At 41.2% G+C, this 55,325-nt stretch carries 64 protein-coding genes and 1 riboswitch (1 of these 65 running past the window's edge); of the genes, 48 read left to right on the forward strand and 16 right to left on the reverse strand.

Annotated elements, in window-relative coordinates:
• From A6E04_RS20990 to rplQ, 29 genes are all read left to right on the forward strand, one after another.
• A partial coding sequence (locus A6E04_RS20990; RefSeq protein WP_445595388.1) for an EF-Tu C-terminal domain-related protein occupies nucleotides 1-165 on the forward strand: 165 nt, incomplete at its 5' end.
• Nucleotides 166-732: 567 nt separating this feature from the next.
• A complete protein-coding gene (gene rpsJ / locus A6E04_RS17390) occupies nucleotides 733-1,044 on the forward strand; it encodes a 30S ribosomal protein S10 (protein ID WP_005417222.1) in 312 nt (103 codons plus the stop codon).
• 12 nt (nucleotides 1,045-1,056) lie between these two features.
• A complete protein-coding gene (gene rplC / locus A6E04_RS17395) occupies nucleotides 1,057-1,686 on the forward strand; it encodes a 50S ribosomal protein L3 (RefSeq protein WP_012549150.1) in 630 nt (209 codons plus the stop codon).
• Between the two features lie 17 nt (nucleotides 1,687-1,703).
• Nucleotides 1,704-2,306, forward strand: a complete 603-nt coding sequence (gene rplD, locus A6E04_RS17400) for a 50S ribosomal protein L4 (RefSeq protein WP_012549151.1) — start codon at nucleotides 1,704-1,706, stop codon at nucleotides 2,304-2,306.
• Nucleotides 2,303-2,605, forward strand: coding sequence for a 50S ribosomal protein L23 (rplW, locus tag A6E04_RS17405; RefSeq protein ID WP_012549152.1), 303 nt, complete (start codon nucleotides 2,303-2,305; stop codon nucleotides 2,603-2,605). Before rplD ends, rplW begins: the two co-directional genes overlap by 4 nt.
• Nucleotides 2,606-2,620: 15 nt before the next feature.
• Complete coding sequence (gene rplB, locus A6E04_RS17410) at nucleotides 2,621-3,445, forward strand: 50S ribosomal protein L2 (RefSeq protein WP_012549153.1); 825 nt, start codon at nucleotides 2,621-2,623, stop codon at nucleotides 3,443-3,445.
• A 19-nt stretch (nucleotides 3,446-3,464) separates the two neighbouring features.
• The gene (gene rpsS, locus A6E04_RS17415; protein ID WP_012549154.1) at nucleotides 3,465-3,743 is read left to right on the forward strand and encodes a 30S ribosomal protein S19; all 279 of its coding nucleotides are present in this window, start codon (nucleotides 3,465-3,467) and stop codon (nucleotides 3,741-3,743) included.
• Between the two features lie 10 nt (nucleotides 3,744-3,753).
• Nucleotides 3,754-4,086: a 50S ribosomal protein L22 gene (rplV, locus tag A6E04_RS17420; protein WP_012549155.1), complete on the forward strand. Its 333-nt coding sequence runs from the start codon at nucleotides 3,754-3,756 to the stop codon at nucleotides 4,084-4,086.
• A gap of 19 nt (nucleotides 4,087-4,105) precedes the next feature.
• Nucleotides 4,106-4,804 carry a 30S ribosomal protein S3 gene (gene rpsC, locus A6E04_RS17425; protein WP_012549156.1) on the forward strand — a complete coding sequence of 233 codons (699 nt, stop codon included), beginning with the start codon at nucleotides 4,106-4,108 and terminating at the stop codon, nucleotides 4,802-4,804.
• An 11-nt stretch (nucleotides 4,805-4,815) separates the two neighbouring features.
• Nucleotides 4,816-5,226, forward strand: coding sequence for a 50S ribosomal protein L16 (rplP, locus tag A6E04_RS17430; RefSeq protein ID WP_012549157.1), 411 nt, complete (start codon nucleotides 4,816-4,818; stop codon nucleotides 5,224-5,226).
• The gene (gene rpmC / locus A6E04_RS17435; RefSeq protein WP_005417238.1) at nucleotides 5,226-5,417 is read left to right on the forward strand and encodes a 50S ribosomal protein L29; all 192 of its coding nucleotides are present in this window, start codon (nucleotides 5,226-5,228) and stop codon (nucleotides 5,415-5,417) included. Before rplP ends, rpmC begins: the two co-directional genes overlap by 1 nt.
• Nucleotides 5,417-5,671 (forward strand): 30S ribosomal protein S17, encoded by a 255-nt coding sequence (gene rpsQ, locus A6E04_RS17440; protein ID WP_012549158.1) that lies wholly within the window; start codon nucleotides 5,417-5,419, stop codon nucleotides 5,669-5,671. Before rpmC ends, rpsQ begins: the two co-directional genes overlap by 1 nt.
• 162 nt (nucleotides 5,672-5,833) lie before the next feature.
• Complete coding sequence (rplN, locus tag A6E04_RS17445; RefSeq protein WP_012549159.1) at nucleotides 5,834-6,205, forward strand: 50S ribosomal protein L14; 372 nt, start codon at nucleotides 5,834-5,836, stop codon at nucleotides 6,203-6,205.
• Between the two features lie 10 nt (nucleotides 6,206-6,215).
• Nucleotides 6,216-6,533 carry a 50S ribosomal protein L24 gene (gene rplX, locus A6E04_RS17450; RefSeq protein ID WP_012549160.1) on the forward strand — a complete coding sequence of 106 codons (318 nt, stop codon included), beginning with the start codon at nucleotides 6,216-6,218 and terminating at the stop codon, nucleotides 6,531-6,533.
• Nucleotides 6,534-6,560: 27 nt separating this feature from the next.
• Complete coding sequence (gene rplE / locus A6E04_RS17455; protein ID WP_012549161.1) at nucleotides 6,561-7,100, forward strand: 50S ribosomal protein L5; 540 nt, start codon at nucleotides 6,561-6,563, stop codon at nucleotides 7,098-7,100.
• A gap of 17 nt (nucleotides 7,101-7,117) precedes the next feature.
• On the forward strand, nucleotides 7,118-7,423 hold the full coding sequence (gene rpsN / locus A6E04_RS17460; RefSeq protein ID WP_012549162.1) for a 30S ribosomal protein S14: 306 nt from the start codon (nucleotides 7,118-7,120) through the stop codon (nucleotides 7,421-7,423).
• Nucleotides 7,424-7,452: 29 nt separating this feature from the next.
• Complete coding sequence (rpsH, locus tag A6E04_RS17465) at nucleotides 7,453-7,845, forward strand: 30S ribosomal protein S8 (RefSeq protein WP_012549163.1); 393 nt, start codon at nucleotides 7,453-7,455, stop codon at nucleotides 7,843-7,845.
• A gap of 12 nt (nucleotides 7,846-7,857) precedes the next feature.
• Nucleotides 7,858-8,391, forward strand: coding sequence for a 50S ribosomal protein L6 (gene rplF / locus A6E04_RS17470; RefSeq protein ID WP_012549164.1), 534 nt, complete (start codon nucleotides 7,858-7,860; stop codon nucleotides 8,389-8,391).
• 9 nt (nucleotides 8,392-8,400) lie between these two features.
• Nucleotides 8,401-8,754, forward strand: coding sequence for a 50S ribosomal protein L18 (rplR, locus tag A6E04_RS17475; RefSeq protein ID WP_012549165.1), 354 nt, complete (start codon nucleotides 8,401-8,403; stop codon nucleotides 8,752-8,754).
• Between the two features lie 14 nt (nucleotides 8,755-8,768).
• The gene (gene rpsE, locus A6E04_RS17480; RefSeq protein WP_012549166.1) at nucleotides 8,769-9,269 is read left to right on the forward strand and encodes a 30S ribosomal protein S5; all 501 of its coding nucleotides are present in this window, start codon (nucleotides 8,769-8,771) and stop codon (nucleotides 9,267-9,269) included.
• 5 nt (nucleotides 9,270-9,274) lie between these two features.
• Nucleotides 9,275-9,454: a 50S ribosomal protein L30 gene (gene rpmD, locus A6E04_RS17485; protein ID WP_012549167.1), complete on the forward strand. Its 180-nt coding sequence runs from the start codon at nucleotides 9,275-9,277 to the stop codon at nucleotides 9,452-9,454.
• A gap of 6 nt (nucleotides 9,455-9,460) precedes the next feature.
• Nucleotides 9,461-9,895, forward strand: coding sequence for a 50S ribosomal protein L15 (gene rplO / locus A6E04_RS17490; RefSeq protein WP_012549168.1), 435 nt, complete (start codon nucleotides 9,461-9,463; stop codon nucleotides 9,893-9,895).
• 20 nt (nucleotides 9,896-9,915) lie between these two features.
• A complete protein-coding gene (gene secY / locus A6E04_RS17495; RefSeq protein WP_012549169.1) occupies nucleotides 9,916-11,247 on the forward strand; it encodes a preprotein translocase subunit SecY in 1,332 nt (443 codons plus the stop codon).
• A gap of 27 nt (nucleotides 11,248-11,274) precedes the next feature.
• Complete coding sequence (rpmJ, locus tag A6E04_RS20995) at nucleotides 11,275-11,388, forward strand: 50S ribosomal protein L36 (protein WP_044583162.1); 114 nt, start codon at nucleotides 11,275-11,277, stop codon at nucleotides 11,386-11,388.
• A gap of 149 nt (nucleotides 11,389-11,537) precedes the next feature.
• Entirely contained in the window at nucleotides 11,538-11,894 is a 357-nt protein-coding gene (rpsM, locus tag A6E04_RS17500; protein WP_012549170.1) for a 30S ribosomal protein S13, read from the forward strand.
• Nucleotides 11,895-11,915: 21 nt separating this feature from the next.
• Entirely contained in the window at nucleotides 11,916-12,305 is a 390-nt protein-coding gene (gene rpsK / locus A6E04_RS17505) for a 30S ribosomal protein S11 (protein WP_005303517.1), read from the forward strand.
• 31 nt (nucleotides 12,306-12,336) lie between these two features.
• Nucleotides 12,337-12,957, forward strand: coding sequence for a 30S ribosomal protein S4 (rpsD, locus tag A6E04_RS17510; protein ID WP_012549171.1), 621 nt, complete (start codon nucleotides 12,337-12,339; stop codon nucleotides 12,955-12,957).
• A gap of 23 nt (nucleotides 12,958-12,980) precedes the next feature.
• A complete protein-coding gene (locus tag A6E04_RS17515) occupies nucleotides 12,981-13,970 on the forward strand; it encodes a DNA-directed RNA polymerase subunit alpha (protein ID WP_012549172.1) in 990 nt (329 codons plus the stop codon).
• Between the two features lie 36 nt (nucleotides 13,971-14,006).
• Nucleotides 14,007-14,387, forward strand: a complete 381-nt coding sequence (gene rplQ / locus A6E04_RS17520) for a 50S ribosomal protein L17 (protein ID WP_012549173.1) — start codon at nucleotides 14,007-14,009, stop codon at nucleotides 14,385-14,387.
• A gap of 63 nt (nucleotides 14,388-14,450) precedes the next feature.
• On the opposite strand, the gene fbp is transcribed toward rplQ, so the two are convergent.
• The gene (gene fbp / locus A6E04_RS17525) at nucleotides 14,451-15,461 is read right to left on the reverse strand and encodes a class 1 fructose-bisphosphatase (protein WP_012549174.1); all 1,011 of its coding nucleotides are present in this window, start codon (nucleotides 15,459-15,461) and stop codon (nucleotides 14,451-14,453) included.
• Nucleotides 15,462-15,674: 213 nt separating this feature from the next.
• Between fbp and mpl the strand changes: the two genes are divergently transcribed.
• The 7 genes from mpl to A6E04_RS17560 all read left to right on the forward strand — a co-directional run bounded on the left by mpl (nucleotide 15,675) and on the right by A6E04_RS17560 (nucleotide 25,104).
• Complete coding sequence (gene mpl / locus A6E04_RS17530; RefSeq protein WP_012549175.1) at nucleotides 15,675-17,036, forward strand: UDP-N-acetylmuramate:L-alanyl-gamma-D-glutamyl-meso-diaminopimelate ligase; 1,362 nt, start codon at nucleotides 15,675-15,677, stop codon at nucleotides 17,034-17,036.
• A gap of 1 nt (nucleotide 17,037) precedes the next feature.
• Entirely contained in the window at nucleotides 17,038-17,667 is a 630-nt protein-coding gene (locus tag A6E04_RS17535; protein WP_065611977.1) for a flavin prenyltransferase UbiX, read from the forward strand.
• 39 nt (nucleotides 17,668-17,706) lie between these two features.
• Nucleotides 17,707-17,820, forward strand: a riboswitch (TPP riboswitch).
• 51 nt (nucleotides 17,821-17,871) lie between these two features.
• Nucleotides 17,872-18,888 (forward strand): thiamine ABC transporter substrate binding subunit, encoded by a 1,017-nt coding sequence (thiB, locus tag A6E04_RS17540; RefSeq protein ID WP_065611978.1) that lies wholly within the window; start codon nucleotides 17,872-17,874, stop codon nucleotides 18,886-18,888.
• A 62-nt stretch (nucleotides 18,889-18,950) separates the two neighbouring features.
• On the forward strand, nucleotides 18,951-20,561 hold the full coding sequence (thiP, locus tag A6E04_RS17545) for a thiamine/thiamine pyrophosphate ABC transporter permease ThiP (RefSeq protein WP_065611979.1): 1,611 nt from the start codon (nucleotides 18,951-18,953) through the stop codon (nucleotides 20,559-20,561).
• Nucleotides 20,561-21,265 (forward strand): thiamine ABC transporter ATP-binding protein, encoded by a 705-nt coding sequence (gene thiQ / locus A6E04_RS17550; protein ID WP_023604392.1) that lies wholly within the window; start codon nucleotides 20,561-20,563, stop codon nucleotides 21,263-21,265. The genes thiP and thiQ overlap by 1 nt, the downstream gene beginning before the upstream one ends.
• 192 nt (nucleotides 21,266-21,457) lie before the next feature.
• The gene (gene rapA, locus A6E04_RS17555) at nucleotides 21,458-24,367 is read left to right on the forward strand and encodes an RNA polymerase-associated protein RapA (protein ID WP_065611980.1); all 2,910 of its coding nucleotides are present in this window, start codon (nucleotides 21,458-21,460) and stop codon (nucleotides 24,365-24,367) included.
• Nucleotides 24,368-24,369: 2 nt separating this feature from the next.
• The gene (locus A6E04_RS17560; RefSeq protein WP_023604393.1) at nucleotides 24,370-25,104 is read left to right on the forward strand and encodes a pseudouridine synthase; all 735 of its coding nucleotides are present in this window, start codon (nucleotides 24,370-24,372) and stop codon (nucleotides 25,102-25,104) included.
• 60 nt (nucleotides 25,105-25,164) lie between these two features.
• Here the strand turns inward: A6E04_RS17560 and A6E04_RS17565 are convergent, their stop codons facing one another.
• The 4 genes from A6E04_RS17565 to argR form a co-directional block, all read right to left on the reverse strand.
• Complete coding sequence (locus A6E04_RS17565; RefSeq protein WP_012549182.1) at nucleotides 25,165-25,602, reverse strand: universal stress protein; 438 nt, start codon at nucleotides 25,600-25,602, stop codon at nucleotides 25,165-25,167.
• Between the two features lie 55 nt (nucleotides 25,603-25,657).
• A complete protein-coding gene (locus tag A6E04_RS17570; protein ID WP_023604394.1) occupies nucleotides 25,658-28,237 on the reverse strand; it encodes a TRAP transporter permease in 2,580 nt (859 codons plus the stop codon).
• Between the two features lie 233 nt (nucleotides 28,238-28,470).
• Nucleotides 28,471-29,445 (reverse strand): TAXI family TRAP transporter solute-binding subunit, encoded by a 975-nt coding sequence (locus A6E04_RS17575; RefSeq protein ID WP_065611981.1) that lies wholly within the window; start codon nucleotides 29,443-29,445, stop codon nucleotides 28,471-28,473.
• Between the two features lie 341 nt (nucleotides 29,446-29,786).
• Nucleotides 29,787-30,257, reverse strand: a complete 471-nt coding sequence (gene argR, locus A6E04_RS17580) for a transcriptional regulator ArgR (protein ID WP_012549185.1) — start codon at nucleotides 30,255-30,257, stop codon at nucleotides 29,787-29,789.
• A 272-nt stretch (nucleotides 30,258-30,529) separates the two neighbouring features.
• Between argR and mdh the strand changes: the two genes are divergently transcribed.
• On the forward strand, nucleotides 30,530-31,465 hold the full coding sequence (gene mdh, locus A6E04_RS17585) for a malate dehydrogenase (RefSeq protein ID WP_023604395.1): 936 nt from the start codon (nucleotides 30,530-30,532) through the stop codon (nucleotides 31,463-31,465).
• A 92-nt stretch (nucleotides 31,466-31,557) separates the two neighbouring features.
• Here mdh and ispB read toward each other — a convergent pair whose 3' ends face one another.
• Nucleotides 31,558-32,529 carry an octaprenyl diphosphate synthase gene (ispB, locus tag A6E04_RS17590; protein WP_017021529.1) on the reverse strand — a complete coding sequence of 324 codons (972 nt, stop codon included), beginning with the start codon at nucleotides 32,527-32,529 and terminating at the stop codon, nucleotides 31,558-31,560.
• Nucleotides 32,530-32,805: 276 nt separating this feature from the next.
• Here ispB and rplU point away from each other — a divergent pair, with 276 nt between their 5' ends.
• From rplU to folA, 7 genes are all read left to right on the forward strand, one after another.
• On the forward strand, nucleotides 32,806-33,117 hold the full coding sequence (gene rplU / locus A6E04_RS17595) for a 50S ribosomal protein L21 (RefSeq protein ID WP_012549188.1): 312 nt from the start codon (nucleotides 32,806-32,808) through the stop codon (nucleotides 33,115-33,117).
• Nucleotides 33,118-33,134: 17 nt separating this feature from the next.
• Nucleotides 33,135-33,392, forward strand: a complete 258-nt coding sequence (rpmA, locus tag A6E04_RS17600; protein WP_012549189.1) for a 50S ribosomal protein L27 — start codon at nucleotides 33,135-33,137, stop codon at nucleotides 33,390-33,392.
• Between the two features lie 123 nt (nucleotides 33,393-33,515).
• Nucleotides 33,516-33,683: a hypothetical protein gene (locus A6E04_RS21360; protein ID WP_023604396.1), complete on the forward strand. Its 168-nt coding sequence runs from the start codon at nucleotides 33,516-33,518 to the stop codon at nucleotides 33,681-33,683.
• Complete coding sequence (cgtA, locus tag A6E04_RS17605; protein WP_012549190.1) at nucleotides 33,670-34,848, forward strand: Obg family GTPase CgtA; 1,179 nt, start codon at nucleotides 33,670-33,672, stop codon at nucleotides 34,846-34,848. The genes A6E04_RS21360 and cgtA overlap by 14 nt, the downstream gene beginning before the upstream one ends.
• Before the next feature lie 124 nt (nucleotides 34,849-34,972).
• A complete protein-coding gene (locus tag A6E04_RS17610) occupies nucleotides 34,973-35,740 on the forward strand; it encodes a threonine/serine exporter family protein (RefSeq protein ID WP_065611982.1) in 768 nt (255 codons plus the stop codon).
• On the forward strand, nucleotides 35,740-36,231 hold the full coding sequence (locus A6E04_RS17615) for a threonine/serine exporter family protein (RefSeq protein ID WP_065611983.1): 492 nt from the start codon (nucleotides 35,740-35,742) through the stop codon (nucleotides 36,229-36,231). The genes A6E04_RS17610 and A6E04_RS17615 overlap by 1 nt, the downstream gene beginning before the upstream one ends.
• 25 nt (nucleotides 36,232-36,256) lie before the next feature.
• Complete coding sequence (gene folA / locus A6E04_RS17620; protein WP_065611984.1) at nucleotides 36,257-36,736, forward strand: type 3 dihydrofolate reductase; 480 nt, start codon at nucleotides 36,257-36,259, stop codon at nucleotides 36,734-36,736.
• Nucleotides 36,737-36,946: 210 nt separating this feature from the next.
• Here the strand turns inward: folA and A6E04_RS17625 are convergent, their stop codons facing one another.
• The 5 genes from A6E04_RS17625 to lptD form a co-directional block, all read right to left on the reverse strand.
• A complete protein-coding gene (locus tag A6E04_RS17625; RefSeq protein ID WP_065611985.1) occupies nucleotides 36,947-37,768 on the reverse strand; it encodes a symmetrical bis(5'-nucleosyl)-tetraphosphatase in 822 nt (273 codons plus the stop codon).
• 96 nt (nucleotides 37,769-37,864) lie between these two features.
• Nucleotides 37,865-38,698, reverse strand: a complete 834-nt coding sequence (gene rsmA / locus A6E04_RS17630; protein WP_012549195.1) for a 16S rRNA (adenine(1518)-N(6)/adenine(1519)-N(6))-dimethyltransferase RsmA — start codon at nucleotides 38,696-38,698, stop codon at nucleotides 37,865-37,867.
• Nucleotides 38,695-39,684, reverse strand: coding sequence for a 4-hydroxythreonine-4-phosphate dehydrogenase PdxA (gene pdxA, locus A6E04_RS17635; RefSeq protein ID WP_083199086.1), 990 nt, complete (start codon nucleotides 39,682-39,684; stop codon nucleotides 38,695-38,697). Before pdxA ends, rsmA begins: the two co-directional genes overlap by 4 nt.
• The gene (gene surA, locus A6E04_RS17640) at nucleotides 39,677-40,987 is read right to left on the reverse strand and encodes a peptidylprolyl isomerase SurA (RefSeq protein WP_017021523.1); all 1,311 of its coding nucleotides are present in this window, start codon (nucleotides 40,985-40,987) and stop codon (nucleotides 39,677-39,679) included. Before surA ends, pdxA begins: the two co-directional genes overlap by 8 nt.
• 70 nt (nucleotides 40,988-41,057) lie before the next feature.
• On the reverse strand, nucleotides 41,058-43,412 hold the full coding sequence (gene lptD / locus A6E04_RS17645) for an LPS assembly protein LptD (protein WP_017021522.1): 2,355 nt from the start codon (nucleotides 43,410-43,412) through the stop codon (nucleotides 41,058-41,060).
• Nucleotides 43,413-43,618: 206 nt separating this feature from the next.
• Between lptD and djlA the strand changes: the two genes are divergently transcribed.
• The gene (gene djlA, locus A6E04_RS17650) at nucleotides 43,619-44,470 is read left to right on the forward strand and encodes a co-chaperone DjlA (protein ID WP_012549199.1); all 852 of its coding nucleotides are present in this window, start codon (nucleotides 43,619-43,621) and stop codon (nucleotides 44,468-44,470) included.
• 23 nt (nucleotides 44,471-44,493) lie between these two features.
• On the opposite strand, the gene A6E04_RS17655 is transcribed toward djlA, so the two are convergent.
• The 5 genes from A6E04_RS17655 to leuA form a co-directional block, all read right to left on the reverse strand.
• Nucleotides 44,494-45,273 carry a DUF547 domain-containing protein gene (locus tag A6E04_RS17655; protein WP_017021521.1) on the reverse strand — a complete coding sequence of 260 codons (780 nt, stop codon included), beginning with the start codon at nucleotides 45,271-45,273 and terminating at the stop codon, nucleotides 44,494-44,496.
• A gap of 146 nt (nucleotides 45,274-45,419) precedes the next feature.
• On the reverse strand, nucleotides 45,420-46,022 hold the full coding sequence (leuD, locus tag A6E04_RS17660; RefSeq protein WP_017021520.1) for a 3-isopropylmalate dehydratase small subunit: 603 nt from the start codon (nucleotides 46,020-46,022) through the stop codon (nucleotides 45,420-45,422).
• A gap of 11 nt (nucleotides 46,023-46,033) precedes the next feature.
• A complete protein-coding gene (gene leuC, locus A6E04_RS17665; RefSeq protein WP_017021519.1) occupies nucleotides 46,034-47,449 on the reverse strand; it encodes a 3-isopropylmalate dehydratase large subunit in 1,416 nt (471 codons plus the stop codon).
• 15 nt (nucleotides 47,450-47,464) lie between these two features.
• On the reverse strand, nucleotides 47,465-48,556 hold the full coding sequence (gene leuB / locus A6E04_RS17670) for a 3-isopropylmalate dehydrogenase (protein ID WP_017021518.1): 1,092 nt from the start codon (nucleotides 48,554-48,556) through the stop codon (nucleotides 47,465-47,467).
• Nucleotides 48,557-48,633: 77 nt separating this feature from the next.
• On the reverse strand, nucleotides 48,634-50,181 hold the full coding sequence (gene leuA, locus A6E04_RS17675) for a 2-isopropylmalate synthase (RefSeq protein ID WP_017021517.1): 1,548 nt from the start codon (nucleotides 50,179-50,181) through the stop codon (nucleotides 48,634-48,636).
• Between the two features lie 480 nt (nucleotides 50,182-50,661).
• Between leuA and A6E04_RS17680 the strand changes: the two genes are divergently transcribed.
• The 3 genes in view from A6E04_RS17680 to A6E04_RS17690 are tightly spaced (each overlapping or abutting the next) and all read left to right on the forward strand, a layout consistent with a single transcriptional unit that may run on beyond the window.
• Complete coding sequence (locus A6E04_RS17680; protein WP_017021516.1) at nucleotides 50,662-51,297, forward strand: TetR/AcrR family transcriptional regulator; 636 nt, start codon at nucleotides 50,662-50,664, stop codon at nucleotides 51,295-51,297.
• Complete coding sequence (locus A6E04_RS17685; RefSeq protein WP_065611987.1) at nucleotides 51,297-52,616, forward strand: efflux RND transporter periplasmic adaptor subunit; 1,320 nt, start codon at nucleotides 51,297-51,299, stop codon at nucleotides 52,614-52,616. The genes A6E04_RS17680 and A6E04_RS17685 overlap by 1 nt, the downstream gene beginning before the upstream one ends.
• Nucleotides 52,613-55,325, forward strand: the 5' portion of a protein-coding gene (locus tag A6E04_RS17690) for an efflux RND transporter permease subunit (RefSeq protein ID WP_065611988.1). The gene runs 392 nt beyond the window's last position; only the first 2,713 of its 3,105 coding nucleotides appear in the window; the start codon lies at nucleotides 52,613-52,615; its stop codon lies beyond the right edge, outside the window. Before A6E04_RS17685 ends, A6E04_RS17690 begins: the two co-directional genes overlap by 4 nt.

A 55,325-nucleotide genomic window follows, 5' to 3' on the forward strand; every position in this document is an offset into this window, starting at 1 on the left:
GATATCACACTTCCTGAAGGTGTTGAAATGGTAATGCCTGGTGATAACGTTCAAATGACGGTTGAGCTAATTGCTCCAATCGCAATGGACGAAGGTCTACGCTTCGCAATCCGTGAAGGTGGCCGTACAGTTGGTGCTGGTGTTGTTGCTAAAATCTTCGCTTAATAGCTAAAGATTTTGCGATAATCGCATAACTAAAAAAGGGAAGCTTAGGCTTCCCTTTTTGTTGTTTGGCGTATAGAGAATAGGGAGGTTACTTAGAGAGTTAAAATTTGAAGGTCAATAAAAAGCAATCCCCGGGTTTCTTTATTAACGTGTTATGTTGAAATAACAAAATCAGTTCAAACTGAATACATCTCCAATTCTCTTCTTATTTACTCTCTTTTAAAAATGTTTCGTTTAATTTTCAAACAACACTTGCATCTAAAAGTGTGATCTGTATAATGCATCGCACTGGCTTAAGTCAGTTGTGAACCAATGAGCAGCGAGGAAAGTTCTAATTACTTACAATGTAAGATTAGAACTTAGAATGAATACTCAGCTTATGTTCGCGGTTAATATTATTAGAGCTTACCTTGATGAGTAATCATTGAATTAATCTCTAATATAAGTTAACTGACAATGTGTCCTAATTTTGGACCTATGGTTTCACATAAATCAATCGGCATTCTCTCGTTTATTCGAGATTGAGTGGCGATATTGTTTGTGTATTTATTATTGGAGCTCTGTCTCATGCAGAACCAACGTATTCGTATCCGCCTAAAGGCTTTTGATTACAAACTAATCGATCAGTCTACAGCGGAGATCGTTGAAACAGCTAAGCGCACTGGCGCTCAGGTTCGTGGTCCTATTCCACTACCTACTCGTAAAGAGCGTTTTACTGTTCTTACTTCTCCTCACGTTAACAAAGACGCACGTGACCAGTACGAAATTCGTACTCACAAGCGTTTAATCGACATTGTTGAGCCAACAGATAAAACTGTTGACGCACTAATGCGTTTAGACCTTGCTGCTGGCGTTGATGTTCAAATTAGCCTAGGTTAAGGGGAGATTATTATGATTGGTCTAGTCGGTCGTAAAGTGGGCATGACCCGCATCTTTACCGAAGAAGGCGTTTCTATCCCAGTAACTGTTGTTGAAGTTGAAGTTAACCGTGTTTCTCAAGTGAAAACTGTAGAAACTGATGGCTACAACGCAATTCAAGTTACTTGTGGTTCTAAGAAAGCTAACCGCGTATCTAAGCCTGAAGCTGGTCACTTTGCGAAAGCAGGTGTTGAAGCAGGTCGCGGTCTTTGGGAATTCCGTTTAGAAAACGGTGAAGAATTCACAGTTGGCGCTGAGCTAAGTGTTGAAATCTTTAACGAAATCAAAAAAGTAGACGTTACTGGTACATCTAAAGGTAAGGGCTTCCAAGGTGCAATTAAGCGTTGGAACTTCGCTACTCAAGATATGACTCACGGTAACTCTTTGTCTCATCGTGCTCCGGGTTCAATTGGCCAATGTCAAACTCCAGGTCGCGTATTTAAAGGCAAAAAAATGGCGGGTCACATGGGTGCTGAGCGTTGTACTACTCAAAACTTAGAGATCGTACGTGTTGACGCTGAGCGCAATCTGCTTCTTATTAAAGGTGCAGTACCAGGCTCAACAGGTGGCAACGTGATCGTTAAACCAGCTGTTAAAGCATAACGTCTTAGGAGTATGTAATGGAACTAATGGTTAAAGGTGCTGCGGCACTAACTGTTTCCGAAACTACTTTCGGACGTGAGTTTAACGAGGCTCTTGTACACCAAGTAGTTGTTGCGTATGCAGCAGGTGCTCGTCAAGGTACTCGCGCTCAAAAAACACGTTCTGAAGTATCTGGCGGTGGCGCTAAGCCATGGCGTCAAAAAGGTACAGGCCGAGCTCGTGCGGGTACTATTCGTAGCCCAATCTGGCGTTCAGGTGGTGTTACTTTCGCTGCGAAACCACAAGATCACAGCTTGAAAGTAAACAAAAAAATGTACCGTGGTGCTCTTAAAAGCATTCTTTCTGAGTTAGTTCGTCAAGATCGTTTGATCGTTGTTGAAGACTTCTCAATTGAAGCACCAAAAACTAAAGAGCTAGTTGCTAAGCTTAAAGAACTTGAGCTTAACGATGTTCTTATCGTAACTGGCGAAGTAGACGAGAATCTATTCTTAGCTGCTCGTAACCTATATAAAGTTGACGCACGTGACGTTGCTGGTATTGATCCAGTAAGTCTTGTTGCATTCAACAAGGTTCTAATGACTGCTGCTGCAGTTAAGCAAGTTGAGGAGATGCTGGCATGATCAGTGAAGAGCGTCTACTAAAAGTTCTACGTGGCCCACATATCTCTGAAAAAGCAACGATGACTGCTGAAGGCAATAACACTATTGTTTTCAAAGTAGTAATCAATGCAACAAAAAAAGAGATTAAAGCAGCAGTAGAAAAGTTGTTTGAAGTTGAAGTTAAGTCTGTAAATACCCTTATCACTAAGGGCAAGACCAAACGTCAAGGTGCACGCCAAGGCCGTCGTTCAGACGTGAAAAAAGCGTACGTAATCTTGAAAGAAGGTCAAGACCTAGACTTCGTTGGCGGCGCGGAATAACAGGAGTAGTTAAAAATGGCTATTGTTAAATGTAAGCCGACTTCCCCTGGTCGTCGTCACGTTGTAAAAATCGTTAACGCTGACCTACATAAGGGTAAGCCATACGCACCTCTTTTAGAGAAAAACTCTAAATCTGGTGGTCGTAACAATAACGGTCGTATTACAGTACGTCACGTTGGTGGTGGTCATAAGCAACACTACCGTCTAATTGACTTTAAACGTACTAAAGATGGCATTCCAGCTATCGTTGAACGTTTAGAATACGATCCAAACCGTAGTGCAAATATTGCACTAGTTCTGTTCGCAGACGGTGAGCGTCGTTACATTATCGCACCAAAAGGTCTTAAAGCCGGCGATACAGTACAATCAGGTGTTGATGCGCCAATCAAAGCAGGTAACTGCTTACCATTGCGCAACATCCCAGTAGGTTCTACTGTTCACTGTGTTGAATTAAAACCTGGTAAGGGCGCGCAAGTTGCACGTTCTGCTGGTGCATACGCACAAATCATCGCTCGTGATGGCGCTTACGTGACATTACGTCTACGTTCTGGTGAGATGCGTAAAGTTCTTTCTGAAGGTCGTGCGACTATCGGTGAAGTTGGTAATTCTGAACACATGCTACGTGAGCTAGGCAAAGCCGGTGCTACACGCTGGCGCGGTGTTCGTCCAACTGTACGTGGTGTTGCAATGAACCCAGTGGATCACCCACACGGTGGTGGTGAAGGTCGTACATCAGGCGGTCGTCACCCAGTATCACCTTGGGGTATGCCTACTAAGGGCTTCAAGACTCGTAAGAATAAATCTACTGACAAGTACATTGTACGTCGTCGTAACAAATAATCTATAAAGAGGAATCGCCATGCCACGTTCTCTCAAGAAAGGTCCTTTCATTGACCTACACTTGCTGAAGAAGGTAGAGAAAGCGGTGGAAAGCGGAGACAAAAAGCCTATTAAGACTTGGTCCCGTCGTTCAATGATCATCCCAACTATGATCAATTTGACCATCGCTGTCCATAATGGTCGCCAGCATGTACCAGTTTTCGTTACAGAAGACATGATTGGTCACAAGCTGGGCGAATTTGCACCTACTCGTACTTATCGCGGCCACGCTGCAGATAAGAAAGCTAAAAAGCGTTAGGAGGTAGAATATGGAAGCTATTGCTAAACATCGTTTTGCCAGCATTTCTCCACAAAAGGCTCGCTTAGTTGCGGACCAAATTCGTGGGAAATCAGTAGACCAGGCTCTTGAAATTCTTACTTTCAGCAACAAAAAAGCTGCAGTAATTATTAAAAAAGTTGTTGAGTCTGCTATCGCAAACGCTGAACACAACGAAGGTGCAGATATCGACGATCTAAATGTCGCTAAAATCTTCGTAGACGAAGGCCCAATCATGAAGCGTATTATGCCTCGTGCTAAAGGTCGTGCAGATCGCATCTTGAAGCGTTCAAGCCACATCACTATCGTTGTAGCTGATCGTTAAAGACTAGGAGATTAAGCAAATGGGTCAAAAAGTACATCCTAATGGTATTCGTCTTGGCATCGTTAAGCCTTGGAATGCTACATGGTTTGCTAGTAGCCAAGAGTTCGCTGACAACCTAGACGGCGACTTCAAGGTACGTCAGTATCTTACTAAAGAACTGAAAAAAGCATCTCTATCTCGCATCGTTATCGAGCGTCCTGCGAAGAGCATCCGTGTGACTATTCACACTGCTCGTCCAGGCGTAGTAATCGGTAAGAAAGGCGAAGACGTAGAAAAACTACGCGCAGGCGTAGCTAAAATCGCAGGTGTTCCAGCGCAAATCAACATTGCAGAAGTTCGCAAGCCTGAGCTAGATGCTCACCTTGTAGCTGATAGCATTGCTTCTCAACTAGAACGTCGTGTTATGTTCCGTCGCGCTATGAAGCGTGCGGTACAAAATGCAATGCGTCTAGGCGCTCAAGGCATCAAAGTACAAGTAGGCGGCCGTTTAGGCGGTGCTGAAATCGCACGTTCTGAGTGGTATCGTGAAGGTCGTGTACCTCTACATACTCTACGTGCTGACATTGATTACGCAACTGCTTCAGCTCATACGCAATATGGTGTGATTGGCGTTAAAGTTTGGATCTTCAAAGGTGAAGTTCTAGGCGGTATGCCAGCTGCTAATGCAGTAGAGCCTAAGGCTGACAAGCCTAAGAAGCAGCGTAGAAGCCGTAAGTAAGGAGCTGACTGATGCTACAACCAAAACGTACTAAGTTCCGTAAGGTTATGACTGGTCGTAACCGTGGTCTTGCTAAAGGCACTGAAGTAAGCTTCGGCGAATTCGGTCTTAAAGCTGTAGGCCGTGGTCGTCTAACTGCACGTCAGATCGAAGCGGCACGTCGTGCTATGACACGTCATGTTAAACGTCAAGGCCAAATCTGGATCCGTGTGTTCCCAGACAAACCTATCACAGAAAAACCGCTTGAAGTTCGTCAGGGTAAGGGTAAAGGTAACGTTGAGTACTGGGTAGCCCAAATCCAACCTGGAAAGGTAATGTACGAAATGAACGGCGTACCTGAAGAGTTGGCACGTGAAGCGTTCCGCCTAGCGGCACGTAAACTGCCTATCAAAACTACTTTTGTAACTAAGCAGGTGATGTGATGAAAGCACAAGATCTACGCGAGAAAAACGTTGAAGAGCTAAATGAAGAGCTTTTGAATTTGCTACGTGAACAGTTTAACTTGCGTATGCAAGCTGCGACTGGTCAACTACAGCAGACTCATACTCTAAAAGCTGTACGTCGTGATATCGCACGTGTTAAAACTTTACTGAATGAGAAGGCTGGCGCATAATGAGCGAGAAAATTCGTACTATGCAAGGTCGTGTAATTAGCGACAAAATGGACAAGTCTATTGTTGTTGCTATTGAGCGCATGGTGAAACACCCGATCTACGGTAAATACATCAAGCGCACGACTAAGCTTCACGCACATGATGAAAACAACGAATGTGGCCAAGGCGACTTAGTTGTAATTCGTGAATGTCGTCCTCTTTCTAAGACTAAGTCTTGGACATTGGTAAACATTGTAGAAAAAGCAAAAGCTTAATTTGTTGATTCTATAGCGACTTTAAGCGGCTCTGAATTTTTTTAGAGCCGTTTATTTTTTGACTACCTTTATAAAAAAAATGGTGATATAATCCCCATCTCTTTTAAAGAGGCAGCCCGACCCGTGATGGGTCTAGTTTAAATATTTAGCGGAGCACTAACAATGATCCAAATGCAAAGTACACTTGACGCTGCAGATAACTCTGGTGCGCGCAAGGTAATGTGTATTAAGGTTCTGGGTGGCTCTCACCGCCGTTATGCACATATCGGAGACGTCATTAAAGTTACTGTTAAGGAAGCAATTCCTCGCGGTAAAGTTAAAAAAGGTGATGTTCTGAAGGCGGTAGTAGTGCGCACTCGTAAAGGCGTTCGTCGCCCAGACGGTTCTATCATTCGCTTCGACCGTAATGCTTGCGTATTGTTGAATGACACTACTGAGCAACCAGTCGGTACACGTATCTTTGGTCCAGTGACTCGTGAACTTCGTAATGCGAAATTCATGAAAATCGTTTCACTAGCACCCGAAGTTCTGTAAGGAGCGAAAAATGGCAGCTAAAATCCGTCGTAATGACGAAGTAATCGTTCTTGTCGGTAAAGATAAAGGCAAGAAAGGTAAAGTAACTAAGGTTCTTGAAACTGGTAAAGTTATTGTTGAAGGTATCAACCTTGTTAAAAAGCACCAAAAGCCTGTACCGGCTCTTGGTCAGCAAGGTGGTATTGTTGAGAAAGAAGCAGCAATTGATGCTTCAAATATCGCAATCTTCAACGATGCAACTGGTAAAGCGGACCGTATCGGTTTCCGTTTTGAAGAAGGCAAAAAAGTGCGTTTCTTCAAATCTAACGGTGAAACCATTTCTAACTAATAGATAGAAGCAATTTGGAGTTCTACTATGGCGAAACTGCATGATTACTACAAGTCGTCTGTAGTCGCTGAGCTTACCAAAGAGTTCAGCTACTCAAGCGTCATGCAAGTCCCTAGGGTTGAAAAAATCACCCTAAATATGGGTGTTGGTGAAGCAATCAATGATAAAAAGCTTCTAGAAAACGCTGCTGCCGATATGGCAATTATCTCTGGCCAAAAGCCATTGATTACTAAAGCACGTAAATCTGTTGCTGGTTTTAAAATCCGTGAAGGCTACCCAATCGGTTGTAAAGTAACCCTGCGTGGCGAACGTATGTGGGAGTTTTTAGAGCGTTTAGTTTCTATTGCACTTCCTCGAGTACGTGATTTCCGTGGAGTTAGCGCTAAGTCTTTTGACGGACGTGGTAACTACAGCATGGGCGTTCGCGAGCAAATCATCTTCCCTGAGATCGACTATGATAAAGTTGATCGTGTACGCGGTCTTGATATTACTATCACGACGTCTGCGAATACAGATGCGGAAGGCCGAGCTCTGCTGGCTGCCTTTAACTTCCCATTCCGTAAGTAAGGTGAAGGGTTACTGTTATGGCTAAACAATCTATGAAAGCACGTGAAGCTAAACGTGCAAAACTTGTAACTAAGTTCGCTGAAAAGCGCGCTGCGTTAAAAGTTCTAATTAGCGATGTAAATGCTTCTGAAGAAGATCGTTGGAATGCAGTTCTTAAACTGCAATCACTACCACGTGATTCAAGTGCATCTCGTCAACGCAATCGTTGTAACCAAACTGGTCGTCCACATGGTTATTTACGTAAGTTCGGTTTAAGCCGTATTAAGGTTCGTGAAGCTTGCATGAAAGGCGAGATTCCGGGTCTTCGTAAGGCTAGCTGGTAGTTGCCACTTAATCATTTGGAGTACATCATATGAGCATGCAAGATCCGATTTCGGATATGCTGACCCGCGTTCGCAACGGTCAATCAGCAAATAAAGTTGCTGTTAAAATGCCTTCTTCAAAGCTTAAAGTTGCAATTGCTGCACTACTTAAAGCTGAAGGCTACATCGCTGATTTCGCTGTTGAAGGCGACATCAAACCTGAGCTAGAAATCACTTTAAAGTATTTCCAAGCTAAACAAGTTATCGAGCAAATCCAACGAGTTTCTCGTCCAGGTCTTCGTGTATACAAGAAGAACGACGCGTTACCATCTGTTATGGGTGGTCTTGGTATTGCTGTTATTTCTACATCAAAAGGCCTTATGTCTGACCGCGCTGCGCGTAAAGCTGGTCTTGGTGGCGAAATTATCTGCTACGTAGCTTAATAGGAGTAGGATATGTCTCGTGTTGCTAAAGCACCTGTGGTTCTTCCTGCTGGCGTAGAAGTTAAACTGAACGGCCAGGAAATCACTATCAAAGGTGGTAAAGGTGAACTAACTCGCGTACTTAATAACGCTGTAGTTGTTTCACAAGAAGATAACTCTATTGTATTTGGTCCACGCGAAGGCGTTGCCAATGCTTGGGCACAAGCTGGTACAGCTCGTGCACTAGTAAACAATATGGTTGTTGGTGTTAATGAAGGCTTTACTAAGAAGCTAACTCTTAAAGGTGTAGGTTACCGTGCTACCATGAAAGGTAACGCAGTAGGCCTTACTCTTGGCTTCTCACATCCTGTTGAGCATGCTCTTCCGGAAGGTATTAAAGCTGAATGTCCAACTCAAACTGAGATCATTATTACTGGTTGCGATAAGCAAGTAGTAGGTCAAGTTGCTGCGGATATTCGTTCATACCGTAAACCTGAGCCTTATAAAGGCAAAGGTGTTCGTTACGCCGATGAAATCGTGCGTACTAAAGAAGCTAAGAAGAAGTAGGGTATCACTATGGATAAGAAAGCATCTCGCATCCGTCGTGCTACACGTGCACGTCGTAAGATCGCTGAACTGTGTGCAACTCGCCTTGTAGTGCATCGTACTCCGCGTCATACGTATGCTCAGGTAATCGCACCAAACGGCTCAGAGGTTATCGCTGCCGCTTCTACTGTAGAAAAGGCAATCCGTGAGCAAGTTGGAAATACTAGTAACAAAGCAGCTGCTGTAGCAATTGGTAAATTAATTGCTGAGCGCGCTATCGAAAAAGGCATTACTAATGTTGCTTTCGATCGTTCTGGTTTCCAATACCACGGCCGAGTAGCGGCGCTAGCAGATTCTGCTCGCGAAGCTGGTCTGAAATTCTAAGGTAGGGTTGGAAGATGGCTAAAGAACAACAACAAGCTACAGATTTGAATGAAAAGCTAATTGCTGTTAACCGTGTTTCTAAAACGGTTAAAGGCGGTCGAATCTTTAGTTTTACTGCACTAACAGTTGTTGGTGACGGTAATGGTCGCATTGGTTTCGGTTACGGCAAAGCCCGTGAAGTACCAGCTGCGATTCAAAAATCAATGGAAAAAGCACGTCGTAACATGTTTACGATCGCTCTTAACGAAGGTACTCTTCACCACGCTGTTAAAGGTCGCCACACTGGTTCTAAAGTGTACATGCAACCAGCTTCAGAAGGTACTGGTATCATCGCTGGCGGTGCTATGCGTGCAGTACTAGAAGTTGTGGGTGTCCGCAACGTACTAGCTAAAGCTTACGGCTCTACTAACCCAATTAACGTTGTTCGTGCAACGATTCTTGGTCTAACTAGTGTTAAGTCACCTGAGATGGTAGCTGCTAAGCGTGGTCTAACTGTTGAAGCTATTTCGGAGTAAGAACCATGTCTAAAACTATCAAAGTAACTCAGACTAAAAGCTCTATCGGTCGCCTACCTAAGCACGTTTTGTGTCTTAAAGGTCTAGGCCTTCGTCGCATCAACCACACTGTGGAACTTGAAGATACTGCTTGCGTACGCGGCATGATCAACAAAGTTCACTACATGGTTAAGATTGAGGAGTAATCAGTAATGCGTTTGAATACTCTATCACCGGCTGCTGGATCAAACCCTTCTAAGAAGCGTGTTGGTCGTGGTATCGGTTCGGGCCTAGGTAAAACTGGTGGCCGTGGTCATAAAGGCCAAAAATCACGTTCTGGCGGTAAAGTTCGCGTTGGTTTTGAAGGCGGTCAAATGCCTCTGAAACAACGTTTACCTAAATTTGGCTTTACTTCACGTAAGAGCCTAGTGACTGCAGAGGTTCGTTTAAGCGAACTTGCTAAAGTTGAAGGTAACGTTATCGATCTAAACAGCCTTAAAGCTGCTAACGTAATCACTAAGAACATTGTGTTCGCGAAAGTTGTACTTTCTGGTGAAATCGCTACTGCTGTAACTGTTAAAGGTCTACGCGTAACGAAAGGCGCTAAAGCTGCGATTGAAGCTGCAGGCGGTAAGATCGAGGAATAATCCTCGAAGGATGAGGTACAATGGCAAAGAAACCAGGAAAAGAAGTAAATAGTGCTCAGAGCGGCTTAGCTGAACTGAAATCGCGTCTCTTATTTGTGATAGGTGCGCTTTTAGTGTTCCGTGCGGGCTCATTTGTGCCAATTCCTGGGATTGACGCTGCTGTCCTTGCTGATCTTTTCGAACAGCAGCAGGGTACCATCATTGAAATGTTTAACATGTTCTCTGGTGGTGCACTGTCGCGTGCCTCAATTCTTGCTCTAGGTATTATGCCGTATATTTCGGCATCTATCGTTGTACAACTGTTAACAGTTGTACATCCTCCTCTAGCAGAATTGAAAAAAGAAGGTGAGTCTGGTCGTCGTAAGATTAATCAGTACACACGTTATGGCACCTTGGTTCTGGCGACATTCCAAGCAATTGGGATTTCAACCGGATTACCAAGCATGATTCCAGGGTTAGTTTCTAACCCTGACATGATGTTCTATCTAACAGCGACAGTAAGTTTAATTACCGGTACCATGTTTTTAATGTGGTTAGGTGAACAAATTACTGAGCGTGGCATCGGTAACGGTATATCTTTGATTATTTTCACAGGTATCGTTGCAGGTTTACCACCAGCTATTGGTGAAACGATCCAGCAGGCGCGTCAAGGTGAACTGCACGTGCTTCTTCTATTACTAATTGCAGTGTTATCGTTTGCAGTTATCTACTTTGTAGTGTTCATGGAGCGTGGTCAACGTCGTATCGTCGTTAACTATGCAAAACGTCAGCAAGGCCGTAAGGTATTTGCAGCTCAAAGTACTCACTTGCCACTTAAAATTAATATGGCTGGTGTGATTCCTGCAATATTTGCATCTAGTATTATACTATTCCCTGGGACATTGGCTCAGTGGTTTGGTGGTAATGGCGAAGGAACATTCGGTTGGTTAACTGATGTTTCCATGGCGTTAAGCCCTGGTCAGCCATTATATGTAATGCTTTATGCAGCAGCAATTATCTTCTTCTGTTTCTTCTATACCGCGTTGGTTTTTAACCCGCGTGAAACAGCTGATAACTTGAAGAAGTCTGGTGCATTCGTACCCGGAATCCGCCCAGGTGAACAGACAACGAAATACATAGATAAAGTGATGACACGGTTAACCCTAGCGGGCGCAATGTATATTACCTTCATCTGTCTGATCCCTGAGTTTATGATGATTGCATGGAACGTACGCTTCTATTTTGGCGGTACTTCACTACTAATCGTAGTTGTAGTTATTATGGACTTTATGGCACAAGTTCAGACTCATCTGATGTCTCAGCAGTATGAGTCCGTTTTGAAGAAAGCTAATCTGAAAGGCTATGGCCGTTAATTTCAGATCCATTTACGGAGTTTAGCAATGAAAGTTCGTGCTTCCGTTAAGAAAATCTGCCGCAACTGTAAAGTTATTAAGCGCAACGGTGTTGTGCGTATAATTTGTGTTGAACCAAAGCATAAACAACGCCAAGGTTAATTAGCAGAAATTTTTACTTGATATATTAAGCTAGGCCGAGTATATTTCTCGGCCTACCTTTTGTGTGCAAAAGAAGTAGTTATAGTCGCAACGTATCCTCATCGGGCTTTGTTGCGACTCTTCTTAAGAAAAAGTACTAGGAGTGAATAGTGGCCCGTATAGCAGGCATTAACATTCCTGATCATAAACACGCTGTAATTGCACTTACTGCAATCTACGGCATCGGTAAGACCCGCTCGCAAGCTATTTTAGCTGCAGTTGGTATTGCTGAAGATGTTAAGATCAGTGAACTGAATGATGAGCAGATTGATATTCTGCGTGATGGTGTTGCCAAATACACTGTAGAAGGCGACTTACGTCGTGAAGTATCGATGAACATCAAGCGTCTTATGGACCTTGGCTGTTATCGTGGTCTTCGTCACCGTCGCAGTCTACCGTTGCGTGGACAGCGTACTAAAACCAACGCACGTACCCGTAAAGGTCCGCGCAAGCCGATCAAAAAATAATCGGATAAGGTAGAGAGTACAATGGCAAAACAACCAACTCGCGCTCGTAAGCGCGTTCGTAAGCAAGTAGCGGATGGCGTAGCGCATATCCATGCTTCTTTCAATAATACAATCGTAACCATTACTGACCGTCAAGGTAATGCACTAGCTTGGGCTACTGCAGGTGGTTCTGGTTTCCGTGGTTCTCGTAAATCTACTCCGTTTGCTGCACAAGTTGCTGCTGAACGTTGTGGTGAAATGGCCAAAGAATATGGCGTTAAGAACCTTGAAGTTATGGTTAAGGGCCCTGGTCCTGGTCGTGAGTCAACTATCCGTGCGTTAAACGCTGCTGGATACCGCATCACAAATATTGTTGATGCTACTCCGATCCCTCATAACGGTTGTCGTCCACCTAAGAAACGTCGCGTTTAAGTTTCGTTTCTAGGAATATTGGAGAAAGAACATGGCAAGATATTTGGGTCCTAAGCTGAAGCTTAGCCGTCGCGAAGGCACTGATTTATTCCTTAAATCAGGCGTACGTGCGATCGATACCAAGTGTAAGATCGATAACGCTCCAGGTGTACACGGCGCTCGTCGCGGTCGTCTATCTGAGTATGGCGTTCAGCTTCGTGAGAAGCAAAAAGTTCGTCGTATGTATGGCGTACTAGAAAAACAATTCCGTAACTACTACAAAGATGCTGCTCGTATTAAAGGCAACACAGGTGAAAACCTACTTCAACTTCTTGAAGGTCGTCTAGATAACGTAGTTTACCGTATGGGTTTTGGTTCTACACGTGCTGAATCTCGTCAACTAGTTAGTCATAAGTCTATTCTAGTTAATGGTAAAGTAGTTAACGTTCCTTCTTTCAAAGTTTCGGCTAACGATGTTGTTTCAATTCGTGAAAAAGCTAAACTGCAATCACGTATTAAAGCTGCTCTAGAAGTTGCTGAACAACGCGAAAAGCCAACTTGGATTGAAGTAGATGCTGGCAAAATGGAAGGTACGTTTAAGCGTCTTCCTGAACGTTCTGATTTGTCTGCCGACATCAACGAACACTTGATCGTCGAGCTTTACTCTAAGTAAAGTTTAAATAAAGAGAGGACACAATGCAGGGTTCTGTAACAGAATTTCTAAAGCCGCGTCTAGTTGACATTGAACAAGTTAGCCTGACTCACGCAAAAGTAACTCTTGAGCCATTAGAGCGTGGTTTCGGCCATACTCTAGGTAACGCTCTACGTCGTATTTTACTATCTTCAATGCCGGGTTGTGCCGTAACTGAAGTAGAAATCGAAGGCGTATTACATGAGTACAGCACCAAAGAAGGTGTTCAGGAAGATATCCTTGAAATCCTTCTAAACCTTAAAGGCCTGGCCGTTAAGGTTGAGGGTAAAGATGAAGTTATCATTACTCTTAACAAGTCTGGTGCAGGCCCTGTTGTTGCAGGTGACATCACCCATGATGGTGATGTTGAGATTGCGAACCCAGAGCATGTAATCTGCCACTTAACTGATGACAATGCTGAAATCAGCATGAGAATCAAGGTAGAGCGTGGTCGCGGCTATGTACCGTCAACAGCTCGTATCCATACTGAAGAAGATGAGCGTCCAATCGGTCGTTTGCTTGTCGATGCAACTTATAGCCCAGTAGATAAAATATCTTATGCGGTTGAAGCGGCACGTGTAGAGCAACGTACTGACTTAGACAAACTCGTTATCGATATGGAAACGAATGGTACGCTTGATCCTGAGGAAGCTATCCGTCGTGCAGCTACAATTTTAGCTGAACAATTGGATGCATTTGTAGATCTTCGTGATGTACGAGTTCCTGAAGAAAAAGAAGAAAAGCCAGAGTTCGATCCGATCCTACTGCGTCCTGTAGACGATCTTGAACTAACGGTTCGCTCTGCTAACTGTTTGAAAGCAGAAGCGATTCACTACATTGGTGATCTGGTGCAGCGCACTGAGGTTGAGTTACTTAAAACTCCAAACCTTGGTAAGAAATCTTTAACTGAAATTAAAGATGTTCTAGCTTCACGTGGTCTTTCTTTAGGCATGCGCCTAGAGAACTGGCCACCAGCGTCTATCGCTGAAGATTAATCAGTTCACTAATTATCTAGTTAGAAGGATTAGGTCATGCGCCATCGTAAGAGTGGTCGTCAACTCAACCGCAACAGCAGCCACCGTAAAGCTATGTTTAGCAATATGGCTTGCTCTTTGGTTCGTCACGAGATTATCAAGACGACTGTACCAAAAGCAAAAGAGCTTCGCCGTGTAGTTGAGCCTTTGATTACATTAGCTAAGACAGACAGTGTTGCTAACCGTCGTCTAGCATTTGCTCGCACTCGTGATAACGAAGTTGTAGCAAAACTATTTACCGAGTTAGGTCCACGCTTTGCACAACGTGCTGGTGGTTATACTCGTATTCTGAAGTGCGGTTTCCGTACAGGTGATAAAGCTCCAATGGCATACATTGAGCTTGTAGATCGCCCAGAAGTAGAAGCTGCAGCTGAGTAATTAGTAAGTAGTTTCAATAAAAAACCGAGTCTTAGGACTCGGTTTTTTTGTATCTAAATATTGTTAATCTTGCCATTCATCAAGAAAATTTTGTACTTTATCGACCATATTGATTGAACCAACAAAGAAAGGTACACGTTGATGTAATTCGGTCGGAGTAATATCTAAGATCCGCTCTTCTCCACTTGTCGCTTTTCCTCCCGCCTCTTCAATTAACATTGCCATTGGATTACATTCATAAAGTAATCTTAATTTTCCATTTGGGTAAGCTTGAGTACTTGGGTACAGATAAATCCCTCCCTTTAATAGATTACGATGGAAATCAGCAACGAGAGACCCGATATAACGTGATGTATATGGGCGATTTTCCGCAGGTTTTATTTCTTGGCAATATTTTAAATATTGCTTCACTCCTTCAGGGAAACGTATGTAATTCCCTTCATTAATGGAGTATATATTACCATCTTGTGGGATTTTCATGTCTTCATGAGATAAACAGAAGACACCAAGAGATGGATCGTAAGTAAAGCCGTGAACGCCGTTCCCTGTGGTATAAACCAGCATGGTAGAAGAACCATAAATAATATAACCAGCAGCAACTTGTTTATTTCCTGGCTGTAGAAAATCTTCTTCGGTTGCCGGTGAGCCAATTGGTGAAATACGACGATAAATGGAGAAAATAGTACCGACAGAAACATTAACATCGATATTTGAAGAACCATCCAATGGATCCATTAACACGACATACTTTGCGTTTTTATTCAGTTCCTTATTAAACGCAACTGCTTCATCTTCCTCTTCACTTGCGACGCCACACACTTGGTCTCGATTCTCTAATGCGGCTTTAAATTTATCATTGGCGTAGATATCTAATTTTTGTTGTTGTTCACCTTGAATATTTTCATCACCAGAAGCCCCTGTAATATCAACCAGCCCTGCTTTATTTATTTCTCGGTTTACTATTTTTGCTGCCAATTTAATGGAACCGATTAATGATGACAACTCTCCACTTGCATGAGGGAAATCGTGCTGTTTAGCGACGATAAACTCACCTAAAGTTCTTATTTCTGACATGGGTTATTCCTTTTATTCTCATGTTATTAGATATCAACGGTGGATGGGGTCAGTTACAATTTATAATCCAATATAAAACGAGTGCAATTTATCTTTATAATGGTTGTGTTACTGTTTACTGTAATTCATTCTATAGCACAGAACTTTTTAAGAGTATTGAAGTAACTCGATAACGGGATTACTCACTTAATTTAATATAAGACGGTTTTTATTATGCATATTCATATCCTTGGCATCTGTGGCACCTTCATGGGAGGAGCCGCAACTTTAGCTCGTCAACTTGGACATAAGGTTACAGGTAGTGATGCGAACGTTTATCCTCCAATGAGTACGTTATTAGAATCTCAAGGTATTGAGATCATTGAAGGCTTTGATCCTAGTCAGTTAGATCCTGCGCCAGACCTTGTTGTCATTGGGAATGCGATGAGTCGTGGTAACCCATGTGTGGAGTATGTTTTAGATAAAAATTTAAAATACACTTCAGGACCTCAATGGTTGCAAGAGTTCCTATTACAAGATCGCTGGGTACTGGCTGTTGCAGGAACTCATGGTAAGACGACGACATCAAGCATGCTAGCCTGGGTCTTAGAAGAGTGTGGATATAAACCTGGTTTTCTCGTCGGTGGTGTACTTGGTAACTTTGGGGAATCGGCACGATTAGGTGAAAGCATGTTTTTTGTGGTTGAAGCCGATGAATATGACAGTGCTTTTTTTGACAAGCGTTCTAAGTTTGTTCATTACCGTCCACGAACGTTAGTATTAAATAATCTGGAATTTGATCATGCTGATATTTTTGATGATCTTGCTGCAATTCAACGTCAGTTCCATCATCTTATAAGAACGGTGCCTAGTAGTGGTCGTATTTTTGCCCCTAAACAAGATAAACCCTTAGCTGAAGTACTAGAGCAAGGATGTTGGAGTGAGATTGAATTTACGGGTGAAGAAGGAGAATGGAAAGCGAGTAAACTTAAGAAAGACGGCAGCCAATTTGACGTTTATTTCAATGATGAAAATGTTGGGCAGGTAAACTGGAATTTAGTCGGTGATCATAATGTAAGTAATGCTCTTATGGTCGTAGCTTCGGCTCGCCATGTAGGCGTTACCCCAGATTTAGCTTGTGAAGCATTGGGCTCCTTTATCAATACTAAGCGTCGATTAGAGTTTAAAGGTGAGGTTAATGGGGTCACGGTATATGACGATTTTGCTCATCACCCTACTGCAATTGATCTAACGTTAAGCGGTTTACGTAATAAAGTGGGTGATAATAAAATTATCGCAGTATTAGAACCTCGCTCTAGTACGATGAAACTAGGGGTTCATAAAGACACCTTAGCCGGTTCGCTTCATGCCGCAGATTCGGTGTATCTTTTCCAACCTGATAATATTTCTTGGTCCGTTGATGATGTCGCTAAACAATGTGTTCAACCCGCCTATACTCATCATGAGATTAACGCTTTTGTTGATATGATTGTGGCTGAAGCAAAAGAAGGTGATCAAATTCTAGTCATGAGTAATGGCGGCTTTGAAGGCATTCACGGTAAATTACTATCAGCATTAGAGCAAAAGGCTATTTAGGATGTATAAAAAACAGAAAACAATCACCTTAGCAATGACTGGTGCCTCTGGTGCCCCTTATGGATTACGTCTATTGGAGTGTTTGTTGGCTGCTGATTATCAAGTTTATTTTCTTATCTCATCTGCAGCAAGAGTTGTGATGGCAACCGAGCATAATTTAAAATTGCCAAGTGGTCCTGATGCAATGAAAGCGGTCTTAGTTGAACACTTAGGTTGTGATGCCGATAAGTTAATTGTGTGCGGTAAAGAAGATTGGTTTTCTCCAGTGGCTTCTGGGTCGGCAGCACCAAAACAAATGGTGGTATGCCCATGCTCTGCAGGGAGCGTTGCTTCTATTGCTCATGGTATTTCAGATAATTTGATTGAACGGGCTGCTGATGTGGTATTAAAAGAGCGCGGTCAGTTAATTATGGTGGTTAGAGAAACGCCATTTTCTACATTGCATTTAGAAAACATGTTGAAGCTATCTCAAATGGGGACAACGATAATGCCTGCTGCACCTGGATTTTATCATCAACCAAAATCGATTGAAGATTTAATCGATTTTATGGTCGCTCGTATATTGGATCACCTAGGTGTAGAACAAGGACTTGTTCCTCGATGGGGTTATGATCAGCGTCAGAAGAGTTAATAAACCTCTGGCTCATTAATGCATTCACACATACAATATGGCCTCTCATCGGGGAGCGACTAGCTGAGATTAGTAAACATTGGATAATGCTTACTTAAACCCGTACTACCTGAATCAGATAATGCTGACGTAGGGATTGAGATGACATTCTCATCGAGTATATCAACTTAACCCTGTGTCGCTCAAAAGGACAAAGAGCGCATAATGAAAACACGTTATATATCCCCTCTACTTAAAACACTACCTATCGCTTTAGCTGTTAGTTCTCTCTCTTCTTTTTCTGCTTCTGCTTCTGAAACGCTAACAGTCTATACTTATGATTCTTTTGCTGCTGATTGGGGCCCTGGTCCAACAATTAAAGCGGCTTTTGAAAAACAGTGTGGCTGCAATCTTGATCTTGTCGCTTTGGATGATGGCGTTTCTATTTTGAATCGTCTTCGTTTAGAAGGCAGTAATTCAAAAGCGGACATTGTTTTAGGGCTCGATAATAATTTAATGGCAGAGGCGAAAGTAACGGGTTTACTGGCTGAACATAATGTAAATACGGACTCAGTGACAATACCTAATGGTTGGAATGATAAGACCTTTGTTCCTTATGATTATGGTTATTTTGCTTTCGTATATAACAAAGAAAAAGTAAAGAACCCACCTAAGAGTCTAAAAGAATTAGTAGAACAACGAGATGATTTAACCGTTATTTATCAAGATCCAAGAACCTCTACACCGGGCCAAGGTTTATTGTTATGGATGAAATCGGTGTATGGAGATGATGTTGCTCAAGCATGGAAACAACTTGCAAAGAAAACCGTCACCGTCACGAAAGGCTGGTCAGAAGCTTACAGTATGTTTTTAGAGGGTGAATCTGATCTTGTTTTGTCTTATACGACGTCTCCAGCATACCATTCACTTGCTGAAAAAGACGATCGATTTGCAGCGGCTAATTTTTCAGAAGGTCATTACATGCAAGTGGAAGTGGCGGCGAAAGTAAAAAATACGCAACATAATGCGTTAGCTGATGAGTTCTTAGCTTTTATTCTTAGTAAGGAATTTCAATCAGCGATGCCAACGGGAAATTGGATGTATCCAGTGACTAATATTACGTTACCTAAAGGGTTTGAAGACCTTAAGGTTCCGACTAAAGCGTTGTCATTTAGTTCTGCGGAGATTGCGAAGCAAAGAAAGTTGTGGATTCGCGAATGGCAACACGCATTAATCTTTTAATCGATGCACTGAAAAGAGACGTATAATACGTACGTTTCTTTTTGGGACAGATAGATAACATCATGAAAACGAATCCCTTAAATTCTATTCCCTATATCGGCTATATGATCGCTACTGTGATTGTTATTTTTGTTGGCGGAGCTATTGGTGCATTATTAATCGCGTCACCCAGTATCAATGTCAGTTTAATTTGGTCCGATCCTTATTATATTCATATAACCAAATTTAGTTTTTATCAAGCAACCCTGTCTACGTTGTTTAGTGTGGTACTTGCGGTTCCGACAGCATATGCACTATCTCGTCGCTCTTTTTTAGGACGCGGTCTGTTATTAAAGTTGTGTGCGACGACCTTGGTTTTACCTGTGTTAGTAGGGGTTTTTGGTTTACTTGCTATTTATGGAAACAGCGGTCTCTTAGCTAAGGTGTTTGCATTTTTTGGTGGTAAATTGCCGTTTTCTATTTATGGATTAAATGGCATTTTACTCGCGCATGTGTTCTTTAATTATCCTTTTGCAACTCGTTTGTTTTTACAATCATTAGACAGTATACCGATGGAGCAACATCAGCTTTCTGCTCATCTAGGATTGACTGGATGGAATAAATTTAACGTTGTTGCATGGCCAAGAGTAAAACAACAATTTCCGCATGTTGCAGGCTTGGTGTTCATGCTTTGCTTTACCAGTTTTGCAACCGTAATGGCATTAGGTGGAGGACCAAAATCAACCACGATTGAACTTGCTATTTACCAAGCCATTAAATTTGATTTTGATTTACAGGCCGGCGCTATTTTAGCGTTATGGCAAATGTTGTTATGCGCAGGATTATCGCTGTGTATTCAACGGTTTTCTACGTCGATTGCCGTTGACAGTGCAACGCTAGGTAAGCCCATTATCTATCAAGACTCAAAGAGACAAAAGTTGTGGGATAAAGGGTGGATTATATTACTTACTCTGTTTATTTTACCTCCATTACTCATGGTTGTTATTAGTGGGATAAATTCTGAAGTTATTACGGTGATGACCTCTAGTGCTTTTTGGTCAGCATTCGCTAATTCATTCATTGTTGCTTTCTGTGCGGCGCTATTAGCGATGGTTTTTGGGGTTTTATTGCTTCATACCACCCGAGCGTTAAGGCTTAATCATCAGCGTTTTTTGGCGGATAAATTAGATTTAATTGGTACTATGATTTTAGTTACCCCAGGATTGGTTATTAGCACGGGGTTGTTTTTGTTGCTTAAAAACATCACTGATGTATTTAGTATGGCTATTTGGATCGTCATTTTAGTCAATGCACTTATGGCGCTTCCATACGTCATAAAGACGCTTGCTCAACCTTTATTGCATATGGCACAGCAATATCAGTTATTGTGTGCGAGTTTAGGACTTAATGGTTTTACTCGTTTTCGCTTAATTGAGTGGAGAGGGTTAAGAAAACCGATGGCTCATGCCTTTGCCATTGCTTTTATTTTATCAATGGGTGATTTAAGTGCGATAGCGCTTTTTGGTAGTCAGGATTTTAGGACATTGCCGCTATATTTATTTCAATTATTAGGCAGTTATCAAATGGAAGCGGCTGCGGTGGTTTCACTTTGTTTACTCTTATTAAGTGTGGGTGTGTTTAGTACGGTTGAATGGCTTTTTTCATCAAAGAATCTACAAAGAGAGAATGTGTAATGCTGACTTTTTCTAATGTAAAATATCGCTATCATTCTGAGATTTTTGAGTTTGATATGTCAGTTAAACAAGGTGAAGTCGTTGCTATTCTTGGGCCTAGTGGTGCAGGGAAAAGTACACTGCTTAGCTTATTGGCTGGGTTCATTAATCCAGAATTGGGTGATATTGCCATTAACGGCCATTCTGTTCTTTCCCTTGCGCCTCATCAGCGCCCTTTGTCTATGTTATTTCAAGAGCATAATTTGTTTGCGCATTTATCGATAGCGGACAATATTGGATTGGGAATTAAAGCGAATCTTCGTCTCAATGATGAAGAAAAAGAACGCGTTATTTATGCGGCTCAACAGGTTGGTGTTGACGAACTATTACTGCGTTTACCTGAGCAACTTTCTGGAGGCCAAAAGCAGCGTGTCGCGTTAGCTCGTTGTTTGGTCCATAACAAACCTGTGTTGTTATTAGATGAGCCGTTTTCGGCACTTGATCCTATGTTACGAGAAGAGATGATCGTATTAATCAGAACCTTGATTAAAACTCAACAGCTTACGGTATTAATGGTTACTCATAGCTTACAAGATGCGAAGGAATTAGCGTCAGGTTATGCCTTTGTTTGTCATCATAAAATACTCAGTTATGGCAAAATGTCAGAGATAATGACACAAGATACTCCCCCTGAATTAACCCGATATTTACAAGCGGTTAAGTAAACTTTTTCGACTCAAGTTTAGTATAATCAACTACACTCACTTTTATGATAAATAGGCGTGACCTAAGTGCTGTCATACAGTAACATTAGCGCCCTTTTGAACCTCGCCATTTACGGTTGTCTATTCTCGGTTCATCATGAAATTCTCACTCTATATAAAATAAATTAATTAATTTTGAGGTGCGTTACCACTATGTCATTTGCTTTGGGCCAACGTTGGATTAGTGATACAGAAAGTGATTTGGGTTTAGGAACAGTGGTTGCTGTTGACGATAGAACCGTCTCTGTCCTTTTTGCCGCATCAGAAGAAAATCGTTTATACGCAAAACATGATGCACCTATTACTCGAGTGACGTTCAATAAGGGCGATACAATTGAAAGTCACGAAGGTTGGTCACTTGAAGTCGAAGATGTTATTGAAGACGGTGGACTATTAACGTACATCGGAACTCGTACAGATACGGATGAAGTGAACGTTGTTCTTCGTGAAACGTTATTAAGTCATCAGATCCGTTTTAATAAACCTCAAGATAAGTTATTTGCAGGCCAAATTGATCGTATGGATCGTTTTGCATTGCGTTTTCGTGCACTTCAAAACCAGTATGAGCAACATAAAAACCCAATGCGTGGTTTATGTGGTATGCGTGCAGGTTTGATCCCACATCAGTTATTCATTGCTCATGAAGTAGGGCGTCGTTATGCCCCTCGTGTTTTATTGGCTGATGAAGTCGGTTTAGGTAAAACGATTGAAGCGGGTATGATTATTCATCAGCAAGTGCTTTCTGGTCGTGCTGAGCGTGTATTGATCGTTGTTCCTGAAACACTACAACATCAATGGCTTGTTGAAATGATGCGTCGTTTTAATCTTCATTTTTCTATTTTTGATGAAGAGCGTTGTATTGAGTCGTATGCGGATTCTGAAAATCCATTCGATACCGCGCAATTAGTGTTGTGTTCATTGGATTTTATTCGCAGAAGTAAGCGTCGTTTTGAGCAAGTGGTTGAAGCCGATTGGGATCTTCTTGTTGTTGATGAAGCGCATCACCTTGAATGGAACCAAACAAAACCAAGCCGTGAATATCAAGTTATTGAAGCGATTGCAGAAGAAACGGCGGGTGTTTTGCTGCTAACGGCAACACCTGAACAATTAGGTCACGAAAGTCACTTTGCTCGTCTGCGTCTATTAGATCCAGATCGTTTCTATGATTACGATGCGTTTGTTGAAGAAGAGCGCCAATATCAGCCAGTTGCTGATGCGGTTACCGCGTTGATGAGTGGCGATAAATTATCAAACGACGCGAAGAATCGTATTGCTGAATTGCTTTCAGAGCAAGACGTGGAGCCATTGTTTAGAATTATTGAATCTGATGGTTCTAAAGAACAGCAAAGCCAAATACGTCAAGAATTAGTCGATAACTTAATGGACCGTCATGGTACTGGTCGTGTGCTATTCCGTAATACACGTGCGGCAATTAAAGGGTTCCCACAACGTAATCTCAATTTAATGCCAATGGCGTTACCACCACAATACGCAACCTCTATGCGTGTAGCGACAATGATGGGTGGTCGCATGAGTAATGAAGCTCGTGCAATGAAAATGTTGTATCCAGAAGAGATCTTCCAAGAATTTGAAGGCGATAGTGCAACGTGGTGGCAGTTTGATCCTCGCGTTAACTGGTTGCTTGAATTACTGAAAGAAAACCGTAACGAGAAAGTATTAATCATCGCTTCTCGAGCTTCAACGGCGTTGCAACTAGAGCAAGCGTTACGTGAACGTGAGGGTATTCGTGGTACTGTTTTCCATGAAGGGATGTCGATTATTGAGCGAGATAAAGCCGCGGCTTACTTTGCACAAGAAGAAGGTGGCGCTCAGGTTCTTATCTGTTCTGAAATCGGTTCAGAAGGACGTAACTTCCAGTTTGCTAATCAATTAGTGATGTTTGATTTACCTTTCAATCCTGACTTACTTGAGCAACGTATTGGTCGTTTGGATCGTATTGGTCAAAAGCGTGATATTGATATTCATGTTCCTTATTTGCAAGGTACATCTCAAGAATTATTAGCGCGTTGGTTTGACGAAGGGTTGAATGCTTTTGGTGAAACGTGCCCAACAGGTCGCGCTGTGTATGAAAAATTCTCTGATACGATCATTGCGATTTTGGCTACGGGTAAATCAGATGGATTAGAGCCACTGATCGAAGAATCCGCGGCACTAAACAAAGAATTAAAAGCGCAGTTAGAGCAAGGTCGAGATCGTTTGTTAGAAGTGCATTCAAACGGTGGCAATAAAGCGAAAGAACTTGCAGAGAAAATTGCTGCGACAGACGGTGACATACATTTGGTTAATTTTGCTTTGAACCTGTTCGATACGATTGGTTTGAATCAAGACGACAAAGGTGAAAACGCCATTGTTGTTACGCCAGCTGAAAATATGTTGGTATCAAGTTACCCCGGTCTTCCTTATGAAGGCTGTACGATTACGTTTGATCGTAAAACGGCTCTTTCTCGTGAAGACATGAACTTGATCAGCTGGGAACACCCAATGATCCAAGGGGGTATTGATTTAGTTCTGACTGAAGGCGTAGGTGCAACTGCAGTGTCTTTATTGAAAAATAAAGCCTTACCAGCGGGTACTCTATTGCTTGAATTGATTTATGTGGTAGATGCACAAGCGCCTAAGAAAAGTGGCATAGGACGATTCTTACCGAAGACGCCTATTCGTTTGATGATGGACAGTAAAGGTAATGATCTTTCTGCTCAAGTTGAATTTGAAAGCTTCAACCGTCAGCTAAGTCCTGTTAATCGTCATATGGCGAGTAAATTAGTGAATTCAGTGCAAAAAGAAATTCATGCATTGATTGATACGGCAGAAGTTAGTATTGAAGACCGAATTGAAGCCGTTCGTGTTGATGCGAATGCTGAGATGAAAACGGCGTTAAATGCGGAATTAGATCGTTTACAAGCATTAAAGGCCGTAAATCCAAACATACGAGATGAAGAGTTAACTCAGATCGAAACTCAAATGAGTGAACTTTCTGCGTATATTGGAAAAGCACAGGTACAGCTTGATTCATTGCGTTTGATTGTTGTGAGCCATAACTAATCATGGCAATGCTTGAGTATAATCCACCAATGGAACCGCTTGATATTGTCTATCAAGATGAAGCGATTCTTGCGGTGAATAAACCGGCGGGGTTACTGTCTAACCCTGGCCGAGCACCGGAGCACTATGACAGTGTTTGGTCGCGTGTTGTTGCTGAGTTTCCTGATGCTCAACTTGTACATCGTTTGGATATGTCGACATCGGGGTTAATGATATTTGCGCTTTATAAAGAAGCAGAAAGACACATTAAAAAGCAGTTTCAATATCGGTTAACTCATAAAGTGTATTATGCACGGGTATGGGGGAATGTTGAGAAGGTTGAAGGGCAGATTGATTTACCCTTGATTTGTGATTGGCCAAATCGACCACGACAGAAAGTCTGCTATGAACACGGAAAATCGTCACAAACGGGTTATGAAGTGATTCAAGTTGAAGAGAAAACGACATTGGTTCGTTTACTTCCTATTACAGGACGCTCTCATCAACTACGAGTGCATATGATGGAAGAAGGGCATGAGATTGTTGGCGATGAGTTTTACGCGTCTAAAGAGGCTCTAGCGTTCTCAGACCGATTACAATTACACTCTGCCGAACTGAGTTTTTATCATCCAGAGACCGATAAATTCATCAGTTTATTTGCTCCTTGTGAGTTTTATCCAGAAGCAAAAGCCGGTGTTCTAGATGCCATGGATATTGCTCCAGTAAGACCGGATTACAAAACACTGCCTAAGCAATAGTTGAATTTAAAAATAAAAAAAGGAGCCGAAAGGCTCCTTTTTTGTATCAAATAGGGGAGATTAACCTTGAGGTTTGACAACCATCACGTTAATTGGTGAGTTTTCGACAACTTTACTCGCCACAGAACCCAGCATAACTTTATCAATTTTAGATCGTTTATGGCTTGGCATCACAATCAAATCGGCACCTAAACGTTCAGCATAATCTAAAATAGTGACATAAGGTTTCCCTTCGGCAACATGCACTCTGTATACCACATCATCATCCACAAATTTAGCCGCAAATTCATTTAACTGTTTTGATACATCTTCTTTCATTTGTTTCGCTGCACCTTTAGGAAAATAGGTCGATACCATCGACATATGGATCCCCGGTAATACGTTAAGCAAATGTAATTCAGCATTAGAGTGTTTTGCGTGCCAAACTGCCATTTCAACCGCTTTATCAGCAAAGCCTTTATCGTTTAAATCTACTGGAACCAAAATTTGTTTATACATAATTTTTATTACCTAATTAGGGGAGTTATTCTCCCCTTAGATTCCATTCATTAATTTATGCGGCCAAGTTTTCCTTTTTCGCTCGGCGACGCTGATTAAAGCCCAGTGCAAACAGTAGAAGAAGAGTTGGAATAAATACCCATTCTTTTAGTGGACGCTCTGCATCAAGAACCACATTCGTTATTTCCCAATCAAAATCTATTCCTGAAGCTTCCGCTGGACTGCCGAATTCGACCATGTCGACGATCATTTTATTATCGACTTTAGACAGCATTAGCCCCATAGAGCTTACGCGTTCTTCACCAGTTACCGCTCGATCGTCAAAAGGTAAACGTACCGTTTTACTTACGATATTACCTTCTAGATTTTCTCCAGAGACTTCTAAGGTGAGTGATTGTCCCACATTTAACTCTTCTGCAAGTTGAGCGATCTCAATACCTTGGTAATAATCTTTGGCTGGATAGATTTGATCCCACCAAAAACCAGGACGAAATAGTGAGAAAGTGATGAGTAATAGTAAAACAACTTCCCACCATTTTGTTTTCGTAAACCACCAACCTTGTGTCGCAGCGGAAAAAGTTAACATTGCGATGATGGAGGAAATAATGGTTAATGCTAAATGCCACCAAGAATCAATGCCCATTAATAGTAATTGGGTATTAAAGACAAACATGAAAGGCAATATAGCGGTACGAATATCGTAAGTGAACCCTTGGATACCAGTACGGATTGGATCCGATTTTGCTATGGCAGCAGCGGCAAAAGCGGCGAGACCCACGGGGGGCGTGTCATCGGCTAAAATACCAAAATAGAACACAAATAAATGCACTGCTATTAATGGAATAATTAATCCGTGAGCGGCTCCTAGCGTTACGATAACGGGAGCCATTAAGGTTGATACGACAATGTAGTTTGCTGTCGTTGGTAGCCCCATGCCTAAAATTAAGCTGATTACCGCGGTAAATAACAACATAAGAATAATGCTGCCACCCGAGATAAATTCAACAAAATCCGTCATAACAAGACCAATGCCCGTTAAGGTAACCACACCAACGACAATACCTGCCGCCGCCGTTGCAACGCCAATACCAATCATGTTTCTGGCACCAGACACTAAGCTTTCGAGCAGATCATCAACCCCTTGTTTTATTTGATTAACAAGTGTGCCTTCTTTAGTAAAGAAACCAATTAATGGGCGTTGAGTCAGGAGAATGAATATCATAAACACGGATGCCCAGAAAGCAGACAAACCCGGCGAGAAGCGTTCAACCGTTAAACACCAAACGAGAACGACAATCGGTAATAAGAAATGAAGACCGGACTTGATGGTTGGTCCTGGATCGGGTACTTCAGTTAGTTCTTCGTCAATCGCCATCATCGCATGTTCTTGGTATTTAGCAGAGATGCTAGTTAATCCGACATAAGAAAGTAGCAGTGCAACGGTAACAATAGGGGTTGCGGCGTCACCAAAGACATCTTTAGTCCAACCGATACCATAATAAACAGCAGCACTAAGCACACAAAGGCCAAGAATCGTACCAGTAAAGGATAATAGGCTATGAACTAAGGTTGGTGTATGGCGGCGAGGTAAGCCTTTCATACCTGCTTTACAGGCTTCAAGATGAACAATATAAAGAAGAGCAATATAAGAAATTAAAGCAGGCAATAAAGCGGCTTTAATAACCTCAACATAAGAAATACCAACATATTCAACCATTAAAAAGGCGGCTGCACCCATGATTGGTGGCGTTAACTGCCCATTGGTAGAGGCGGCAACTTCGACGGCACCGGCTTTTTCACCAGAGAAACCGACTCGTTTCATTAATGGAATGGTAAAAGTACCTGTTGTTACGACGTTTGCAATCGATGAGCCAGAAACAAGGCCTGATAAACCTGAAGCCACAACGGCCGCTTTTGCTGGGCCTCCTTTCATATGACCTAACAGAGAAAAGGCAACTTTAATGAAGTAAGCACCCGCTCCGGCTTTTTCTAGCATGGCACCAAAGAGTACAAATAAAAAAACAAAAGAGGTTGAGACACCTAAGGCAACACCAAAGACTCCCTCAGTGGTTAGCCATAAATGTGACATGGCTTTATTTAAACTGGCTCCCTTATGCGCGATAACATCAGGCATGTGTGGGCCAGCAAAAGTGTAAAGCAAGAAGACGGCAGCCACGACCATTAATGGAGGGCCTAAAGCGCGTCGAGTTGCTTCTAATAATAAGACCATACCCACGACTGAGGCGATGATATCTGGTGTTGTTGGTGCCCCTGAACGTTCTGCGAGCTGAGTATAAAAAATATAGATATAAGCGGCAGAAAAACTACCAGCAAAAGCAAGTATCCAATCGATAACGGGAATACGATCTCTTGGTGAGTTTTTAAGTGCAGGGTAAGCAGTAAAAGCTAAAAAGATGGCGAAGGCTAAATGCACCGATCGAGCTTCAGTATCATTCAGTATGCCGAAATTGAAAATAAACGGTAAAGGGGAGGCATACCAAAGTTGGAATAAAGACCAACATAGTGGAACAAACCATAAAATTCGGCCAGATAATCCTTCAGGTGAACGAGCACCAGTATCTGATTGGGCCACCATTTCTTGCACATCTTGTGACGTATTAGACGACTGCGTCATGTACTTTTCCTTAGTGATGGTCGAAGCTAACACTTAATCATTAAGTATTAGATTGTTGAATATAAGCCAATGTATAGGCTAAAAAGAGATGATCTTCAAATCCGTTTTATTATTGATTATTGTCCGTTATGTAAAAAGATCAGATGGTGTTGCGAAGAATCAAAGAGACTATTTAGCCTCTTTGATTTAGACAACCCAGTTTTTTAATTAACGTTGAGTTGTATAGAAGGGAACTATTTTAGTAGACCAACTTCTTTGTAATATTTCACCGCACCAGGATGCAATGGAATAGAAATCCCCGCTTTAACCATGTCTTCTTTTTTCAGCGTAGCAAACGCAGGGTGAAGACGCTTGAAGGTATTAAAGTTTTCAAATACAGCTTTTGCAACACTGTAAGCGACTTCATCTGATACGTCTGATGTCGTAACCATCGTAGCTGCAACACCAAAGCTATTTACATCGCCTTCTGTTCCGCGGTACATGCCAGCAGGAACGGTTGTGTAAGCGTAATAAGGGTTATCTGCAACAATCTTATCGATCTTAGGACCAGTAGCAGGAACTAATTTAGCATCACACGATGTTGTTGCTTCTTTGATTGAGCCATTTGGATGACCAACCATGTAGATGAAGGCATCAATTTTATTATCACAAAGTGCTTGTGAACGCTCAGATCCTTTTAGTTCCGATGCAAGTTTAAAGCTGTCGTTTGTCCAGCCCATTGCATCCATCACAACACCCATTGTTGCACGGTCACCAGAGCCTGGATTACCAATGTTAACGCGTTTTCCTGCTAAATCAGAAACGTCGTTGATACCTGAATCAGAACGAGCAATGATGTTAAAAGGTTCTGTATGAAGAGAGAACATTGCACGTAGTTTCTTGTAAGGACCTTGAGTTTCAAATTTACTTGTGCCGTTATAGCCATGGTATTGCCAATCTGATTGCACGATACCAAAATCAAGTTCACCAGAACGGATAGTATTTACGTTATAAATTGAACCACCAGTGGACTCAACAGAACAACGAACATTATGCTCTTTACGATCTTTATTCACTAACTTACAAATAGCACCACCCGTTGGGTAGTAAACACCGGTGACAGAACCAGTACCAATTGTAATAAATTCTTGAGCGCTTGCGGTTCCCATGCCAGCACCAAGCATTGCTGCTGCAACTGCACTTACTTTAATTAAGTTTTTCAATGCCATGTTATTCCCTTCCTTATTATGTTGCTTCTTTACTGTTCATCGTTCTTAATATTAGATCGTAGAAAGTAAGACGCATTATTTATTCACTTCATATTCAAAGTGTTTTAAATTTCCTGTTACAGAAATGGCGTACGAATGATACCAAACTAATGCGAGTATTTTAAAACTGTGTTAATTAAAAACTATCAAAAGTGTGAAATAAACAACTATTGATAGCTTTGACAGTTTATATTGCGTATTTATTTAACAATCTAATGACTAGATTTAAGGGGGAGTGAAGAAAAAGAGGAGAGCTAAAGATCACGTTTATAAATTAAAGGTGATCTTTTGTGAGGGTTTATTTAGATGCTGTATTCAAAAAGGTCACAGACTGAATCAAATAACGTTTTAATTTCGATGTTACGCGTAGGAGTGATAAAAATAGTATCATCACCAGCAACTACGCCTAAAATACCTTCGGCTTTTCCTAGGGAATCTAATAAACGAGCAATTAATTGAGCAGCACCTGGGCCGGTATGGATAACCACTAATGCACTGTTGTAATCAACGTCCATAACCAGTTCACGTAGAGAACTAGAAACCGTTGGAACGCCTAACTCTATTGGTAGGCAGTAGACCATTTCCATTTTTGCATTACGTGTGCGTACGGCCCCGAACTTAGTGAGCATTCGAGATACTTTTGATTGATTGATATTGTCAAAACCTGATATACGAAGGGCATCGACAATTTCACCTTGGGAACCAAATCGCTCTGCTTTTAGAATCGATTTAAATTCTTTAACTAGTCGTTCTTGTTTTTCATTATTTCGCATGCTGTTTTGATTCTTTTTGCAATAATTCTTACTATTCTCGCATAAATATTTAACTATCGGCAAATCAAAACGTCGTTTTTGTGAATAATTACCGATGTTATATTTATATAATAGATAGAGAATTTGTAGCACGGATCGTATGTCATTGCGTAAGGTCGCAAAGCGAAGCGAATAGCATTGAATTTCATTTGAGCTTGCTATAACGTCACTTTTAGTTTGAAAATAAATTAATAATAAAAAAATATACCTCTACTACCTCAAGGAGAACGAACATGAAAGTTGCTGTTATTGGCGCCGCTGGAGGCATCGGACAAGCATTAGCATTACTTCTTAAGAATCGATTACCAGCCGGCTCGGATCTTGCTCTTTATGATATTGCACCAGTAACCCCTGGGGTTGCTGCGGATCTTAGTCATATCCCAACACCAGTTTCAATTAAAGGGTATTGCGGAGAAGATCCAACACCAGCACTTGAAGGCGCTGATGTTGTTTTAATTTCTGCTGGTGTTGCTCGTAAGCCAGGAATGGATCGTTCAGATCTTTTCAATATTAATGCGGGTATTGTTAAGTCATTGGCTGAAAAAATTGCAGTGACTTGTCCAAAGGCATGCATTGGTATTATTACTAACCCTGTTAATACAACCGTGGCAATTGCTGCTGAAGTATTAAAAAAAGCAGGGGTATACGATAAAAATAAATTGTTTGGCGTAACCACACTGGATGTGATCCGTTCAGAGACGTTTGTCGCTGAGTTAAAAGGTAAAAATCCAGGAGAGATCCGTGTTCCTGTTATTGGTGGGCATTCTGGTGTTACGATTCTTCCTCTGCTTTCACAAGTTGAGGGTGTTGAGTTCACCGCTGAAGAAGTGGCAGCATTAACACCGCGCATTCAAAATGCAGGAACGGAAGTTGTGGAAGCTAAAGCCGGTGGCGGTTCTGCGACACTTTCAATGGGCCAAGCGGCATGTCGCTTTGGTTTATCACTAGTAAAAGCGCTTAGTGGTGAGAAAGGGGTTGTAGAATGTGCGTATGTTGAAGGCAATGGTGAACACGCTCGTTTCTTCGCGCAACCAATTCTTCTTGGTAAAAATGGTGTTGAAGAGATTCAACACTATGGCGAATTAAGTACTTTTGAACAAGATGCACTAGATAGCATGCTAGATACGTTAAAAGCGGATATTAAAATTGGCGAAGAATTTATTAAGTAAATTCTTAATGCATACGTAGATATCTTTAAATAGAAAAGGGCTGATACTTATTAAAAGTATCAGCCCTTTTATTTTATCTTGATATAAAAGCCTTATTTGCTGCGTTTAACAGCAAGATGAGCAAGTGCTTTTAATGCTTCTTTGTATTCAGATTCTGGAATAATAGAAAGTTCAGCGATTGCTTTGTCCGCTTCTTCATCTGCTTTTTGTTTTGTATATTCTAGTGAACCCACTTCTTTCATACAGGCTAAAATAGGATCGAGTTTATCCAGTCCATTACCTTGCTCTATAGCATGACGGATCATTGCTGCTTGCTCAGCGTTACCGTTGTTCATGGCATGTAATAAAGGAAGTGTTGGTTTGCCTTCTGCGAGATCATCGCCAACGTTTTTACCCATGTCTTCGCCGTCAGAGGTGTAATCCATGACATCATCGATAAGTTGAAAAGCGGTACCAAGATATTTACCGTAATTCTGTAAAGCCGTTTCTATTTCTGGTGATGCATTATTTAGGATCGCGCCGATCTGCGTCGCTGCTTCAAATAAACGTGCAGTCTTAGAATAGATCACTTGCATGTAGCTTTCTTCAGTTGTATTAGGATCATTGCAGTTCATTAATTGAAGCACTTCACCTTCTGCGATCACATTGACGGATTCACTCATTAAGCTAAGGATCTTTATTGATCCTAAGCTCGTCATCATTTGGAATGAACGAGTGTAGATAAAGTCACCAACAAGTACACTAGCGGCATTACCAAATTCAGCATTCGCAGTGGCTTTACCACGACGCATATCTGATTCATCAACAACATCATCATGAAGTAATGTTGCCGTATGAATAAATTCAATAAAGGCGGCTGCCATTGTGTGGTCTTTACCTTCGTATCCAAGTGCTTTTGCAGATAAAATGGCAAGAACTGGGCGCAGACGTTTACCGCCTCCACTTACAATGTAAAAACCAAGTTGGTTGATAAGCGCAACATCAGAATTTAGTTGTGCCAAGATGGTTTCATTTACGATTGCCATGTCATCAGCCGTGAGGGCTTGGATAGCTTTAAAATCCATTATTATTCCAGCAAGGTTAGGGCCTAAGTCAGGCTTAAATGTAATAAGTGATTAAACAAATAATACACTAAAGTAGGGTAGGCAATACAGTCGAAAATTACCTCCTTATTGCTTATTGAGTATGTCGGCGATCTTTTCATCATTTTTCTTCATTTTTGGGTTGTCAGATTGAAATCATTCGCGTAGAATCCGGACCCTATTGATGACAAGTTTAACGCACACCTAAATTGTTGAGTAAACAAAATATATGGTAGTGCGAAAGTAGCGGAGTAAAATATGTACGCTGTTTTCCAATCTGGTGGTAAACAACACCGTGTAAGTGAAGGTCAAACTCTTCGCTTGGAAAAATTAGACGTTGAGACTGGCGCAACAGTTGATTTCGACAACGTTCTTATGATTGCTAACGGTGAAGAAATCACTGTTGGTGCACCTCTAGTAGCTGGCGGTAAAGTAACTGCGGAAGTAGTTCAGCACGGTCGTGGCGATAAAGTTAAAATCGTTAAGTTCCGTCGTCGTAAGCATTCTCGTAAGCAACAGGGCCATCGTCAATGGTTCACTGAAGTCAGAATCACTGGCATCAGCGCTTAATTTAAGGAGAATAAAAAATGGCACATAAAAAAGCTGGCGGTTCTACTCGTAACGGCCGCGATTCAGAAAGTAAACGTCTTGGTGTTAAGCGTTTCGGTGGCGAATCTGTTCTTGCAGGTAACATCATCGTTCGTCAACGTGGTACTAAATTCCACGCTGGTACTAACGTAGGCATCGGTAAAGACCATACTCTTTTCGCTCTATCTGAAGGTAAAGTGAAGTTTGAAGTTAAAGGTCCTAAAAACCGTAAATTCGTTTCTATCGACGCTGAATAATCGTTTTTAAAAACTAATTTTAAAAGCCCTGCCACCTGGCGGGGCTTTTTATTTATGGATAGTCACCAGTTAACTATTTTGTCGTTTATACTTCTTTTAGGTTGGTATAACTAATGAGTTTAAATGCTAGAATACTTACCTAGTGACTATATTGATATATTACGTAACGTAAAGATCATTGACGATCCACTCTCACCATATCATTTTGGTCTACAGTTAATAAGCCAACCGTACCCAATAATGACAAGAGTATTTACGCTACAGCTCGGAGAAGAAAATGAAATTCGTTGATGAAGCGACAATTAAAGTAGATGCAGGCGACGGCGGTAACGGTACTGTTAGTTTTTGGCGTGAAAAATTCGTAGCTAAAGGCGGCCCTGATGGCGGCGATGGCGGCGATGGTGGTGATGTTTACCTAGAAGCTGATGAAAACCTAAATACCCTAATCGATTACCGTTTTAACCGTTTCTATGATGCTGAGCGTGGTAAAAATGGTGGTGGTACGAATAGTACTGGCCGACGTGGTGAAGATATTACATTGAAAGTACCTGTTGGTACGCGAGCTATCGATATTGATACTGGCGAGAAAGTTGCAGAGCTAATGGCTCACGGTATGAAGATCATGGTAGCTAAAGGCGGCTGGCATGGTTTAGGTAATACTCGTTTTAAATCATCAGTTAACCGTGCTCCTCGTCAAAAGACAATGGGAACAAAGGGTGAAGTTCGTGAACTTCGTCTAGAGCTTCTTCTTCTTGCTGATGTTGGTATGCTTGGCTTGCCAAATGCGGGTAAATCAACGTTTATTCGTGCAGTATCTGCAGCAAAACCAAAAGTAGCTGATTATCCGTTTACGACGCTTATCCCTAGTTTAGGTGTAGTACGTGCTCGTGGTAATAAGAGTTTTGTTATTGCTGATATTCCTGGTCTGATTGAAGGTGCTGCTGAAGGTGCCGGTCTTGGTGTTCGTTTCTTGAAGCACCTTGAGCGTTGTCGTGTATTGCTTCACGTGATCGATATTCTTCCTATTGATGGCAGTGATCCTGTTCAAAATGCCCTAACGATCATTGATGAGTTAGAGCGATACAGTGAGAAAGTAGCTGGAAAACCTCGTTGGTTATTGTTTAACAAAACGGATCTCTTACTTGAAGCTGAAGCCGATGAGAAGATCGCAGAGATCCTTGAAGCATTAGCTTGGGAAGGCGCTCACTTCAAAATTGCTGCGGTAAGCCGTACAGGTACTCAAGAAGTGTGTAATGAACTTTCTGACTTTATGGATACGTTACCTAAAGAAATCATGACAGATGAAGAAAAAGCGGCGCTTAAAGTCGACTTCATGTGGGATGATTATCATAAAGACGCAATGTCTGGTAAAAACGTGGTTACTGAAGACGGTGACGACGATGATGATTGGGATGACGAAGAAGATGATGGTCACGTTATCTATGCCCGTGATTAAGTCTTAATCAAGACAATTATTATAAAAAACCGCACTTGTTGCGGTTTTTTTTATTTAAGTCATTAAAAGTAAGAAGAGAAAAGATTAGAATCATTTTATATTAAGTTATTTATTGCGAATTCAAATGGAAGAACAGCAAAGGGAAATATCACGTTTAGTGGCTAAGGCAGGACAAATGTTACTTCAGCATGGCGCTGAAAGCAGCTTAGTTTCAGATGTGAGCCGACGGTTAGGGATTGCAGTTGGGGCTGATGAGGTTGAAATATCATTATCAGCCAGTTCGTTGGTAATAACGACAGTAATAAATGAACATTGCGTGACGACGGCGAGAAGAGCGCCTGATCGCGGTATTAATATGAGAGCAATAACGGAAATACAACGGATATGCATTATGTCCGAAAAAGGGTTATTAGATCGTCATGAAGCGACTCATAAGTTAAATAATATTAGTCCTGAACGTTACAATCGTTGGTTAGTTGTCGTTATGATTGGATTGTCTTGCGCGAGCTTTAGTCGCTTAGCTGGTGGAGATTGGCCTGTTTTTATGATGACATTTTTGGCCTCTTCTTTGGGCATGATTGTTCGTCAAGAAATCGGACACCGACATTTCAATCCTTTACTTAACTTTGGTATTACAGCCTTTGTTACTACGCTTATTTCTTCTCAAGCGGTTATTTATCATATAGGTAATACGCCTTTTCTTGCCATGGCATCCTCTGTTTTGATGCTCGTTCCTGGTTTTCCATTGATCAACGCGGTTGCTGATATGGTGAAAGGTTACGTTAATATGGGTATTGCACGTTGGACATTTGCGACTTTACTTACTTTGGCGACCAGTATTGGCATTGTAGGTGCAATGAATTTAGTCGGCGTGTGGGGGTGGATTGACTAATGGATAATATAACTATGCAGTCTATTTTTGAATTATTCCTCGCCTTATTGAATGACATGTTTTTTGCAATGATCCCCGCGATCGGTTTTGCTTTAGTTTTTAATGTGCCAGTGAAAGCATTAAAATATTGTGCGATTGGTGGTGCCATTGGGCATGGAACTCGATTTTTATTAATGCATTATGGCGCACCATTAGAGTGGGCTACATTATGTGCAGCAACAGTGGTGGGTATGATTGGTGTTCATTGGTCACATCGTTTTTTAGCTCACCCTAAAGTTTTTACTGTCGCGGCATTAATTCCAATGATCCCCGGTGTTTTTGCTTTTAAGGCGATGATTGCGGTTGTTGAGATAAATCACTTAGGATACTCTCCTGAATTGTGGGCTCTGATGATCGATAATTTAATTAAAACCTTATTTACGATTGCAGCACTAGCGATTGGGTTAGCGATGCCTGGTTTGCTTTTTTATCGAAGAAAATCAATCGTATAAATAAAATTAATGAGAAGGAAATTCAGTGAAAGTTAGTATGATTGCGGCAATGGCGAAGAATCGAATTATTGGTATTGATAATACAATGCCATGGCATTTACCCGCTGATTTTATGTGGTTTAAAAAATCGACAATGGGGAAGCCAATCGTAATGGGGCGTAAAACTTATGAATCCATTGGTCGTCCATTACCGGGTCGTTTAAATATCGTATTAAGTCGTGATGAGAATTTAAATATTGAGGGGGTAACTTGTGTTACTTCAATCAATGATGCGAAAACGGCAGCAGGCGATATTGAAGAACTAATGATCATTGGTGGTGGCTCTATCTATAAAGCGTGTTTACCTGATGCTGATACTCTTTATCTTACCTTTATTGATGCTGATATTGATGGAGATACTCAATTCCCTGATTGGGGAGAGGGGTGGAACCAGACGCATTCTGAGATGTATTTGAAAGATGAAAAGAATCAGTACGATATGGAATTTGTGGTGTTAGAAAGGTAAGAGTAGGACGAACTTCGTTCTAAAGGGCGCTTCGCTTAAGGAGGCTGCGCCCTGAGGAATAAAAGCAAAGAGAAAAGCAGGTTTCAGGAGCTCTCGCTTTTGAGCTTCTTACCCCTCAAACAACTTGTTGCGTCTTATAGCGAAGCGCTCTCAAGGCGAAGCCGTCTATCTTTTGCTTTTATAGTCTCTAGTTAGCGAAGCGTATAGTTTCTAGCTTATCGCCTTTTGTGTGAAATATTGTCCATCATCGACTCGATACATCGTCATATATTCCCCCCAGACACAGCCTGTATCTAATGCTATTACGCCATTGTTTTCATAACCCATCAATGCAGCCCAATGACCAAAAATCACAGTGTGAGAAAGAGGGCGTCGAGAGTTAAGATCAAACCACGGAATTAGTTTTTCTTTATCGTCTGAAGATAATTCTTGTGGTGGCTGTTTGCATTCCATATCTAGACGTCCGTCTGGGTAACAGAAACGCATACGTGTAAACGCGTTAATTATGTAACGATAACGGTTTATACCAGTAAGATCGCTTTGCCATAAATCAGGTTGATTCTCATACATGTTTTCTAATAACCATACCCATTTGTCAGAAACTAAAACAGATTCAATTTCACGAGCGCATTCAGTGGCAGTTTCTATATTCCACTGCGGAGAGATCCCAGCATGAGTCATGACAATATTATGCTGAGCGTGAGTCGCTAATAATGGTTGATGGCGTAGCCAAGTAAGTAATTCTTCACTATCAGGCGCGGTAAAAATAGGGGCCGTTTTATCTTTTTCTTTTATGCGTGAAATACCTTGAGATACCGCGAGCAGATGAAGATCATGATTGCCAAGAATGGTCACGGCGGATTTATCTAATGATTTTACAAAGCGAAGAGTTTCTAAAGATTTTGGTCCACGAGCAACAAGATCTCCAGTTAACCAAAGTTGATCTTTTTCTTTATCAAAGCTGACCTGATCGAGTAACAACAATAGTTCGTCTAGACAGCCTTGAATATCGCCAACAAAATAGGTCGCCATGAATATTTCCTTTCATCAATATGGGAGTAGATAGAAAAAAGGTGACAATGAAGTCACCTTTTATTTTACTGTGTTCGTTAATGATGAACCACTAAGTTAAGCCGATTCTGTTGATTCAGCTTGGTAGTTGTCATTCAACCAGTTTGCCATGATAACAAACTGCTCTAACGTTAAGTTTTCAGGACGATGGGAAGGATTAACACCTAATGCTTCCAATTGTTCTTTTGTTAATAGTGCTTTGAAACAGTTTCGTACTGTTTTGCGGCGTTGGTTGAAGCCTTCACGACATACGCGGTCAAGCCATTTTAAGTTCTTCGCTGGGAACGGAAGTACCTCATAAGGCACTAGACGAACGACGGCAGAATCAACCTTCGGTGGCGGAACAAATGCTGTTGGTGGCACTTCAAGTACAGGCATTACCTTACAGTAATACTGAGCCATTACTGTTAGGCGGCCATAAGCTTTAGTCCCTGGACCTGCCGCTAGGCGGTTAACCACTTCTTTTTGTAGCATAAAGTGCATATCTTGTATGTCTTTATGAAATTCAAAAAGGTGGAACATTAATGGTGTAGAGATGTTATATGGCAAGTTACCAAAAATACGTAATTTATTGCCTTCTTGAATAAGCTGCGTGAAGTCGAAGCGCATTGCATCGCCTTCATAAATGGTTAATTTACTGCCCAATTCAGGGTGAGTACGTAAACGAGCGGCTAAATCACGGTCAAGTTCGATAACAGTAAATTTGTCTATTTCACGGCCAACAGGCTCAGTGATTGCCCCAAGACCTGGACCAATTTCTACAAGGTTTTGACCTGGCAGAGGGTTGATTGCAGATACGATTCCATCGATTACGTAAGGGTCGTTTAAGAAGTTTTGACCAAAGCGTTTCTTCGCTTTATGGCCTAAATGGACATCATTTCTTGTACTCATTTATTTTCTACCAGTTCAATTGCATGGGTAAGTGCGGTAATAAAGCTTCCTGCATCTGCTTTTCCAGTACCCGCTAATTCCAATGCAGTACCGTGGTCTACGGAAGTTCGGATAAAAGGCAAACCTAATGTAATGTTCACCGACTTTCCAAATCCTTTAAATTTTAACACAGGAAGCCCTTGATCGTGATACATCGCGAGCACGGCATCAGCTTCTTGTAAGTATTTATCTTGAAATAACGTGTCAGCGGGCAAAGGACCAATAAGGTTCATGCTTTCTTTTTCACGTAAATCATTTAGTGCGGGTGTAATGATATCAATTTCTTCACGACCAAGACAGCCATCTTCACCTGCATGTGGGTTTAAACCACAGACAAAAATAGCTGGATTAGTGATGCCAAACTTAGTGATTAAATCTTGATGTAAGATTCGAATAACTTGTTTTAATCGGTCATCAGTAATTGCTTTAGCGACATAAGCCAAAGGTATGTGAGTAGTTACTAACGCAACACGAAGTCCTTCTGTTGCTAGCATCATTACAACTTGTTGTGTATTCGATAATTCGGCAAAGAACTCGGTATGACCACTAAAAGCAACACCTGCACGATTAATTACCCCTTTGTGTACTGGGCCGGTAACTACGGCATCAAACTCACCATCCATATTACCTTGAGCGGCGCGCGTTAGGGTTTCTAATACATAGTGACCATTCGCTTCGTTTAACTCGCCAGCAATAACATCTGTGCCTAATTCAATGTTATCTACAATTAATGTCCCAGCACGATGAGATTTTACGGGTGTATTTACATCGTAGTTTTCAATATTAATTGATAACTTTAATTGTTTTGCTCTTTGTTCTAATGCCGTTCGATTACCACAGATAACCAATTGATGAGGCCAATCTTGTTGAGCAATAGAAAGAACAAGATCAGGGCCGATGCCCGCGGGTTCTCCCGGTGTGATTGCTATGCGTTTTATATTATTCATTTTCATCACTGTCATCATTATCTTGCAGGATTTCGACATAAGCACTCGCTCTGATTTCTTGTAACCAAGCGCCTGACTCTTCGTTAAACTTGCGATTCATTAGAATTCGATAAGCTTTGTTTTTCATCGCAGCATCAGTTCTATCAACTTGGCGACGCTCTAATACTTCAGCAATATGCCAACCATGAACTGTTTTAAATGGCTTACTTATTTGACCAACAGGTAGAGTTTCAACTTGATGTTTAAATTCTGGAACATATAGGTCTGGAGTCTGGAAACCTAATTCCCCATTTGCGGCTGCTGAACCTGGATCTTGGCTATAACGTTGAGCCATCGCGGCAAATGTTTCTTTTCCTGATGCTATATCTGAAGTGATTTGGTTCAATAGTCGCTCTGCACCTTCATCACTCATTATAACCGATGTTTTAACTAAGATATGACGAGCGTTTACTTCAGTAACAGCAACGGTCTCTAGGCCTTTTACATCGTCAATCTTTATAATATGAAAACCAACACCAGAGCGGAATGGGCCAATGATGCTGCTTTTTCCTTGACCTGTAATTTGATCAGCAAAAATCGTTGGCATTTCTTCTTTTCTCATCCAACCCCAATCACCGCCTTGCAGTGCTTTTGGTCCTTTTGAATAGGTGTACGCCATTGTTGCAAAATCAGCGCCTTGTTTTAAGCGTTCAGTCAGTTCTTGAGCTTGTTTTTCTAGAGCTTCTTTTTCTGCTTGAGTGGCACCATCAGTACGCAATTGAATATGGCTGATTTTGTATTGGACTGTCGCTTGAGTTTCTTCCGAAAGTAACAGAGCAAGGCTTTCTACTTCTTGAGGTAGAATATTAATACGACGACGAACTTGTGCATTACGAGCTTCACTTGCTGCAATTTCTTTACGAATTTGTTCGCGGAAGTCGGCATAAGCGAGGCCTTGAGAGGCCGCTTTTTGTTGTAACTGCGCCAAGGTCATTTTGTTGTCTTTTGCTATATTGTTTAATGCTTCTTCTAAACGAGTATCGTCAATACGAATACCCATTTTTTCCGCTTGTTGACTTTGAATGGTATCAAGAATCAATTTTTCTAATACTTGTTCACGCAGCACGCTTTCTTCAGGTAACGGTTGTCCTTTTTCTTGAGCATTGATTTTTACTGTTTTTAATGAAGTTTCAATATCACTTTGTAATACAACGCCTTCATCTACAATGGCAATAACGCGGTCAAGCTCTACGGGAGCGGCATGTACATTTATTGTCAGTATTAGTAATAAACTGCTAATAAATGGAATTTTCCAGTTTTTCATAGTGTCATCCAAGAGTGTATAGAGAGTTAACGATAGCGATATCCGTTAGCGTTAACTCGTGTCCCTATAATTAATTATTTAAATAGAATGGGCGACCATAGCCTAACGCATTGGTTGCTGTGCCTGATGTAATACCCGTATTGGTGCCTAAACCTCGAATCGCAATAGAAAGCATTAAGTTACTTTCATATTCTGGTTCATAACTACCAATAGAACCGGAGGTTTCTGGTGCAATTAACTGATCACTATAAGTTAAACCAAATGACCAACAGTCACTTAGGTAAGTTGCACCGACGAGAGCTTCAAGCATGTAGTCTTCTTTTGTATCATGAAAATATTGTGCTTGGAGCTGCCAGCTATTACTGATGTTGTACTGCGTTAAGAACCCTGCTTGGTAAATGCCATGTTGAGTTATTTTATCTAGGTCATCTTGAAAGTTTACGTTACTTTCGATGTAGTTTTTACTTACATAACGATAGTTAAGCTGAACATAACCATTGCTGTGTCGGTATTCTATGGTGCTGTTTGCAACCTGTAGCTCGTCCACATTAGAGTCGTATTGAATACCACCATGGTAGAAAAGATAATCATCGTAGTTGAAATCACTTTCTATCGCCCATGCCGATGAATTTTTATCATCGCCTTCATTTGAAGTGCCAGATCCATTCATGTATAGGATTTGACCAAATGAGATGTTCATTCGCTCTTTGTAAGCATCATCATAAAAACGAGACGTTGCCCCAATACTGAATTGATTTGCTGCCGCAATATAATCAACACCACTGTATTGGCGATCTCTAAATAAACCATAGTAATCTAACTGAAGTTTACTACTGTCGTAACCACCTTCACCGGTACCACCATAAATATCACTTTGATCGACTTCTGGTACATATAAATACTGTATTTTCGGTTCTAATGTTTGTAAGTATTCACCTAAGAATTTATGCGTGCTGTCTAAATAGATAGCACCATTGATACGGACTTCTGGAATAGTTCGGTCAGTTTCTGCCGCTAAATCAGATAGTGACGGATCTTTTGTTGCGTCAAATTCTTGGGTGTAATAAGTATAAAGTAAGCTCGTTTCAGGTGTTAATGACCACCAAGTCCCACTTAATGGTAAGCTTAATTTAGGTTCCATGTGAACACGAGTGGCTGACGGCTTTGTTGGATCATCAGTCTCAAATTTACTTATATGGCTATTTAAATTGAAATCGAATTCATTATAAAACTGAGGTGCGTAATAGTTAAATTCCATTTGCGGCATCAAGCGGTATGGATAACTATTGTCGACAAGGACTTGGAAATCACGAACACGCATCGTTAAATCCCAATCTTGAGTTCGGTAAGAGACCTCACCAGATTGCTGCAATTGACCTTCGTCACGCGTACCAATGCTAGAGTTTAAATCTTGGAAATAAGTAATATCACTGACTTGTGAGTATTCAACTTCAAATTTCCAGTTTTGTTTATAAATGCCTGAGTGATTCCAGCTTGCTCCCCAACGAGCGCCTTTTTCTTTGTATTTCGCATCATCGCCGAGGTATTCTGCATCGATTTCGCCAGAACCAAAATCGGTTAAATAACGGAAATTCCCTTCTAATTGGGTACCACGTTTTTCCATGTAATTAATGGTGGTTGTTGCATCGTAGTTTGGGGCAATATTCCAATAGATTGGAACGGATAATTCAAATCCATTTTTACTGTCTAAACCTGCACTTGGAATTAACACCCCTGTTTTACGGGTATCACCGACGGGCACGGTTATATATGGAAGATATAAAATAGGCACATCAAGAATTTCAAAGCGAGCATTGTAGAATGTTGCCCATTCATCAGATTGATCTAATTCGATATCACTGGCTTTAAAGCGCCAACTTTTATCACCGGCAGGACAGGTAGTAAATGAGGCATCTTCTAATTGATAAATAGCTTGCCCTGTTTTTAATACACGGCTAGCAGTACCACGAATAGGCTGACAAGACATTTTATATGATGTATTGATCATCGTGGTGTCTTCGGTGTTTAAATCCGTTGTGACTTTATCTGACTTTGATCTCATGTCCATGCTTGAGTAATCAACATTACCTTCGGCTATGGCGATGTTTTCTTGTTGGTGCAATGTAATATTGTCCGCTTTTATTTCTTGGCGTCCTTTTATGACATGCACATTACCTTTATAGGTGGCTTTTGAGTTATTATGAGCTTCAACACTGTCTGCTTGAATTAATACAGGCTGTTGATCTTCTTCCTCTTTTGACATCTTTACAGGGACTTGACAAGAATTCACTGCATCAGTTTTCAAAGGGAAAATAATATTGTTTTCTGGAGGTATGGATTGGCCTGCATCATCAGCAATGGCAGGGGATCCATAAAGAAGGCATCCAGTAAATGAAGCAAGTAAGCTGCGAGAGGTAAAAGACATCGAGTTAGACGTTCCTGTTTGTTATATTAATCCGCTGATATACTCAAAGATACTAGATAGAGATAATCCTTTATAATAAAGCAAAAGCTATGCCCAAACCACCTTAAGATGTCGATATCATCTATTATAGGTTGTAAAGTAAGCGGTTGCATTTGCTCATTGTGTGACAGAGTAAAAATAGAATAATTCATTAATTGGAATATAAAATGCAAATATTTGGCAAAATATTAGGTGGTTTTTTTGGATTCTTATTTGGCGGCTTCTTTGGTGCTGCTTTAGGGGTGTTCATTGGCCATCAATTTGATAAAGCAAAACGAATGGCAAACAGTGGTTTTACATTCCAAACGGGTGGAGCATCACAAACAGAGAAACAAGCAGAGTTTTTTCATGCTGCTTTTGCTGTTATGGGGCACGTTGCTAAAGCAAAAGGGCAAGTAACAGCACAAGAAATCCAGCTCGCTTCTATGATGATGGAGCGTATGAACTTAAGTACTGCTCAAAAGAAAGAAGCACAAGAAGCGTTCATTGAAGGCAAAGAAAACAATTTTCCATTAAGAGAAACATTACAAAAAATCCGTTCTATTACGGGTGGTCGTTATGATTTATTGCAGTTCTTTTTGGAATTACAAATTGCATCGGCTCTTGCGGATGGCGATATTCATCCGAGTGAAAGAGATATTTTACACATTGTTGCAGAAGAGCTTGGTTTCAGTGCCGCGCAACTTGAAAAACGTTTAAAAATGCAAGAGGCCGCTTTTCGTTTTCAACAAGGCGGTGGTTTTTCTGGTCAGCAGAGTGGGTCACATCAAAGCAATGGGCAGTGGCAAAAAGCAAGTTCTGCGAATCAGTTGAAGGACGCTTATAATTTATTAGGGGTTAGTGAAGATGCTGATGCTAAAGCGATTAAACGTGCGCATCGTAAATTAATGAATGAACATCACCCAGATAAGTTAGTGGCTAAAGGTTTACCACCTGAAATGATGAACATGGCAAAAGAAAAAGCACAAGAAATCCAAGGTGCCTACGATTTAATTAAGAAAGCAAAAGGGATTAAATAACCCCTTTCTTTTAATTTACACTATTATTGTTTATTAAGCTTCCAATCGTAGTCATAACTGATATCGCCTTTGAATGGTTCTAATTCTGGGCGATATTTTTTTAAGTGTTTAAATAGTTCTGCTTGGGTTCCAAAATCGACACTAAACCAGTCATAAATAGAAGAGAGCTGCACTTTTCCTGTCCCAATATAAAGACCTTTTTTACTGTTAATAAATTCGGTTGCGGCTTTATCCAATAAACGATCACGGTTTCTAGAGGTAAAGGCTTTTTGTTGTAAATTAGGGCAGCCAAAGCTGGCGCAATTTACGGCGTAGTGAGTTCTAGGATCATTCCAAATAGGACGAAGAATTCGATGCTCAATGTCGTTTAAGGTTAGGGTTTTACCTGCAACGGTAACCACGTTTTCATCCCAAGGACCAAAGCTAAATAATCCTCCGAGTTTAGTTATTGACTTAATTGGGTAGTTATCCAAAATAATTTTTACGGTGATGGCGTTATACAGATTCACCCAATACGCATATTGTTCTGCTTTTTTATATTCTCTTGGATCAATACGGCGCATTTGACGTAAATAACTGTTTAGTGTTCGTTCATCGGCGTCGGTTACATTGGCGTAATCAAAAAGTGTGTACTCCCCTTCAGCCACGACGTATTTGTCGAGTGTTTGTTGCCAGTATTGGTGTGAAATTGTCGTTGGGTTGTTTTCGTTACTAATATTCCAATAGTCCCACAACTCAGATTTTGGTGCGGCAAAAGAATGGAACGAGAAAAGCAAAAGTAATGAGGAAATAAGGATTTTCATAAAAAGGTACCTGACTTTTGTTTTAGGTGTGTGTTTATTATAGATGACTCTATTTTATAGACAAAAAAGAGGTTGATACGTTCATATCAACCTCTCATCATTTCCTGAATCCTGAATCCTGAATCCTGAATCCTGAATCCTGAATCCTATTTCAAAAAGCTCGGGATCTTAGCTTCGAATTCTGAAATTTTATCAGCATGTTGCAGTGTCAAACCGATATTATCTAACCCATTTAACAGGCAGTGGCGACGGAACTCATCAATCTCAAAAGAATACTGCTTACCGTTAGCGCTTACTAACATGGCTTCCAAATCAACTGCAATTTCAGCGCCTTCATTTGCTTCAACGAATTGGAATATTTCATCCACTTCAATATCAGTCAAACGCACAGGGATCATTTGGTTATTGATAGAGTTGCCATAGAAAATATCAGCAAAGCTTGGTGCAATCATGACTTGGATTCCGTAATCCGCCAAAGCCCACGGTGCGTGTTCACGCGATGAGCCACAACCAAAGTTTTCACGGGCAAGTAGAATACTTGCGCCTTGATAACGAGGGGCATTCATTACAAATTCTGGGTTTGGTTGCTGACCTGCATCATCAAGAAAGCGCCAGTCATGGAATAAGTGCTTACCAAAACCCGTGCGATTTACTTTTTGTAAAAACTGTTTTGGAATGATGGCATCGGTATCAATGTTTGCCGTATCTAAAGGAACGACTAGACCTGTATGTTGTTTAAAACCTGACATAGTAAATTCCTTTATGCTGTTTCTGTGATGGTACGAATATCAACAAAATGACCCGCAATCGCGGCTGCCGCTGCCATGGCAGGGCTTACTAGGTGAGTTCGTCCATCACGGCCTTGGCGACCTTCAAAGTTACGGTTTGATGTTGATGCACAACGCTCTTGTGGACCTAAACGGTCATTGTTCATTGCAAGACACATAGAGCAACCCGGTAAACGCCACTCAAAACCCGCTTCTTTAAAGATGATGTCTAATCCTTCTTTTTCCGCTTGTGCTTTTACTTGCTCAGAACCTGGAACAATCAAGGCTTGAACATGAGCGGCGACTTTGTTGCCTTTAGCAACAGCAGCTGCAGCGCGGATATCTTCAATACGAGAGTTGGTACAAGAGCCGACAAACACTTTGTCTACGTTGTAATCTGTTAATGATTTACCGGCTTCAAGACCCATATAAGCCAAGGCTTTTTCTGCGGATACTTTTTCTACCGGGTCAGAAAAACTCTCTGGTGCAGGAATGGGTTGATCAATGGCAATAACTTGGCCAGGGTTTGTTCCCCACGTCACTTGTGGTTTAATTTCAGAGGCATCAAGGCTAACAACTGCATCAAACTTTGCATCATCATCCGTTTTTAGTGACGACCAATATTCGATAGCTGCCGTCAAATCTTCACCTTGAGGTGAGAATTTACGACCAGTAATGTAGTCAAACGTGGTGGCATCTGGTGCGATTAGGCCGGCTTTGGCACCTAGCTCTATCGCCATATTACATACCGTCATGCGACCTTCCATCGTCAGATCTGTAATTGCCTCACCACAGAATTCAACCACATAACCAGTACCGCCAGCTGCGGTTGTTTTACCAATGATCGCTAGAACGATGTCTTTTGCGGTAATGCCTTCTGTGACTTTTCCTTTGACTTCGATCTTCATCGTTTTTGCACGAGCTTGCTTTAGCGTTTGTGTCGCTAATACGTGTTCAACTTCAGAGGTACCAATACCAAATGCAAGAGAACCAAATGCGCCGTGCGTTGCTGTGTGTGAATCTCCACACACAATCGTCATACCTGGAAGTGTAATACCTAGCTCTGGTCCCATTACGTGCACAATACCTTGGTATTTATGGTTTAGATCGTAAAGGGTTACGCCAAATTCTTCACAGTTTTTAGACAGTGTTTCCATTTGGATTCGAGCCATTTCACCAGAGGCATTAATGTCTTTGGTTTGTGTTGATACGTTATGATCCATCGTCGCGAAAGTTTTACCGACTTGGCGAACTTTACGACCTTTTTCACGCAGACCATCAAATGCTTGTGGTGAGGTCACTTCATGAACTAAATGGCGGTCGATATATAAAATTGGGGTTTCACCTTTTGCTGCAACTGCAACATGGGCATCATAAACTTTTTCGTATAATGTTTTTGCGTTAGACATTGCTTCTTCCTTGAATTACGAATTCAAAATATATTCAGCGATTTTATCGCCCATTGCTGAGGTCGTTAATGCGGGTTTATCTCCGGCAAGATCGGCCGTTAGTTCACCTGCTGATAGCGCTTTAGATACGGCAGCTTCAATACTTTGAGCTGCTTCTTCTTCACCAAGGCTATAGCGCAACATCAATGCCGCCGATAAAATTTGAGCGACTGGATTTGCAATGTTTTTGCCTGCGATATCTGGTGCTGAACCACCTGCTGGCTCATACAAACCAAAGTTATCTTTATTTAGGCTTGCTGAAGGAAGCATGCCCATAGAGCCTGTGATCATGGCACATTCATCAGAAATGATGTCCCCAAAGATATTTGAACACAACATGACATCAAACTGAGAGGGATCTTTGATTAGTTGCATGGTCGCGTTATCAATGTACATGTGGCTCAGTTTGACTTCTGGGTAGCCTTTCGCTACTTCTTCGACCACTTCACGCCATAAAATAGAGCTTTGTAGAACGTTGGCTTTATCAATTGAGTACACGTTTTTGTTACGTAGAAGCGCAGATTCAAAAGCAATCTTTGCAATACGTTCAATTTCATAACGATGATAAATTTCAGTATCGTACGCTTTCTCTTGAGGACCTTCGCCTTCACGACCTTTCGGTTGACCAAAGTAAATGCCACCAGTCAGTTCTCGAACAACAACGATATCAAAACCGTTACCCGAAATATCAGCACGCAGTGGAGAAAACCCTTCTAATCCTTTATGAATTTGAGCTGGACGTAGGTTACAAAACAGTTCGAAATGCTTACGAAGAGGAAGTAGGGCGCCACGTTCTGGTTGATCATTCGGTGGAAGGTTTTCCCATTTAGGTCCACCAACGGAGCCGAATAGAACCGCATCTGATTCTTCACAGCCTTTTACGGTACTTTCTGGTAGTGGGCAACCGTGATTATCAATTGCGATTCCACCCACATCATGTTGTTCACGAGAAAATGAAATCGCGTGTTTTTTCTCAATCGCATCCAGAACTTTATGTGCTTGGTCCATGACTTCTGGGCCGATACCATCGCCAGGTAAAATCGCAATCTTGTATGTTTTATTCGTCATGTTAATCCTTTAATCTTTCTATTTAATTTGGAAAATCAAGGCACGGTGTATTTGCCCTGATTTAAATTTATTTAGTGCTATACCGTCGTGATTTTATTTTGCTTAATTTCTGCAATTTGATCAGCACGGTGAATGCTATTAATGACGTGAAGCAGTGCTTGGCCTGATGCTTCAATAATATCGGTAGCTAAGCCTGTACCGTGGTACTTACGGCCTTTGTAATTTGCAATGATATCGGCTTGACCTAACCCGTCCTCGCCTTCGCCTTTCGCTGTTAGGTCAAACTTATCCAGTACAATTTCATAACCGGTTAGCTTATAAATACATTGATAAAGAGCATCTACTGGACCGTTACCGACAGCGGCTTCACATTTTTCTTCGTCGCCACAAAGCAATTTGATACTGGTGGTTGCCATGACGCTGCCAGATTGCACGCTCAAGTAGTTCAACTTATAAAAGTCGTCTTCATCGCGAAGATTAGCAAAGTGCATTAGGGCTTCTAAATCGTAATCAAATACTTGGCCCTTACGATCGGCCAGTTTTACGAAATCGGCATACAAGGTATCTAGATTATATTCTTCGGCTTTATAACCCATCGAATCCATGTGACTTTTAACTGCGGCACGGCCAGAACGACTGGTTAGGTTTAACGCTTTGTTTTTTAAGCCAATAGATTCTGGCGTCATGATTTCATAAGTGTTTTTATTCTTAAGCATTCCGTCTTGGTGGATGCCTGAAGAGTGGCTAAACGCGTTCGCGCCTACGATAGCCTTATTACTTTGAATTGGCATATTACAAAGCTGACTAACTAGCTTACTGGTGCGATGGATTTCATCATTTTTAAGACCAGTATGAACACCTAGATACTCTGAACGAGTTTGCAAAATCATTGCAATTTCTTCTAGAGAACAGTTACCTGCACGCTCACCAATACCATTAATCGTGCCTTCAACTTGACGAGCACCGGCTTGAACCGCTGCGATTGAGTTGGCTACAGACATACCCAAATCATCATGACAGTGCACAGAGATAATTGCTTTATCAATGTTTGGAACTCGATTAAATAGAGTTTGAATAATACCGCCAAATTCGCCAGGAATGGTGTAACCCACCGTATCTGGGATATTGATGGTATTTGCACCTGCGTTGATTGCGGCTTCTACCATACGACATAGATTATCAATAGGAGTACGGCCTGCATCTTCACAAGAAAATTCAACATCATCGGTGTATTTACGAGCACGCTGAACGGCTTTGACGCCCATTTCTACTACGTCATCATAACTACGACGTAACTTATCTTGAACGTGAACCGTTGAGGTTGAAATGAAGGTGTGAATTCGAAACGCTTCTGCGACTTTTAATGCGTCAGCTGCGACATCGATATCTTTAGTAACCGCACGAGAAAGGGCACAAATACGACTGTTTTTGATGTGTTTTGCTATGGTTCGTACCGACTCAAAATCACCTGGTGATGAAATTGGAAAGCCAGCTTCAATGACATCAACACCAAGACGCTCAAGCGCAAACGCAATCTGCAATTTTTCTTTTACGGTTAAGCTTGCTGACAGTGCTTGCTCGCCATCTCTTAAGGTGGTGTCGAATATTATGACTTGATCGCTCATGGGCTTTCTTCCTTGTGTATGTCGTGCGCTTTGACGGCGGTTATCCATAAAAAAACCCGCCATGTTCAGCGGGTTTTAAAATTTGGTTTATGGCTTCTTTTATTCCACAACCTACCCGCGTGAGATGTTCACGATAAGGAGGAGGTTTAGAAGTAAAGAAGATGCTGTTTTCATTTGAAATACAATCCATAAAAATAATTAACAAATTAATATCGTACTCAGCCTGTATCGTCAACCATTAAATAACGTTTTTACTATATACAGGCTTATTTTTAGACAAAAGTTAAAAACTGAGAAGAAAAACGATTGCTACGATGGATTATTGCTCAAATGAGATGCATTTCTTGAATGAAGTCCATTAATTAATCAAATGATTAAACGTGAGTGAATTAAAGGGATCGCACATTTTTTCGACTAACTTATAATTAATCACACGATTAATAATTATAATCAAAAAAATAGGTAAATAAGGTGTTATCAATGACGAAGCAATTAGGAAGACCGAAAGGGGAGTCAGAAGTTAGAGAGCAACTTATCTTTCACGCACGTGAACTTTTTGTTTCTCGGCCTTATAACAAAGTATCCACTCGATTAATTGCGGATAACGCGAAGGCTAATATTGCGATGATTAGATATTACTTTGGCAATAAAGAAGGATTGTTTGAGGCAATGTTTAAAGAAACCATTGCGCCAGTCGTTGAACAATTTAGGTTGGCATTAGAGAACGATAATGAGCAAGATTTAGTGGATTTCATGCGTGCGTATTATCGAGCGATGATAAAAGTACCGGCTTTTCCTAAGTTAATATTAAGAATTATGGAGGCTGATAACGAGCAGCAAGCTGCGCTTCAGCAAATTATTTTTGGTATTTTGCAGCCAATGCAAAGCAAGCTGTTTGATCCAGTCGTTAATCAAGGCTTATTTAAGGAAGGAATCGATCCAATTAAAGCCAGATTATCAATGATGAGTTTAATGGTTTTTCCTTTTCTAGCACCAAAGAAAATGTTGGATTTTCATAATATTGAGTTAAATGAAGCATTTCTTACTGATCTACTGGAGCATAATATTCGTTTATTAAGTGACGGCTTATTTCAAAATAAAAGAGACGAATTCTAATGAAAATAACTAAAAAACTGCTCTTTTTTCCTGTGGTGGCTATCGGTGTCATTATCTTGGTGACCATCACGAAATTACGGCCTGAGGCCGAAGTTAAGCCCATTGAAGATCGTTCAAAAATAGTGAAGACCATTGCTTTAGAGCAACAGAGTATTGCGCCTAAAGTGATTGGATTCGGTAAAATAAGGCCTAAATTTGAATGGAAAGCCATTGCTGAAGTTTCAGGTAAAGTGGTCTATCGCCACCCTGAATTAAATAAAGGCAATGTGTTACTTGCTGGGACAGAGGTGCTGAGGATTGATCCACTCGATTACGAATTAAAGCTTGCTCAAGCAGAGGCGGATTTAGGGTCAAGTGAAACCCAATTAGCAAAAGTGGATCTAGAAGAAAAGAACATTCGTAACACATTAAAAATTGAAAAAAATCGCTTGGCGATCAGCAAAAAAGAATTAAGTAGAAAAGTAAATTTACAGAAAAAAGGCTTAACGTCTCAATCGGATCTTGATCAGCAAAATCAATCTTATTTAGCGCAACAAAAAGTCGTGCTAGATATTCAAAACCAAATTTTATTATTGCCTGATGAAAGAAAAGTAGCTCAAGCCATTGTTAAAGTGAACCAAGCAAAATTAAAAGAGGCACAGCGATCTTTAGATAAAACATCAATCGTATTACCAACCGATGTTCGTATTTCTGAAGTGGACATTGAAGCTGACCAAGTGGTGAATTTACAGCAAGAAATGTTTATTGCTCATGGTATTAAAACCATGGAAGTGGAAGCACAAGTTTCTATTCATGATATGCAAACGCTAGTGCACAGTTTTGGTATATTTCAATCGAATGAACAAGGTATGCCTAATCTTGATTCATTGCCGCTAAAAGCAAACGTACAATTAAGCAGTGGGCGTTTTAATGCAGAGTGGCAAGCTCAGGTTGCTCGGATCAGTGAAACGGTCGATCCCAATCAAGCAACCGTTGGCATTATTTTAGAGATACAACAAGACTACCGCTCATTAACTCCCGGCACATTACCTCCATTAGTTAATGGTATGTTTGTAAAAGCAGAAATTGAAGGTGAGCTTTCACCACAGTGGGTGATCCCTGAAAGTGCACTTCATGGTGATAAGATCTACCTACTTAATAATGACAGCCAGTTAACTATTTTACCCGTAAACATTGTCTTTAGAAGAGACAATCAAGTCGCTATTGTCGGGGGTATAACGTCGGGTGACTTGTTGATCTTAAATGATCTCCTTCCTGCTATTCACGGTATGCAATTGCGTTCCGTTGAGCAAAGAAAGGAAGAGGAGTCGGTTAAATGATTAAGTTTTTTGCAAGACATCCAACCGCCGCCAATTTATTAATGCTTTCTATTTTTCTGCTTGGTGTGGTGTCGCTATCTCAATTAAAGCGAGAAACCTTTCCTGAGTTTAGCCCCCCTTATATTCTCGCTGGGGTGGTTTATCCAGGTGCGTCGCCACAAGAAGTGGAGGAAAGCATTTGTGTTCGACTGGAAGACGCTGTTGATGGGTTAGGTAATATAGAAGAGACGAAATGTGAGGCGATTGAGGGATCTGCTCGTTTGGTCATTAAATTGAATGCGAAAGCCGACATTGGACGAATGTTGGTTGATGTTCAGACTCAAATTGATTCAATTAACGATTTTCCTAAAGAGATAGAGTCCCCGATAGTCCAAGAATTGGATTGGAATGAACCCGTGGTGGATGTGGCGATTACGGCAGACACAACATGGCCAGAATTAAAAGCGTATGCAGAAAAGCTCAAACAAAGCCTCAAGCTTGATTATGATGTTTCCTTGGTTGAAGTGAGTGGTTTTTCGGATCACCAATACCGTGTTGAGTTAGATGAAGGAGCCATTCGTCAGCTTGGTTTAAATGTCAGTGACATTGCGAATAAACTGGCTGAACAAAATGTAAAGCTACCAAGCGGCAGCATAGAAACCCCAGAAAAGAATTTTTTAATTCGCTTTGATGAAAGAAAAACAACTCCGCAAGAATTGGCCAAAACAGTCATGGGTGCATCAGATAATGGGGCGTTGATCCGTTTAGGCGATATTGCCACGATAACCGATCGCTTTGAATTGGATGAACAAAAAGTATTGTTTGATGGTAAGCCATCAGCGTTACTTAAGATCAGTAAAAATAAAGAAGAAGACGCCTTACGCATTAAAGATCGAGTGACGGAGTTTGTTAAATATCAACAATCTGTTGCTCCTGATGGCGTGGCATTAGAAATGACCAACGATCTTTCCTCCTTGTTGTGGGATCGACTAACCATGATGGTAAAAAATGGCTGGCAAGGGATCATTCTTGTTTTCCTTACCATGTGGCTCTTTTTTACGTTCCGATATTCCTTTTGGGTTGCGGCAGGCCTTCCGGTGGCTTTTCTTGGCGGTTTATTTTTAATGGCGAGTTTGGGGCTCTCCATTAATATTATGTCGCTGGTCGCCCTGTTGATGGCGATAGGGATAATGATGGATGACGCCATTGTAATTGCAGAATCCATCGCTTCCCATTTAGACCGAGGGCAAGAGATAGACGATGCGGTATATAACGGGGTGAAGAAGGTTTTTCCCGGCGTACTGTCTTCTTTCTTAACGACGGTGTGTATCTTTGGTAGCTTGATGTTTTTACAAGGAGAAATGGGGGCTGTTTTAAAAGTCATTCCACAAGTACTGATATTAGTTTTGTCTCTTAGTCTAATTGAAGCGTTTTTAATTCTTCCTAATCACCTTAGTCACTCATTACATAAGGCAAAAAAAGACAAGCCAATTTCAGGCATCAAAAAAATCGTATTAGATCGTTTTGAGCATTTTAGAAATGTCACTCTAGTGAAAGCCGTCACAAAAGTAGTGGAATGGCGTTATGCCTTTTTAGGTGCCGTTATTGCGAGTTTGCTGATTTCTTTTTCACTCATTTCTGGCGGTGCTCTGAAGTTTGTTGGTTTCCCAGAGTTGGATGGTGATATTGCTGAAGCGCGAATTATCCTACCCCCGGGCACGTCACTTTCTCAAACTGAATTAGTCGTCGATAAAATAGTGTCAGCGGCTGAAAAATTAAATGAAGAGTGGAGCGAGAAAAATGAAGATGGTCGTCCATTGGTTGAGCACATTACTCAACAATTTAATACCAATGCAGATGCGAGTGAATCTGGACCTCATCTAGCGACCATTCGTTTAGATTTATTAGGGGCAGAAAAACGAAACACATTAATTGATGATTTTATTGATGCGTGGCGTGCAGAAGTTGGAGAGTTAGCTGAACCAATAACCATGGTTTATAAGCAACCGACGATGGGGCCGGGAGGTCGGGCGATTGAAATTCGGATGATGGATGATGATTTACATACATTGAAATCAGCATCATTAGAAGTTCAGGCCTATTTGAATGAGTTTTCTGGCGTGTATGGTGTGCTTGATGACATGCGTATGGGCAAGGAAGAGGTTCTGGTGAAATTAAGACCGGGCGCTGAAACCTATGGTGTTACTGGCCAACTGATCGCAAATCAATTACGAGCGGCGTATTTTGGACAAACGGCAGATGAGATCCAACTCGGTGTTGAAAACATTGAAATTGAAGTGCGTTTGAATAAAGAGCAAGCGGGAGATTTACACATGTTAGAAAATTTCCCAATTATCATGCCTGATGGCAGTCAAATCCCCTTAGCTTCTATCGCTACATTGGATTTTCAACGTAACTATGTTCGAATTCAACGCATTAATGGATTAAGAACCTTAAGCGTATTTGGCGATGTTCATGCATCACAAGTCAGCTCTTCTGAAATATTAGCTCAATTTAGATCAGAGCTTGCGCCCGAGCTACAAAAGAAATACCCAAGTTTGCGTTTTGATTTTGAAGGCGAAGCGAAAGACACCGCCGAAACCGGACAATCAATGGGCACTGGTTTTATGCTGGGCTTATTTGGTGTGTTTGTTATTTTGAGTTTTCAATTTAGAAGTTATCTTGAACCTTTTGTCGTCATGCTGGCAATTCCACTCGCGTTGATTGGGG

The organism is Aliivibrio logei, from assembly GCF_001691055.1.
GTDB lineage: Bacteria > Pseudomonadota > Gammaproteobacteria > Enterobacterales > Vibrionaceae > Aliivibrio > Aliivibrio salmonicida.

What these genes read in the sequence shown, in the direction of transcription:
- rpsJ (WP_005417222.1), top strand. Translation starts at nt 733, where the DNA reads ATGCAGAACCAACGTATTCGTATCCGCCTAAAGGCTTTTGATTACAAA.
- rplC (WP_012549150.1), top strand. Translation starts at nt 1,057, where the DNA reads ATGATTGGTCTAGTCGGTCGTAAAGTGGGCATGACCCGCATCTTTACC.
- rplD (WP_012549151.1), top strand. Translation starts at nt 1,704, where the DNA reads ATGGAACTAATGGTTAAAGGTGCTGCGGCACTAACTGTTTCCGAAACT.
- rplW (WP_012549152.1), top strand. Translation starts at nt 2,303, where the DNA reads ATGATCAGTGAAGAGCGTCTACTAAAAGTTCTACGTGGCCCACATATC.
- rplB (WP_012549153.1), top strand. Translation starts at nt 2,621, where the DNA reads ATGGCTATTGTTAAATGTAAGCCGACTTCCCCTGGTCGTCGTCACGTT.
- rpsS (WP_012549154.1), top strand. Translation starts at nt 3,465, where the DNA reads ATGCCACGTTCTCTCAAGAAAGGTCCTTTCATTGACCTACACTTGCTG.
- rplV (WP_012549155.1), top strand. Translation starts at nt 3,754, where the DNA reads ATGGAAGCTATTGCTAAACATCGTTTTGCCAGCATTTCTCCACAAAAG.
- rpsC (WP_012549156.1), top strand. Translation starts at nt 4,106, where the DNA reads ATGGGTCAAAAAGTACATCCTAATGGTATTCGTCTTGGCATCGTTAAG.
- rplP (WP_012549157.1), top strand. Translation starts at nt 4,816, where the DNA reads ATGCTACAACCAAAACGTACTAAGTTCCGTAAGGTTATGACTGGTCGT.
- rpmC (WP_005417238.1), top strand. Translation starts at nt 5,226, where the DNA reads ATGAAAGCACAAGATCTACGCGAGAAAAACGTTGAAGAGCTAAATGAA.
- rpsQ (WP_012549158.1), top strand. Translation starts at nt 5,417, where the DNA reads ATGAGCGAGAAAATTCGTACTATGCAAGGTCGTGTAATTAGCGACAAA.
- rplN (WP_012549159.1), top strand. Translation starts at nt 5,834, where the DNA reads ATGATCCAAATGCAAAGTACACTTGACGCTGCAGATAACTCTGGTGCG.
- rplX (WP_012549160.1), top strand. Translation starts at nt 6,216, where the DNA reads ATGGCAGCTAAAATCCGTCGTAATGACGAAGTAATCGTTCTTGTCGGT.
- rplE (WP_012549161.1), top strand. Translation starts at nt 6,561, where the DNA reads ATGGCGAAACTGCATGATTACTACAAGTCGTCTGTAGTCGCTGAGCTT.
- rpsN (WP_012549162.1), top strand. Translation starts at nt 7,118, where the DNA reads ATGGCTAAACAATCTATGAAAGCACGTGAAGCTAAACGTGCAAAACTT.
- rpsH (WP_012549163.1), top strand. Translation starts at nt 7,453, where the DNA reads ATGAGCATGCAAGATCCGATTTCGGATATGCTGACCCGCGTTCGCAAC.
- rplF (WP_012549164.1), top strand. Translation starts at nt 7,858, where the DNA reads ATGTCTCGTGTTGCTAAAGCACCTGTGGTTCTTCCTGCTGGCGTAGAA.
- rplR (WP_012549165.1), top strand. Translation starts at nt 8,401, where the DNA reads ATGGATAAGAAAGCATCTCGCATCCGTCGTGCTACACGTGCACGTCGT.
- rpsE (WP_012549166.1), top strand. Translation starts at nt 8,769, where the DNA reads ATGGCTAAAGAACAACAACAAGCTACAGATTTGAATGAAAAGCTAATT.
- rpmD (WP_012549167.1), top strand. Translation starts at nt 9,275, where the DNA reads ATGTCTAAAACTATCAAAGTAACTCAGACTAAAAGCTCTATCGGTCGC.
- rplO (WP_012549168.1), top strand. Translation starts at nt 9,461, where the DNA reads ATGCGTTTGAATACTCTATCACCGGCTGCTGGATCAAACCCTTCTAAG.
- secY (WP_012549169.1), top strand. Translation starts at nt 9,916, where the DNA reads ATGGCAAAGAAACCAGGAAAAGAAGTAAATAGTGCTCAGAGCGGCTTA.
- rpmJ (WP_044583162.1), top strand. Translation starts at nt 11,275, where the DNA reads ATGAAAGTTCGTGCTTCCGTTAAGAAAATCTGCCGCAACTGTAAAGTT.
- rpsK (WP_005303517.1), top strand. Translation starts at nt 11,916, where the DNA reads ATGGCAAAACAACCAACTCGCGCTCGTAAGCGCGTTCGTAAGCAAGTA.
- rpsD (WP_012549171.1), top strand. Translation starts at nt 12,337, where the DNA reads ATGGCAAGATATTTGGGTCCTAAGCTGAAGCTTAGCCGTCGCGAAGGC.
- A6E04_RS17515 (WP_012549172.1), top strand. Translation starts at nt 12,981, where the DNA reads ATGCAGGGTTCTGTAACAGAATTTCTAAAGCCGCGTCTAGTTGACATT.
- rplQ (WP_012549173.1), top strand. Translation starts at nt 14,007, where the DNA reads ATGCGCCATCGTAAGAGTGGTCGTCAACTCAACCGCAACAGCAGCCAC.
- fbp (WP_012549174.1), bottom strand. Translation starts at nt 15,461, where the DNA reads ATGTCAGAAATAAGAACTTTAGGTGAGTTTATCGTCGCTAAACAGCAC.
- mpl (WP_012549175.1), top strand. Translation starts at nt 15,675, where the DNA reads ATGCATATTCATATCCTTGGCATCTGTGGCACCTTCATGGGAGGAGCC.
- A6E04_RS17535 (WP_065611977.1), top strand. Translation starts at nt 17,038, where the DNA reads ATGTATAAAAAACAGAAAACAATCACCTTAGCAATGACTGGTGCCTCT.
- thiB (WP_065611978.1), top strand. Translation starts at nt 17,872, where the DNA reads ATGAAAACACGTTATATATCCCCTCTACTTAAAACACTACCTATCGCT.
- thiP (WP_065611979.1), top strand. Translation starts at nt 18,951, where the DNA reads ATGAAAACGAATCCCTTAAATTCTATTCCCTATATCGGCTATATGATC.
- thiQ (WP_023604392.1), top strand. Translation starts at nt 20,561, where the DNA reads ATGCTGACTTTTTCTAATGTAAAATATCGCTATCATTCTGAGATTTTT.
- rapA (WP_065611980.1), top strand. Translation starts at nt 21,458, where the DNA reads ATGTCATTTGCTTTGGGCCAACGTTGGATTAGTGATACAGAAAGTGAT.
- A6E04_RS17560 (WP_023604393.1), top strand. Translation starts at nt 24,370, where the DNA reads ATGGCAATGCTTGAGTATAATCCACCAATGGAACCGCTTGATATTGTC.
- A6E04_RS17565 (WP_012549182.1), bottom strand. Translation starts at nt 25,602, where the DNA reads ATGTATAAACAAATTTTGGTTCCAGTAGATTTAAACGATAAAGGCTTT.
- A6E04_RS17570 (WP_023604394.1), bottom strand. Translation starts at nt 28,237, where the DNA reads ATGACGCAGTCGTCTAATACGTCACAAGATGTGCAAGAAATGGTGGCC.
- A6E04_RS17575 (WP_065611981.1), bottom strand. Translation starts at nt 29,445, where the DNA reads ATGGCATTGAAAAACTTAATTAAAGTAAGTGCAGTTGCAGCAGCAATG.
- argR (WP_012549185.1), bottom strand. Translation starts at nt 30,257, where the DNA reads ATGCGAAATAATGAAAAACAAGAACGACTAGTTAAAGAATTTAAATCG.
- mdh (WP_023604395.1), top strand. Translation starts at nt 30,530, where the DNA reads ATGAAAGTTGCTGTTATTGGCGCCGCTGGAGGCATCGGACAAGCATTA.
- ispB (WP_017021529.1), bottom strand. Translation starts at nt 32,529, where the DNA reads ATGGATTTTAAAGCTATCCAAGCCCTCACGGCTGATGACATGGCAATC.
- rplU (WP_012549188.1), top strand. Translation starts at nt 32,806, where the DNA reads ATGTACGCTGTTTTCCAATCTGGTGGTAAACAACACCGTGTAAGTGAA.
- rpmA (WP_012549189.1), top strand. Translation starts at nt 33,135, where the DNA reads ATGGCACATAAAAAAGCTGGCGGTTCTACTCGTAACGGCCGCGATTCA.
- A6E04_RS21360 (WP_023604396.1), top strand. Translation starts at nt 33,516, where the DNA reads ATGCTAGAATACTTACCTAGTGACTATATTGATATATTACGTAACGTA.
- cgtA (WP_012549190.1), top strand. Translation starts at nt 33,670, where the DNA reads ATGAAATTCGTTGATGAAGCGACAATTAAAGTAGATGCAGGCGACGGC.
- A6E04_RS17610 (WP_065611982.1), top strand. Translation starts at nt 34,973, where the DNA reads ATGGAAGAACAGCAAAGGGAAATATCACGTTTAGTGGCTAAGGCAGGA.
- A6E04_RS17615 (WP_065611983.1), top strand. Translation starts at nt 35,740, where the DNA reads ATGGATAATATAACTATGCAGTCTATTTTTGAATTATTCCTCGCCTTA.
- A6E04_RS17625 (WP_065611985.1), bottom strand. Translation starts at nt 37,768, where the DNA reads ATGGCGACCTATTTTGTTGGCGATATTCAAGGCTGTCTAGACGAACTA.
- rsmA (WP_012549195.1), bottom strand. Translation starts at nt 38,698, where the DNA reads ATGAGTACAAGAAATGATGTCCATTTAGGCCATAAAGCGAAGAAACGC.
- pdxA (WP_083199086.1), bottom strand. Translation starts at nt 39,684, where the DNA reads ATGAATAATATAAAACGCATAGCAATCACACCGGGAGAACCCGCGGGC.
- surA (WP_017021523.1), bottom strand. Translation starts at nt 40,987, where the DNA reads ATGAAAAACTGGAAAATTCCATTTATTAGCAGTTTATTACTAATACTG.
- lptD (WP_017021522.1), bottom strand. Translation starts at nt 43,412, where the DNA reads ATGTCTTTTACCTCTCGCAGCTTACTTGCTTCATTTACTGGATGCCTT.
- djlA (WP_012549199.1), top strand. Translation starts at nt 43,619, where the DNA reads ATGCAAATATTTGGCAAAATATTAGGTGGTTTTTTTGGATTCTTATTT.
- A6E04_RS17655 (WP_017021521.1), bottom strand. Translation starts at nt 45,273, where the DNA reads ATGAAAATCCTTATTTCCTCATTACTTTTGCTTTTCTCGTTCCATTCT.
- leuD (WP_017021520.1), bottom strand. Translation starts at nt 46,022, where the DNA reads ATGTCAGGTTTTAAACAACATACAGGTCTAGTCGTTCCTTTAGATACG.
- leuC (WP_017021519.1), bottom strand. Translation starts at nt 47,449, where the DNA reads ATGTCTAACGCAAAAACATTATACGAAAAAGTTTATGATGCCCATGTT.
- leuB (WP_017021518.1), bottom strand. Translation starts at nt 48,556, where the DNA reads ATGACGAATAAAACATACAAGATTGCGATTTTACCTGGCGATGGTATC.
- leuA (WP_017021517.1), bottom strand. Translation starts at nt 50,181, where the DNA reads ATGAGCGATCAAGTCATAATATTCGACACCACCTTAAGAGATGGCGAG.
- A6E04_RS17680 (WP_017021516.1), top strand. Translation starts at nt 50,662, where the DNA reads ATGACGAAGCAATTAGGAAGACCGAAAGGGGAGTCAGAAGTTAGAGAG.
- A6E04_RS17685 (WP_065611987.1), top strand. Translation starts at nt 51,297, where the DNA reads ATGAAAATAACTAAAAAACTGCTCTTTTTTCCTGTGGTGGCTATCGGT.